The following is a 57,671-nucleotide window of genomic DNA, read 5'->3' as shown; positions in this document are numbered from 1 at the left end:
ACGCACGGCGCCACCTGAAAGTGCAGATAGCCCTACCGCATTTCCAATAGCTGAGGCACAAATCCCGCCAAGAGCGATAACTGACGGCTTTAATTTTACACCCGCATAATAGGCAGCAGACCATTCATAGCCGATTAACATTAAGTAACTACCTATAGCTGATAAGCATGAAAATATAATGGTATTTGCTGATAATTTATGTGCAGCTTGGTTTAAATCATTTAGATTAATTTCTTTTAGTAAATGCCAACACACTATAAGTGCAATAAAAAAGATAGATAGACCAAATAGTAGAGCTAAGAATTGGCGGTAGCGTGTGAAATATTCTATGAACGACCAAGGCAAAACTTTACGCGCAGATATTTTCACTTATTCAACTCCAATATTTGCTTTGATAATGTTTTGTGATTGATGCATTCTACCTTTGCACTTTAATGAAAACAACTGAAATAAAATAAAGGAAATTTAAAAAAATTATTAATTATTAGTACTTTTTTATGGCAATTGCCTATTGATTATGTATTTTATAGTTGAACAATAGTGATATTTTATCATTTAAAATGAGTTGAATTTTTTTAACTTGATAATAGGGTGAATGTTAACTAATAGATTATCTAACAGTATAATCTTTAACAAAATGTATTTACTCCTTTCACTTCAATTTTATGGATGTTTGTAAAGTAAATGAACACAAAATTAGCTATCGAATTAACGCAACAACAAATTAAAATTGTTGAAGAAATAAAATGTTATGTTAAGCAAAAGCTTGCTCATGATTTTTCGGGGCATGATATGGCGCATATTGAGCGTGTGGTTGGATTAACGCAACAGATATTGCCTTATGAACCCAAAGCAAATTGTTTTATTGTGATATTAAGTGCTTATTTGCATGATGTTATAGATGAAAAAGTGGTGGCTGATGTGAATCAAGCTTCTGCTGAGTTACGTGGTTATTTAAATTCACTTAACGTTTCAAGTGATGATATTAGTATGATTTTTGATATTATTGATAATATGTCTTATCGAAAAAATCTTGCTAGTAAAAAAACACTATCGCTTGAGGGGAAAATTGTGCAAGATGCTGATCGCTTAGATGCAATAGGCGCAATTGGTGTAGCGCGTACTTTTTATTATGGTGGCAATAAACACCATGTTATGTGTGATCTGGCAATTTCACCTCGAACTGTAATAAATGAGGTCAATTATAAACAATCTTCTACGGTGATTAATCATTTTTATGAAAAACTTTTTTTGCTTAAAGATATGATGAATACCCAAATAGCCAAAAAACTTGCTGTGCCAAGGCATCAATTTTTGGTTGAATTTGTTAAGCAATTTGAAGAAGAATGGCGGGGTGAGTGTTGATTTTTCTATAGTTGAGTAAAGAGTAGGGTTATACGGTATTAATATGGAATTGGCGCTTCGACTAATTCAAGTACAATTGGTAATGTGATTAAGCTTAGTAGTGTGCTAAGTAATGTTGCACTTGATACTAGCTCTGGGTGTGTATCAAATTGGACCGACATTAGTGTGGTGTTAGCTGCGCTTGGCATCGCTGCAAGTACAATTAATACTTGTTTATAAATAGGTTCAATTGGCATAAATGAGACCATACACAGTGCAACAATTGGCGAAATGACCATACGGGCTAATAAGGCAAATGAGATTTTAGGGTAATCAAGCTGAGTAATGTTTATTTTGGCAAGCTGCATTCCTAAGATGATCATGATCACTACGATAGAGGCATCGCCAATCATGCTGATGGAGGTCATAATCGATTTAGACAAGGGAATTTGGCATAGTTGAAAAATAATACCTAGAACTGCGCCATAAGCAATAGGCATGCGTATTACTTTATTTATTACATCTTTTTGAGTAACTATATCACTATGTGAGCTGCCTTTGGCTGCATAGTAGATTCCAACAGTACTCATCACAAACTGTTGTAATACCATCATAATTACTCCTAAATCAAACCCAACCGTACCAAAAAAGACTAACAGAACTGGTGTGCCATAATTTCCATTATTCATAAAACATGAACTTAAAATCATTGCGCAGCGCTCTTTATCTGAATATTTCATTAGTACTGACCAAATTGAGGCGATAATCACCAAAGAAAAACAGAGCCCAAATATATAACAAATGTAGAATAAATAGTCTGTTGTTAAGGTATGCGTATAAAATGTTTTAAACGATAAGAAAGGCGAAAGTACGTAAAGCGACATTTTAGAAAGGTTAGCTACATCAAATTTTAAGGTTTTTTGCGCAATGAATCCCACAATAAAAATACAAAAAATGGGGAATAAAATAATAAAAAAATTCATAGGCTATATCTTTTAGTTAATGATGTTAATTCATTGAATCAATGGCGTTAGTAATTGATTCTCTTAGTTTTTGGCAAGTATCATCACTAAGTGCCTGTTTGTTTTTATCGGTTAAAATAAACAGATCTTCTATGTGTTCACCAATGGTGGCAATTTTGGCACTGCTTAGTGATAAATCTAAATTAGCAAACACTTCCCCCACACAAGCAAGCAGCGCTGGTCTATCTAGTGCAATCAGTTCCATGTAAGTTTGTCTATCATTAAAAGCAGATAGAAAGTTAACTTGAGTAGGTACTAAAAATGATCGTAAACGTTGTTTAGGTGCTTTAATGGTAACACCTTTGTAAGTAGGCTGTTTTAATGCTTTTTCAAGCGATTTTATCAATCCTTGATGTCGATCTTTTTGTACGGTTTGTCCATTGGGATCTAATACAATGAATGTATCTAGTGCAAATCCTTTTTTGTTGGTAATGATAAGCGCATCGTGTATATTTAAATTGTGCATGCTCAGTGTGTTACAAACTGTGGCAAAGAGATAAGGTCTATCAGGTGCATAAATAAGCACTTCAGTACCACCATAATAAGGATTTGGATTAATTGATACTAATGTTTTATTTAAGTCATGTTGTAATAGAATTTGTGCATGCCAGATAATTTGTTCTGTAGTGTAACGAAGAAAATAGTCAACACGATAATATTGCCAAATATTTTTGATGCTTTGTTCATTATAATTTTGCTTAATTAATGTGGCTAATGCTTCTTGCTTATGCTTTCGCGCAATACTGCGTTGTTCTGGAATTTGATGAATACCTGAATCAAATAAATGTTCTGCACTAAAATAAAGCTCACGCATTAGACTTTGTTTCCAATTATTCCAAAGGGTTTCGTTAGTGGCACAGACATCAGCTACCGTTAGGCACAATAAATATTGTAATCGACGTTTACTTTTAACTAGTTGGATAAATTCGCTAATTACCTTAGGATCTTGTAAATCACGGCTTTGTGCGGTAACTGACATTAATAAGTGGTAGCGAACTAGCCAGACAATTAAATCGATATCTTTACTTTCTAATTGATGTAATTGACAAAATTCTTGAACTAGATGTGAACCTATATCAGAGTGATCGCCGTGTCGCCCTTTTCCAATATCGTGGAATAATCCAGCGATAATTAATAATTCTTGTTTAGGTAATTTAGCAAAAACTTTAGAGCTATTAGGGTGTTTTTGTTTGCCACTTTCTGTTTTGAGGTTGTCAAGTTCAAGAAGTAAACGAATGGTATGTTCATCCACAGTATAAGCATGAAATAGGTCAAACTGCATCATACCGGAAATGTGTTTCCAGCCAGGTATGTAAGTAGCAAGTATGCCATATTGATGCATTGGTAAAATGGCTTTTTTAATGGCGTTTGGGTGTTTGATGATCGATATAAAAAGTGCTCTGGCTCTTGCATTTTCACAAAGTAGGGTAGGTAGCGTTCGTCTGGCTGAGCGCAATTGCCTAATTGTATTAGAATAAAGCCCTGTAATTTGAGGGTTAAGCAAAATAGTGTAGAAAAGCTGCATAATCATTACAGGATCTTTTTTGAAGATATTATTATCTTTTACATCGATTAATTTTTCTCGAACTTGGAAATGTTCATCAATATCATAGGGGGTATTTTGTGGATGAAGTTCAAGAATGGTTTCATCAAATAGTTGTAATAACATTTGATTGAGTTCGGTTATATTATGAGCTACTCGATAATAATCATGCATCATTTTTTCAACCGGTACATTACCTTTACCTTCATAACCTAACATTTTGGCAATGCTTAATTGACGATCAAAGAGTAATCGATTGTCATAACGCGTAATTACACAATGGAGAGCAAAACGTAATTTCCATAAAAATCTTCGACATGTTTTAAATTCTTCAATATCTTCTGGGGTTAAATAGTTAAAGTTAGCTATTTTCTGTAAAAATTCACCACCAAAATGGCGAATCGCAATCCACTGAATAATTTGCATATCCCGCAAACCACCTGGGCTATTTTTTAAGTCGGGTTCAAGATTATAAGTAGTACTGTGATACTGTTGGTGGCGTACTTGTTGTTCCTGAATTTTCGCTTTGAAAAAAGCTGGAGAAGGCCAGAGTTCCTTATTAAATATTTTTTTTTGAAGCTTTTTTAATAATAGATTACAACCTGAAATCATTCTGGATTCTATTAAGTTGGTCATAATCGTGATGTCATTTTTAGCTTCCTCAAGACAGGTTTTTAATGTTCTTACACTATGACCAATATCTAAATGGAGATCCCAAAGTAAACGTACAAAATCACCTATTTGTTTTTCAAGGTCTTTAGTGAGAGGATGATCGCTTAATATTAATATATCAATATCAGAGAGCGGGTGAAGTTCTGCTCGACCATAACCTCCGACGGCAATTAAGGCAATTCGGTTTTTTTTGAAAAGTGAAGTTATTTGCTTAGGAATTTGGTAATAATTCCATAAGCGTTGAAGTAAATGGTCAATGAATTGGCTTCGTAAGTGTACTAAAGATTCGATGTTAGCTTGTTGCTTAAATTGTGTTACAGACCATTGTTGAAAGGCATCAAGTTGTTGTTTTAGATAAGTGACGTTAATTTGTTCATCACTAAAATCATGAGGAGATATAGGGTAACATAAATGCGTTTCAGTCATAGCGATATTATTAAATAAAAATAATTTTATTGTCATATCGTTACGCGATTTTTAATGACTGTCAAGCAACAGTTTGGCGATATGTTATTACGATGGTGTTATATTTAAAAATACATTTATCTGTATTTATAGTATAAATAATTTACCCATTAAGTGGATTTGTCGATCAATCATAACAATCTAAAGAAACTTAGCGCTTATTTTGGAGTGCGATTACAAGTGATTTCTATATTTACTTTTTTATTTTTATTTTCGTCATCCTCAAATATGATTTCTGTTTCTTCAATTGTTTTGAATTGATCATGTGAAATATATTGAATACTTTTTTTTGTAGCTAAATACGCACCATTTTGTGATTTTAATAACTCTGATTTATTGTAGTAAGATGATAGGTCATATGGATATGAGTTTTTTGTACCAAAATTAAAATAGAGGGTATCATCTTTCATGAAATATTTAATTGTACCGCTATCATTTTTTATAGGTACATATTCTTGATAATTACCGTCTTTCCATTTTGCTACTCGTCCTATAAGAGAGCATTCCCACTGACCAATTAGCATTTCTTTAGTGACTTTATTTTCACCACAGCCAACTAACACAATTCCAACTAAACTGATTAATAATAATTTTTTCATTATATTCCTTTTATAATAAATTTTTGGCTAGTAGGCAAAATATTTTGATTATATGAATATAGTATCTTTATACTTAACCAAGCCAAATCAACTTTATTCTGTTTAATTAACAATGATCTTGTCTGTATTGGCAAAATATGGCTTCAATTTGAATGAGTTTTGTCTATCTCTAATAACCAATACGATAAGCAATAATGTTAATATCTAGAATATGTAAAATAAATCCATGATGGTTTATTTTTATGATTTTTTATTTTTTTACTGATATTGCTTATTTGCATCCTCATAAACTAGGGCTGAGCCGTTAGAAAAAATAGAGGAAATTGAAACGTCAGATAATTTAAATGTATGATTACCTGGTTTTAATGTATATCGAGCTACAAGAGTTGGTTTTCCATCCAAATAAACGGCATGTGCTATTATGTCTTGGTCTTTATTTAAGTCGTTATTGACAGTAATGTAGATGTCGCTTGATAATTTACTAAATGCTGATTTGCTTGCTTTGTTGATCTTTTGTTTGAAATTATCCGACATTTCAACAATCATTCCACCACCTGTATCGGTATTTCTAATTTGAATTCCTTCATTTCTTGATTTGCCGCCAACAATAATGGGTACTTCAAAAACTGCTTTTGATATAATATTGTCTTTGTAGCATTTAAGATATATGGCTTGAGAAAATACTTTTGATACCGTTTTTTTCGCATTTGTTATATCGGCTGATTCATTTTGGGGATTTCGATAATCATTACAGTTTGTCACTGACACAATTAATTTTGAACGAGCTTTTTGGGCTGTTTCACTGTTTAAATCACTTAAATTTACAGTTGGTGCTAACTCGACTTTACATCCAGATAATAATGTTATCGTTATTAAGCTAATCAATACTTTATTCAATTTTTAACCGTTTTTTTTAATTGTGATTAACTGAATAATATAATTAATATAATGATAAATCAATCTATTTAAGTTTAATAAATGTTCATAATGACGAATAAAAAAGGAACAGTAATTTGTTCCTTTTAGGTTATCATTCTTAGGTAGGGTTTGTTTGTATAAAATTTATAATGTAAAATCGCTTAAATCATCTTCACTAATTTCAGAATCAATTTGACCAACTAAATAAGAACTCATTTCCGCTTCTTGTGGTGCTACTTGTACATTATCTGATACTAGCCAGTTATTAATCCATGGAATTGGATTTGATTTAGCTTCAAATGGTAATTTTAGTCCGACCGCTTGCATACGAATATTGGTAATATACTCTATATATTGGCATAAAATATCTTTATTTAATCCAATCATTGAGCCGCCTTCGAATAAATATTCAGCCCATTCTTTTTCTTGGTTGGCAGCTTGTAAAAATAGTTCATAACAATCTTGTTCGCATTCTTTAGCAATTTCTGCCATTTCGGGATCATCTTCACCACTACGTAGAGTGTTGATCATAAACTGTGTGCCAGTTAAATGTAGGGCTTCGTCACGTGCAATCAGTTTAATAATTTTTGCATTTCCTTCCATTAGTTCTCGTTCAGCAAAGGCAAATGAGCAAGCAAAGCTGACATAGAAGCGAATAGCTTCAAGTGCATTGACACTCATTAAGCAAAGATAAAGCTTCTTTTTTAACTCTCGCATATTAATGGTTACTGTATGATTGTTAATGGTATGTTTACCCTCGCCAAATAAGTTGTAATAGCTAGCATAGCTAATTAGATCATCATAATAACCAGCAATATCACCAGCGCGTTTTTGGATTTCTTTATTGGTAACAATATCATCAAAAACAATAGAGGGATCATTGACAATATTGCGAATGATATGTGTATAAGAACGAGAATGAATGGTTTCAGAAAACGACCAAGTTTCTACCCATGTTTCAAGTTCAGGTATTGAAATAAGTGGCAGTAAAGCCACATTAGGGCTACGACCTTGAATTGAGTCAAGTAACGTTTGATACTTTAAATTACTGATAAATATATGTTTTTCATGTTCTGGTAATGCAGCATAATCAATACGGTCTTGAGAAATATCGACTTCTTCAGGGCGCCAAAAGAAAGAGAGTTGTTTTTCAATTAATTTTTCAAACATCTCATATTTTTGTTGATCATAACGTGCAACATTGACAGATTGACCAAGAAACATTGGCTCTTTAAGTTGGTCGTTATGCACATGCGAAAAGGTACTGTAATTCATGCTCATAAAAGAACTCCTAACTGATTCATCATTACTTTTCCGCTAACTGGCAGCAGTGGAAAAAGAGAAATGATTGGGGGAAACTCCCCCTTAAAAAATTACATTTAACGTGGATTTGAATTCATAAGAAGAGGCTAATGTGTAATTAAATCTTACAAGCCCCGCCTTCACAACCATCATCGCTATTTGTTGTAGCAACAATATCACCTTGAATATCTTCTGCACCGTCGCGGGTATTGTGATAATAAAGTGTTTTTACGCCAAATTTATAAGCAGTCAATAAATCTGCTAATAGTTGTTTCATTGGTACTTTGTCGTTTGCAAATTTTGTTGGATCGTAATTAGTGTTTGCTGAAATAGATTGATCGATGAATTTCTGCATGATACCCACTAATTGTAAATAACCTGTGTTATTAGGAATTTGCCAAAGTAATTCATAGAAGTTTTTCAAAGCGTTATAATCTGGAACTACTTGTTTTAAGATACCATCTTTCGAGGCTTTTACACTAATAAAGCCTCTTGGCGGTTCAATACCATTTGTTGCATTAGAAATTTGTGAAGATGTTTCAGATGGCATTAATGCCGATAATGTCGAATTACGAAGCCCATGGTTTTTAATGGATGCTCGAAGCGATTCCCAATCATAATGTAAAGGTTCTTTTGTAATGCTGTCGATATCTTTTTTATAAGTATCAATTGGCAAAATGCCTTGTGCATAAGTTGTTTCGTTAAATAGTGGGCATGCTCCTTTTTCCTTAGCAAGATTATTGGATGCTTTAAGCAAATAGTATTGCATAGCTTCAAAGGTACGATGAGTTAGGTTATTTGCACTACCGTCAGAATATTTAACACCATGTTTTGCTAAGTAATAGGCATAATTAATAACACCAATACCTAATGTACGGCGGTTTAATGATGAGTTTTTCGCAGCAGGAACAGGGTAATCTTGATAATCTAGTAGAGAATCAAGCGCTCGTACTGTTAAATCGGCTAACTCTTCAAAATCATCAAGTGATTCAATTTTACCTAAATTAAACGCTGATAAAGTGCAAAGGGCGATTTCGCCTTTTTCATCATTAATGTTATAAAGCGGTTTGGTAGGTAAGGCGATTTCCATACATAGGTTGGATTGGTGTACCGGAGCAAGCTGCGCATTAAATGGGCTGTGTGTGTTACAGTGATCGACATTTTGGATATAAATGCGGCCAGTTGATGCACGTTCTTGCATTAATAATGCAAATAGTTCAATGGCTTTAACCACTCGTTTGCGAATATTTACATCTTGTTCATATTGATGATAAAGCGCTTCAAATTTGGTTTGATCAGCAAAAAACGCATCGTATAGCCCTGGTACATCTGATGGACTAAATAAGGTAATATTTTCGTTTTTAATTAACCGTTGATACATTAATTTGTTAATTTGTACACCGTAATCTAAATGACGAACACGGTTTTCTTCGACCCCTCGGTTATTACGTAAGACTAATAAGCTTTCAACTTCTAAATGCCAAAGCGGATAAAAGACCGTTGCTGCACCGCCGCGTACTCCACCTTGTGAACATGATTTTACCGCAGTTTGAAAATATTTATAAAAAGGAATGCAACCAGTATGAAATGCTTCTCCACCACGAATTGAACTGCCAAGTGCTCGTATTGGTCCAGCATTAACCCCAATTCCTGCTCGTTGTGATACATATTTAACAATAGCGCTTGCTGTGGCGTTAATGGAATCTAAACTATCATCACATTCAATTAATACACACGAACTAAATTGTCGAGTAGGTGTGCGAACGCCAGCCATAATTGGGGTTGGTAGCGAAATTTTGAAAGTTGAAACAGCATCATAGAAGCGTTTGATATAGTTAAGACGTGTATCTTTAGGATAGTTAGCGAAAAGGCAGGCTGCAACTAAAATATACAAAAATTGTGCGCTTTCATAAATTTCTCCCGTGACGCGATTTTGTACTAAATATTTCCCTTCAAGTTGTTTAACCGCAGCGTAAGAAAATGTCATATCTCGCCAGTGATCAATAATTTTATCCATTTGTTCAAACTCTTCTTGAGTATAATCTTCAAGTAAGTGTTTGTCATATCGTTGACTATCGACTAGCTTTTTTACGTGTTCGTAAAGAGGTGGTGGCGTAAATTGGTTATAGGATTTTTTACGTAAATGAAAAATTGCCAAACGGGCAGCCAAATATTGATAGTCTGGCGCTTCTTGTGAGATTAGGTCAGCTGCTGCGCGGATAATTGTTTCGTGAATATCTGATGTGCGAATGCCATCATAAAATTGGATATGCGATTTTAACTCAACTTGAGACACGGAAACGTTTTCTAATCCTTCAGCAGCCCAAGTGATAACTCGGTGGATTTTGTCAAGATTAATTGGTTCTGTTTTGCCGTCTCGTTTTGTGACGAGCATTGATTTGTTCATTCCCTTACCCATTTTTACATTATTTTAGTGTTTCTATCATAATGGATCCTTTACAAAATATACAATATTTAGTACCTATCAATCATTTTAATACTAGATATGGGATATTTATTAATCTCTGTTTAGAAGTGTATTAATTGTAATTGAATGTTATATATTAATAAAATTCAATTACAATTAATTTATAAAATAACAAAAGTGAGTGATAATGATAGAAATAAAAACGGTAGTGATAAGATTTACCTATGAGTAAGTAAGCTTAAAATGTTAGCGGAAAATAAAAAAGGTGTTTACTTTAATTTTCCCGCATAAACTATTTTTGTTTTTAGATATTTTTATGCAATGGTATTTACCATTGTCAATACGTAAATTACCATAGTCATTGAATTGTTTATTATAAACCTCACTTTTTTAGATAATGTGGATTATTAGTATTTCACAAAATAGATTTAAATTATCCATGTTTAGATTTTATCGATGATCTTATTAATAAGTATTGTATCATTAGAAAAAGTCATAAAAATTAGATTAATTTTTTTTTGATTTATAACGTTGGATTGAACTCGATTGATTTTTTGCTTCTAACCAAGCAAGTTTGTCAATGTAATTTTTTTCAGCTCCACGGTCGGTAGGAAAATAATATTTACTATCGGCCATTTCTGGAGGGAAATAATTTTCACCGGCAGCGAAAGCATTTGGCTCATTATGAGCGTAACGATATTCTGCACCATAACCTAAGTTCTTCATTAAACTTGTAGGTGCATTACGTAAATGTTCTGGGACATCATAGTCTGGTTTTTTTTGTGCATCGGTCATTGCTTTTTTAAAGGCAAGATATACTGCATTACTTTTTGGCGCACAAGCAAGATAAACAATCGCTTGTGCAATTGCTCGTTCCCCTTCAGCTGGACCAACTCGTGTAAAACAATCCCAGGCCGCCAGTGCAACTTGCATTGCTCTTGGATCTGCGTTACCAATATCTTCCGATGCAATAGCCAGTAATCGACGTGCAACGTAGAGAGGATCTCCGCCTGCAGATATTATTCTTGCATACCAATAAAGCGCCGCATCAGGTGCTGATCCTCGAATGGATTTGTGGACTGCAGATATTATATCGTAAAAGCGATCCCCTTGGTTATCAAACCTAGCACTTCGTTCACCTATGACCTCTTTAAGTAGAGCTGGTGTAAGCTCACTTCCATCTGACATATCCACTAATAATTCTAAAGTATTGAGTGCTCGTCTTGCATCGCCTCCGACAAATTCAGCTATTTGTTTTTTTGTATCTACTGGTAAAATAATGTTTTTTTTGCCATAACCTCGAATGGGATCATTAATAGCTTGTTGCAAAATATTTTCTATATCCTCAGATGTTAATGATTTAAGTAAATATACTCTGGCTCGAGATAGAAGAGCTGAATTTAATTCAAATGAAGGGTTTTCGGTGGTTGCTCCAATAAATGTTACAGTTCCATCTTCAACATAAGGTAAAAACGCATCTTGTTGGCTTTTATTAAAGCGGTGGACTTCGTCAACAAATAGGATTGTGCGAATACCTGCTTGTTGATTAATTTTAGCTTGGTCAATCGCTTCCCGTATGTCTTTTATACCAGAGGTTACAGCAGATATCCGTTCAACTTTAGCATTAGCATGATGAGCAATAATTTCTGCTAAGGTTGTTTTGCCTGTGCCTGGAGGTCCCCATAAAATCATTGAGTGTAAGTTGCCAGCCTCAATAGCTTTGGGTAATGGCTTATTTTTTCCTAGCAGGTGGGTTTGCCCAATGTATTCTGATAAATTACGAGGGCGCATTCTGGCCGCTAAAGGCTTAAATTCATCAGTCGTAAAATCAAATGACATACTAGGCATATTACTTTGTGTCCAAGTTTAGAAAGATTATTGTATTATATACATGTTCACCAATAAGTGAAAAAGAAAAGAAAATAACTTTTCGGGTGAAATAAAAAACGGTAATATTTTGACCTGATTGAACTATTAAACCAAAATTAATATATCTTTATTAGTTTTAGTAAATGGTTATCGAATAAGAGAATGTAAGGATTTGCCATGAAGAAAATTTTATTATTGCTCGGAATTTTTGCTAGCATATCGGCATGGGCAGGTGATAAAGAAGTTTTACAACAACGTTTAGATAAAGTTAACGGGTTTTATGCTCGTTTTTCACAAAATGTTAAAACAGCAGATAATCAGCTTGTCCAAGAAGGTAAGGGAGATTTTTGGGTTGCAAGACCTTATTATTTCAATTGGACTATGACTGAACCAGACGAAACATCGGTAATTTCTGACGGAAAAAACTTGTGGGTTTATACCCCTGCGGTTGAACAGGTCAGTGTTATGGATTTAAAAAAAGTGGTGGATAATCGTTTGATGTTGCTTATTACTGATAGCCATAATTCTATTTGGAATGCCTATACAGTAACTCGTAAACAAGATTTGTTCACTCTAAAATCCAATGATGGCACTAATCAAAATTTTGTTATTTCAGTATTACCTACTGGTATGATTTCAAACTTTACAATAATTGAAGAAGACGGGCAGCGTAGTTTTTATGATCTTTCTCATCAACAACTTGGTAAAGTTGATCTTAAAAAGTTCCAATTCATTCCACCCGTTGGTATTGAAATAGATGATCAGCGCTAATGTATAATAAGGTTTGTATTGATTTTGGACTTATATACATTAGCATTGCTTTATGTTGAGCTTTAAATACAAAATAACATCAATTAATTTTAATTGTTTGATAGCATTAAGTGAATAAAAGTTTAATGAGTTAGTAAAATTAGTCATACTCATTTTCATTGATACAGATAACAGGATTATCAGAAAATAGGTAGTGATCGCGTTTAATTTCAAAATCCTTGTTAGCTGCTTCAAAAAAGGTTCTTTTCGTATTTTCTAAATGTTGCCACATAGCAAGTTTTGCTGCTTTAGGATCCCTATTAATGAGTGCTTCAAGTATCTTATTGTGCTCATCCAACCAATTATTAATTTCATGTTCTGGAATATGCTCATTAAGTTTTTTCCATAAAGGATTTAAGGTTCGTTGCCGCCACATTTCTTGAACAATTGTGACTAAAGCATTATTGCGGGTTATCATTGCAATTTGAGTATGAAATTTTAAATCCCAATTTGATTCTTGATAATAATCTTCTTTTTGAGCATTATGTTGAATTTCCAATAAGTCAACAATGTCTTTTTTGGTGATTTGTGTTGCGGCAAATTCTGCAATGTTACTTTCGATGAGTTGACGAGCTTGCAGTAGTTAAAACGGTCCACTTTTCACAAAATTCAACCCTGATGACATATCCGGAATATTTTTTTGTGAAATATTGCCAATAACATGAATACCAGATCCTTTACGAGTTTCTACAAACCTTTCAACCTCAAGCATTATAATAGCCTCTCTAACTACAGATCGGCTTACTTTTAACTCTTCGCAAATTAAACGTTCTGAAGGTAATTTACTCCCAATTGCACAAATGCCACTAATGATGCGGTTTTTAAGCTCTGTAGCGATGACTTGATAAAGCCTGTTGTTATATTCATTTCGTTCTTGGGTCATGATTTATTTTTATGAGGTCTAAATTGGTTATACATAATTTTAAAATAGCATCTAATTGGCAAGAGTTAAATAATATTACTCTAATTTTTTTAACCCATTTTTTACTAATTTTTACATAGCCGACAAGTAAAAAAACAGCTTACCTTGTTGTTATATTTTGAAAACATGATGTATGAAAACTTGTTGTATTGTCATATATGTTTTACGTTATTTCATGTATTTTTATTGAGGGATAAGCTTATATAAATAAGGTTAGTTTACTAATGGTTGTAAGATATATTTTATCATTATTTGAATAAAAATATGATTTTTATCAAAAAAAATTATATTTTATTTTAATTTTTAATTATTTAATTTATTTATATGATGCTTGTATATTCTTTAAATTAGAATTATTACTTTTTTTATCGACATCTTAAATAGTTTGATATTACCAATTTAAAAATCTATATGATACCTTGTTTTAAGGTTCTTTTTTACGTTTATTAATTTTTTTTATCTCATTTTTTTAGTGTTTAATCCTGTCAATACCACTTAATTAATGATATTTAGTTGCTAAATATTACATTTTTCTTTTGCAAGCGAAATTAATTTGATGTTGATCGCATTTATCCCCAAATTTGTTAAAGATGGCTTTTAGTTTCGCATTCTCAGAGCTGCAGTGTTTTATTTTTTATAGAGCTAATTATGGCAGGGATATTTTATAACAAGTCAATTTATTGGGTTGTTTTCTGCTACAGTTTTATATGTATAATTTTTAGGGGTATCAGTATTGATCAGCAATATTTTCTTTTTATTTTTTGAACTCCACATAGGGAATGTCATCTTGCTGTTTATAACCTGCAAGGTAATATTACATTCTGATTAAACTTTGAGTGATGGCAATTAGATAAAAATTATGAGTTATTCAAAGTGTGTATGAAAAAATAGGGGGATGCGAGTTTTATGTGCCCAGGAATTTGATGGTAAGAAGTACTGAAGTTATTCACTTGGTGTAAAAAGCTAAAACAATATAGGTTTGTTAATATTGTTATAATTAAATATATGTATAGGTTATTTTTATTATCTAATTAGTGCAAGTGCTGAAGATTTTTTAAATTATAGCGTATATGTACGTTGTCATTATATATGATTTGCTGAATTTTAAGAAGTTAAGATACAGTGCATTTTTTATTAGAACATAAGCTATTTAATATTGCTAAATGCATTATTTAGCAATATTTTGTTAACATAAAACCCAATTTTATCGATGAGCATTTTTCATGATACGAGCTTTATCTACCTGCCATTGACGTTCTTTAATGTCAGTTCGTTTATCGTATTCTTTTTTACCTTTAGCTACGCCAATTTTTACTTTTGCCCACGCATTTTTCCAATATAGAGAAAGCGCAACAACTGTATAGCCTTGACGATTAATTTGACCAAATAGTGAATTTAATTCACGTTCGTTTAATAGTAATTTACGTGTACGCATTGGTTCGCACACCACATGTGTTGAAGCGACATTAAGTGGAGTGATAGTAGCACCAAAAAGCCATGCCTCTCCTTCTTTGAGTAAGACATAACTGTCACTAATATTGGCTTTTCCCGCACGTAATGATTTAACTTCCCACCCTTGTAGGGATAATCCCGCCTCAATTTCTTCTTCAATAAAGTATTCATGGCGTGCGCGTTTGTTTAATGCGATGGTTGACGAACCCAGTTTATGTGATTTTTTCTTAGTCATAGTGTGCGTTATTATAGAGTTACGTGATACTATATGCCACAAATTTTATTTTTTAATTTTTATTATGGCAAATATATTTCACGAAGTTATTGAACCTTATTCAATTGAGCAAATGTTTGCTTTAGTTAATGATATTGCTCGCTATCCTGAATTTGTTCCTGATTGTATCGCAACTGGTATTATTAGAAAACAAAATAATATCGTTGCAGCGTTTATTGAAGTTGAAAAATTTGGTTTTAAAAAATCATTTACGACATTAAATCAGATTAATGAACCTAATTCAATTGATATGTCTCTTTTGGAAGGACCTTTTAAGTATTTTTCAGGTAAATGGCAATTTGTGGAAATTGCTGAAAACAAGTGTAAAATCAGTTTTAGCTTGGATTTTGAGTTCCAAAGTAAGTTTTTAGATATAACATTCAAACCTGTTTTTAAAGAAGTTATGTCTAATATGGTTAATGCTTTTTCGAAACGTGCAAGGCAGATTTATTAATATGATGAATATTCAAATTGTTTATGCATTACCTAATAATTCTACGGTAATTGATTTTCAAGTCGACGAGCCAACTAATGTTTTGCAAGCCATTATAAAATCCAATATCTTATCATTATGTCAAATCCAATTAGATGAACATCTAATCGGTATTTTTGGCAAACGTTGTGAATTAAGTGAACAGGTTAAAGATGGCGATCGTATTGAGATTTATCGTCCGTTAATTAATGATCCTAAAGAAATAAGGCGAAGGAAAGCTGCGTTGAAAAATAATGATCATAGGTAAAGGAATTAAAATGCATAATCTGATGATTGAAAAGATTGAAACTTTATGCAAAAAACGTGGTATTAAACTGACAACGCAACGTCGAACAGTTTTAAATATTATGTTAACAGCAAATAAGGCAATGAGTGCATATGATCTTTTAGATCTACTCAAAATAAGTGAACCACAAGCTAAGCCGCCAACAATTTATCGTGCACTTGAGTTTCTACTTGAACATGGTTTTATACATAAAGTTGAGTCGGCAAATAGTTATATTATTTGTCCTCACTTTCAAGATCCACAGCATATTTCAATTATGTTTATTTGTGATAATTGTGAAAAGATTATCGAAAAACATTCTGAGCATATTGAAAAACAACTTAAACAATTGGCGCTACAAAGCGAGTTTTTGATTAAGTATAGTGTGCTTGAAATCCATGGAGTATGTCAGTTGTGTCAACTATAATTATTGTACTTTGGCTGCTCAACATTAGTTGTGATACTGTAGGACAAATTGCATTTAAATATGCAGCTATTACCTCAAAACATAAACAAGGTGTGGATTATTGGCATAAACTATTTGGAAATTTTTGGCTTTGGATTGGTTTTGGCTCATATTTTGTTGGCTTTATTTTTTGGTTAGCTTTTTTGAGTAAAGTTCCATTATCTCAAGGCATTTTGCTTGGTTCATTTAATATGATTACGGTGATGCTTGCTGGTAGGATTTTATTTAAAGAACATCTAACATTGCTGCGTCTTCTGGGGATATTTTTTATTACAACAGGAGTGGTTTTAGTGGGGATCATGGAATGAAAAAATTTTATTTAATTGGTTTTGTGTTACTTTTATTTTTTGATACTTTTGGACAAACTAATTTTAAACTTACAGCATCAGCAGCAGAACCTTTTGAAATAGGTTTTGATTGGTTAGTGCGTATTTTTAGCCATTGTTGGGCTTATCTGGTAATAATTGGTTATACTGGGGCATTTATCACTTGGATGGTGTTATTGAAAAAAGCACCAGTAGGACCAGCTTTTGCTGCTTCTCATTTACAAGTGGTAACGGTAATGATAGTATCCGTTATCTTTTTTGATGAACAAATGACATTAAATCGTTTGTTTGGCGCACTGTTTATTATTATTGGTATTATATTTTTGGCATTAGCCGAACAAAGGTTACAGCGTAAATCTTGATTCTTTTTTGAGATTGTTATTAGGCATGAGGTTAATAAGACCTTATGTTAAGGCATGATAACCATTATTTATTTAACTATGTTATCGTTTTATAACAATTGGGAATATGCTTTTTTCTAGGATAATAACTAGTGATGTATATCTTTTTTTCAGACTAAATGTACTCAATTCGCCTTGATTAATACCTATTTAATAATAATTCTACTAATTTTAATGCTAAAATGCTTTTTAATAATAAAATTAGTTAAAAATCAAATGGATGATATTTTTCTGCCAGTTCTTACTCAGTGAAAAATTGCTAGTTCTAAAATTGGTCATTTTTAATTTTTGAGTTATTTAATTTTGGTTTTATTTAAGAAAAGGTGATGGAGGCGTCGTTATAATATTCACTTTTAAGAGAAAATACACACATAATATTTTTTATTAAATGATTGATAAAATAATTTTTAAAACAATGTTAAAAAGTTATCCTATTAAAAAAATTAGTAGAGAAATAATATGCTAATCTAAAATTACAATAAATCATAAGACTAAACTAACAATAATAATTTAGATTTGTTTATCTAAATTTTTTAACATTTCAATAATAGGTCGATTGGCATCTGGAAATTCATCGGCATTCAAATCTTCTTGTGCGACCCAACGACTTGGCTGCCCTTCTTTAGCAAAAGGTACACCGTCCCATTCTTCAACTAAATAGGCATGGATGGTAATATCGCGATCATCATAGCTATGATTGACCACTTTTAAAAATTGAGCTTGATTTATATGAATATCGACTTCTTCTAAAATTTCGCGTTGTAGGGTTTGATAGGGAGTCTCATCTAATTCAATTTTTCCACCAGGGAATTCCCAAAAACCAGCGAGGTGTGAATCCTCTCCGCGCTGAGTGATGAAGATTTGACAATCTTGTGAACGAATAATACCTATAGCAATTTCAGTATGTTTTTTCATAATTCTGTCTGTCTATGAGTAAAATTCAGGGAAAGTAGGTATTTTCCCTGAATTTTCAACGCCGCCAGTGATCGGCGATTAAATATTCAAAGTAATTTGATGATACTAAATTTTTTATTTATTGAACAGCCCCATGACAATGTTTATATTTTTTTCTTGAACCGCAAGGACAAAGATCATTACGCCCAACTTTTGCTTCATGACGAGCAATTGGCTGCATGGTATTTACTTCATCTTCGACTCCACTGTTTATATTAGTGGTAGATTGATGGCTAGCTTGTTGTTTAGTGGACAATTTTTCCATTTCTGCTAACCGTTGGCGCTCTGCCTCTTCGACTTCTTCTTGAGAACGAATTACCACCCGGCTAAGAATGCCAATAACATCATATTTAAGTGTTTCTAGCATGTCTGCGAACATATTGAATGATTCACGTTTATACTCTTGTTTAGGATCTTTTTGTGCATAACCCCGTAAATGAATACCTTGACGTAAATAATCCATTGAAGCAAGGTGTTCTTTCCATAAATTATCCAGTGTTTGTAACATTACTGTTTTTTCAAACTGTCTAAAAGCTTCTGAGCCAGCAATATTTTCTTTCTCTAGATAATGTTGGTGAGCGAGCTGTAAAATACGTTCGCGTAGCGTTTCTTCATAAAGATTCGGTTCTTCTTCGAGCCATTTAGAAATTGGTAAGTTTAAATCAAAGTCTGTTTTAAGTGCGGTCTCAAGCCCAGTAACATCCCACATTTCTTCCATTGATTGAGGTGGAATATAACGATTAATCAGTGCATTAAAGACATCTACTCGAATTGAATCAATTGTTTCTTTAATTTCTGAATTATCCAGTAATTCATTTCGTTGGCGATAGATAGCTTTACGTTGATCGTTAGCGACGTCATCGTATTCAAGTAACTGTTTACGTATATCAAAATTTCGGCTTTCAACTTTCTTTTGTGCATTAGCAATTGCTTTGGTAACCCATGGATGTTCAATGGCTTCACCTTCTTTCATACCTAGTTTACGCATCATATTACCGACACGTTCTGATGCAAAGATTCTCATTAATGGATCTTCAAGAGAAAGATAGAAACGTGATGCACCAGGATCACCTTGACGACCAGCACGCCCTCGCAGCTGATTGTCAATACGACGTGATTCATGGCGTTCTGTTCCTAGAATGTACAGCCCACCAAGCGCAATAACTTCTTCATGCCTTATTTGCCAAGCTTTTTTAGCTTTTTCAATATCTTCAGGCGTTGGGTTTTCAATTTTAGCTACATCACTTTGCCAGTTTCCGCCTAACATAATATCGGTACCACGACCGGCCATATTTGTTGCAATGGTAACTGCACCTTTGCTACCTGCATTAGCAATGATTTCAGCTTCTTGAGCATGGAACTTTGCATTTAATACATTGTGTTTAATACCCACTTTTTTAAATGCGTTTGATACAAGCTCCGATTTTTCGATTGATGCGGTACCAACTAGAACTGGTTGCCCTCGTTTGATACACGCTTGGACATCAGTCACAATCGCATTGATTTTTTCTTTTTCGGTCATGTAAACCAGATCAGACTGATCTTTACGTAACATTGGGCGATTAGTTGGAATGACAATAGTATCTAATCCATAAATTTGATTAAATTCGAATGCTTCTGTATCGGCTGTACCTGTCATACCAGCTAGCTTTTTATACAAACGGAAATAGTTTTGGAAAGTAATTGACGCTAATGTTTGATTTTCATTTTGAATTTTTACATGTTCTTTGGCTTCAACGGCTTGATGTAAGCCGTCAGACCAACGACGGCCTTCCATAGTTCGACCTGTGTGCTCATCAACAATAATAATTTCACCATCTTTGACAATATAATCGACATCACGATGGAATAAATGATGAGCACGTAAAGCGGCATTAACATGATGCATTAATACAATATTTGCCGGTGCATAAAGCGATTCTTCGCTTTTCATTATGCCTTGCTTTATAAGCAATTCTTCAACTTTGATTAAACCTCGTTCAGTTAAATTAACTTGGCGTGATTTTTCATCAATTGAAAAGTCTCCTTCACCCTGAAATTGGTCTGAATCTTCTTTTTCTTGGCGGATCAAATGCGGAATAATTCTATCCACGCTGATATATTTGTCGGAACTATCTTCTGCTTGACCTGAAATAATTAACGGTGTTCTAGCTTCATCAATTAAAATTGAGTCAACTTCATCGACTAGGGCATAATGCAATGGGCGTTGTACGCGTGACTCTTTATTAAACACCATATTGTCGCGTAAATAATCAAAACCATATTCATTATTTGTTCCATAAGTGATATCGGCATGGTAAGCATCACGTTTCATTTGTGGAGGCATGTTAGGCAAATTAATGCCTACAGTTAAACCTAAAAATTCAAATAATGGACGATTATTTTCGGCATCACGTTGAGCTAAGTAGTCATTAACAGTTACAACATGAACTCCTTTACCACTTAATGCATTTAAATAAGCCGGTAGTGTTGCGGTTAATGTTTTACCTTCTCCGGTACGCATTTCAGCAATACAGCGTTCGTTTAGTACCATACCACCAATTAATTGCACATCAAAATGTCGCATACCAAATACACGTTTACTAGCTTCACGCACTACGGCAAAAGCTTCTTCTAAAATATCATCTAATTGTGTGCCTGATGCCAATTTTTGTTTAAATTCAGTTGTTTTAGCTTTAAGCTCATCATCAGATAATGCTTCCATTGTAGGTTCAAGTGCATTGATTTTTTCAACTCGTTTACGCATGGTTTTTAATACGCGCTCATTACGGCTACCAAATACTTTGGTTAATAAGTTTAATAACATAATATTTCTCTAGTGTTTAATATAGGATGTAAAACCTTGGCTTAATAATAAGTATAAAATATCAATTTTATCGAGTTACATACTCGTTAAATGGTAACACTTGGCCCCGCTCTTATACCATTATAAAGGGAAGATAAACGAATAGCTTTACTCGGTGAAATATCATGATAATTTTGTATGATAAGTTCGATTAAATCATGATGTTTTTGTGATTGAGATAAATTTTGTGATTTCGTTCTCACTGTTGTCTTATAATCTTGCGTTATTGCGATAATACCAATATTTGACGTAGAAGATTCTACAGATAGGGTATTTTGTTGCCATGAGCCAAATCCAACAGCAATTACACCTAATAGTAAGTGCGAAAAAGTCGTTTTAAAAATTAAACGTTTGCTAAGTTTTTGCCAATAATAGATCACATTCATAATTGTGATATGTTAGCATTTTTTGCCAAAATGAAAAACAAATATTATTTGTTATAGAAGGTTATATATTAAGGTTTTTTATTATGATAAAAAAACCTCTATTTTTAGCCAATGAAGTTTAAAAATAGAGGGGCAATGAAGAGGTATTATTTGACAAGTAATTGTCCCATCATACCTAGTGTTTCATGCTCGATAATATGACAGTGGTACATACGAAGGCCTGTAAAGTTTTGTTGCATTTTAAGTGTAATCTTTTCATGTGGGCGGAGATTAATTGTATCTTTTAGCGCTACATAGTCAGGTGGTGTTTTTACACCATTTAACTCATGTGATAGCACGATAAATTGGGTGCCATGTATATGAAAATTATGATCCATGTGTGAATTATTAATAATTGTCCACTCTTCTACATCGTGAATTTTACTTTCTAAATCAACTCTTGACATGTCGTGTCGTTTTCCATTAATTAAAAAAATCATATTCCCTCTGGGTTCTTTCATATCCATAGCTTCTGTATATTCAATAGATTTATGAGCTACAGGTTCTCCTAAAATGGGTAACTGGCGTAGTGTAGTTGGTAAATCAAAAGAATCAGCTTTGTTAAGCTCTAATTCAGCAAGTATAAAATCTTGTTCTGGTGGGATATCGCCCATTTTTCCGCGATCATAACTAATAGATTGAAGGTAAAATAGTCCAGAGTGTTTTGGAATAATAACCAATTCAGCCCGCTCTGCTGGTGTTAATAATAATGGTTTATTGAGTAAATAAGGTTGAGCTAATAATCCACCATCACTGCCCACTAGATAGACATCACATCCAGGGATAGAAAGATTAAGGTATCGACCAGAACAAGCGTTCCATATTCTGATACGTGTGGTGCCATTAACTTTTATTTTAGGTTGGTACGAACCGTTGATTAGCACAAATTGTCCCTCACGACCGTTCATCCAATCAGCCATTGAATTATTCGCAATTTGACCTTTATCAGTTAATTTTAAATCAGAAAAAAACCAGTTTTGTTCAGGTATATCACTTAAAGGATCATTTTTACTACGTACGATAAAGGTACCCGCTAAACCATGATAAACTTGTTCAGCGACAGTATTATGCCCGTGAGGGTGATACCAATAGGTTCCAGCAGAACCTTTAGGAATGGTAAACTCATAAATTCGACTGCTTCCGGCAGGGATTTCATCTTGTGGATTACCATCTTGATCAGCAGGAATCAATAAACCATGCCAATGTACGGTTGTAGGTTGTGATAAATCATTTTTAACTGTTATTTTGACTTGATCACCTTCAAATACCTCAATTTTAGGTCCCGGAACCATACCATTATATGTCCAAAATTCAGTTGTTAACTCAGGTATTAGCGAAATTTTAACAGATTTCAAATTTAACGTTGCCTCAAATATACCTTGTTTTGTACTTTCATTTTTTAAATTGGCTAAAAGCGGTAAATTAAGCCCTTTTGGAAATGATGATGTTGGTAAAAGCTTTTGAGACGTTTTTGTATTGGTCATATGCATATGTTCGTGCATGTTATCCCCCATTTTACAATTAGCAGAATTTTGCCCACACATTTGACCCGATATCATTGAATGATCCATTTTCGCAAAAGTTTTAGTTACGGCTAATCCGCTTAGAACTGCGCTAATATTTATCAAAAAATTTCGGCGTTTCATAATATTCCTATTTTAATTTAATTAATGATTTTTTAATGCAATAATTCATAACGGTGGTTTGCTAGTGCTACGGTGATGATTCTCAAAATTTACTTTTTAGTTAAAATTTTTTAGTAATTATTTTAGGTCAATTTAGGAATAAGTATTGCTATTATCTAAACTAGGTTTTGTAGGTAGATATTGTTTTCGATAATTGTGGTTATCCATGTAGCCTACAGCTTTGTAAAGATTAAATCACAAGTAAGACGAAAGCCTTTATTACTTTAGTGAGCAATTTTCAGTTGCTCGCTGGATATAGTCTTAGATATTAACATAATAAAAACAGCAAAATTAGAAGAAATTTTTAGGATAAAACTAGGCTAAATAGCAAATTAATAATCATTGTTATAATGAATATGTTACTGATGGTAAATTATCTATTGATAACACTTTTGTTAACATTCAAAATTATTTATCGTTTAACTCACCGATAGTTGATAACCATTATTTTACAAGAAATAAAACTAAATAGCACGTTTTTTAATCATTATTTTTATGTAAGTTATAGTAATTGGATATTAAAAATATATTAATTCTATAACTTAATGATTAAATGTTTGTTATACGGTAATATATGATTATGTTTCTATTAACTAATTTATTAACTCAGTCACTGTATAATAAACAATGATTGAAGTTTTGCTGCAATTATAAGTAACAACTAAAGCGTTTTATTTTTGTTATTTTCATACATGAAAATATGTTTAACGAGCGTGTAACATTAGCTTTGACTTAAAATAATAAAGATAATTATTTTTTGTTCTGATATCATATTAACCAATATTAATGGGTGAATAATAGCGATATGAAAATTCTTTTTGGTATTCAAGGAACGGGAAATGGTCATATTAGTCGTTGTCGAACGTTAGCCAAAGCATTAAAAAAATTAGGGGTTGATGTTGATTATATTTTGAGTGGCAGAGATCCGAAGGATTATTTCGATATGGATTCTTTTGGAAATTATAGGGCTTTCCGTGGAGTTACTTTTGCAACGCTAAATGGTAAGATTAATTTCCGTAAAACTGTGCAACGTATTAGAGCTTTTCGATTAATCAAAGATGTTCGTGAACTTGACTTATCAAAATATGATTGCATTATTAGTGATTTTGAGCCTGTAAGCGCATGGGCTGCACATTACCAACATCGGGAATGCTTGGGCATCAGCAATCAAGCTGTATGTCAGTATCTTAAGCCGAAAGAATACGGTCTTATTGCTAATGTCATTATGAAGTATTATGCACCTGTAACCTTGCCTATTGGTTTGCATTGGTTTCATTTTGGTCATAAATTACTTCCTCCCATGATTGATTCGTTTCCTATTTCCCCTACAGAAGATGGTAATATTGTTGTATATTTACCATTTGAAGAATTAAATGAAATTATAGGGCTACTAAAATCGTTTCCTAGCCACAATTTTATCTGTTTTCATCCATATGTTAAGCAAATAGAACAAGAAGGTAATATTATTTTGCAACCATTGAGTCGTGATAGCTTTACGCAAGCTTTAATTAGCTGTTCTGGTATTATCTCAAATACAGGTTTTGCTCTAATTTCAGAAGCTTTAGTGCTTGGTAAAAAGATTTTAACCAAGCCCGTTTCTGGTCAGTTTGAACAAATCTATAATGCTCAATGTTTGCAAACTTTAGATATGGCAACAGTAATGGAAAATTTAAATAGCATAAAGCTTAAATACTGGCTGGATTTACCCTTTCCAAAACCAGTCGTTTATCCTGATGTTGCTACAGAGTTAGCTAATTGGATTGTTGCAGGGAAAAAAGAACCCTTGCTATCTTTAAGTAAACGATTGTGGTGCCAAACTATTTTTCCTGAGAATGTGAAACAACGAATTAAATCTTTAGGATATGTATAAATATGATCTTAAGCATTATTGTGGCGATGGCTCATAATCGTGTTATTGGTTTAAATAATCAAATGCCTTGGCATCTACCAGCCGATTTGGCTTGGTTTAAACAAAATACACTCAATAAACCCGTTATAATGGGACGAAAAACATTTGAATCTATTGGTAAACCATTACCTAATCGAAAAAATATAATTGTTACGCGACGCGCTGATATAAAAGTTGAGGTTGATTCCAATGTTAGTTGGGTTCGATCTACTGATGAGGCTATTTTATTAGCTAAAGCTCAATGTGCACAAGAGGCATTTATTATTGGTGGTGGGAATATTTATGATCAGGTATTACCGTTGGTCAATCGCCTTTATTTAACTCATATCGATGCAAAGTTACAAGGCGATACTTATTTTCCAGAGTACTTATCAAAACAATGGCAAACAATTTTTCAGGATTATCATCAAGCAGATAATAAAAACCCATACAACTACAAATTTGAAATTTTAGAACGTATTGCGTAATTGTTCTTTTTCATGATGACATTATTATCGCAAACTTAATGTATTAGTCTTGAAAACGTTTTGCTTCAATAACATCGGGGAGTTGTTTTATTTTATTAAGTACACGATTTAGTGAATTTTGATCGAAAACTTCCATATCGACGTCAATGGTAGCTAACTGTTGCTTCGTGTCAGAACGGCTAATTAAACCAAGCACGCTAACTTTTTCATTAGCTAAAATGGTTGTGATATCTCGTAATAACCCGCTGCGATCGTTTGCAATGATTTTTACTACCATTGTGTAGCTTGAGAGAGTGTTATCACTCCAAATGGCGTTGGTAATGCGTTCTGGAGCATGGTTTTTAAGTTCTTGCAATTGTTCACAATCAGCACGATGAATTGATATACCTCTTCCTTGGGTAACAAACCCTATAATCGGATCGATTGGAATAGGGCGGCAACAGTTAGCAATGGTATACATTAGGTTCTCTACTCCCTCAATGATGATTTCACTACCTTTTTTATTGGTATTTTTTGATTGAGTATTCGATTTTTGGGCAATTTGTTTTAATGCCGCTTCGTCTTCTTCTTCAGCTGTTGGTTTATTAAATTGAGCATTAATAAAATTGACTAATTGGTTGATTCTAACATCACCACTACCAATACCGGCTAATACTTCATTAAATGAATGGGCGTTATATTTCTTAATAAGTATTTTTTCGACACTTTTTAAGCTGATGTTTAAAGGTTCAAGTTCACTTTGTAAAATTTGTTCTCCTGCGGAGATATTTTTATCGCGATCTTGTTTTTTAAACCAAGCTTGAATTTTAGCTCTAGCACGATTACTGTTAACAAATCCAGTATTAGGGTTTAGCCAATCTCGGCTGGGGTTTGGCTGTTTTTGGGTAATGACTTCAACTTGGTCTCCCATTTTTAAATGATAAGTAAATGGTACAATTCTTCCGCTTACTTTGGCACCAATACAGCGATGCCCCACATCGCTGTGTATATGATAAGCAAAATCAAGAGGTGTTGAGCCAGCAGGTAAGTCAACAACATCACCTTTAGGGGTAAACACATATACTCTATCATCAAAAATTTGACTGCGTACTGCCTCCTGAATTTCGCCACTTTCAGACATTTCTTGTTGCCATGTTAATAATTTGCGTAACCAAGAAATTCGCTGATCATAAGCAGTCATTTTATCAGTGCTGCCTTCCTTATATTTCCAATGTGCGGCAATTCCTAGTTCAGCATCATTATGCATTTGTTCAGTACGGATTTGAATTTCAATTGTTTTATTTTGAGGACCATAAACGACAGTATGAATGGACTGATAGCCATTCGGTTTAGGATTTGCAACATAGTCATCAAACTCTTTAGCAATATGCTTGTAATGGCTGTGAACAATGCCCAATGCATTGTAACAATCTTCAATACGGTCACAAATAATCCGTACGGCACGGATATCATAAAGATCTTCAAATTGTAGATGCTTACGCTCCATTTTACGCCATATACTATAAATATGTTTAGGACGCCCATAAACTTCAGCATAAATATGATCTTTATTCATTAAATCTTGTAAGTGTTTTACAAATTGATTGATATAAGATTCTCGATCTAGCCGCTTTTCTTGTAATTTTTTTGCAATAAGGCGATAGTGATCTGGGTATAAATAACGGAAACAAAAATCTTCAAGTTCCCATTTTAGTTGACCAATACCAAGACGATTTGCAAGTGGAGCATAGATATTAAAGCATTCTTTAGCCGCAAGGACTTGTTCTTCTTGAGGCGAGTGCATCAGATTACGTAAGTAAGTAATGCGTTCTGCTAATTTAATCACTACACTACGAAAATCATTAACCATAGCCAGTAACATGCGACGGATACTATCAATTTGTTCTGTTGTCGCGCTGCCATTACGAATGGCACGAAGTTGGCGAATTTCCTTCATTCTAACTATGCTTGAAATTATATGAGAAATTTCGCGATCAAAATCATCGGGAATATCCTCCCGACGAATAATTTTGGTATCAACAAAAGGAAGTAATAATGCAGCACATAGGCTATTGATGTCCATATTAAGTGTTGATAAAATTTCGACCATTTCTATAGCATTTTGAAAACAATGTATTTGTTCAGATGCACCAGCGCTATTTTCAAAACAAAAATCCCAAACATCTTTAAATTTTTGGTAGGCTGTTGGGTTAGTCAACAATAACTCTTGTTTGATCCATTGTTCAACATCAAATTGTGTAAGCGTGTAATGCTCTTCGCTATGTTGGTGTGCTCCTCTAATTGATACCATAATTATGATCCTAATTTCGTTAACAACAACATTGATTCAATGTGCTTAGTTTGCGGAAACATATCTAAAATAGCAACTTGAGTAATTTGGTATCCTGCATCAAGAAATTGCTTACTATCTCTAGCTAACGTTGCTGGATTACAGGATATATAAACAATTTTAGAAGGTTCTATTTTCAGAATTTCGGTGGTTACATTAAATGCTCCAGCCCTAGCAGGATCCAATAAAATTTTATTAAATTTTAATTGATTCCATGTCGAAAATTGTTGGTTATCCTCTAAGTTACTAGTTAAAAAATGGGTTTCAGCACGAATTTCATTGCTATTTAATATAGCGTTAAATTTTGCTTTTTCAACTAGTTCGTTGATGCCTTCAATACCTGTTACCGATTGGCATATTGTTGCCATAGGTAATGAAAAATTACCCATACCACAAAATAGATCTAAAACTTTATCTGTGGATTGTAAGTCAAGCCACTTGAGTGCTTCAACTATCATTTTTTGATTAATTTTGCTGTTGACTTGGATAAAGTCAAGCGGACTAAATGTAAGTTTTAGATTGTTAATTAGGTAATAGTGTTCGGATTTACCATATATATGGATTAATTCTTTGCCATGAAAATAAAGTGAAATTCTATTATCTTCGGCGAATTTCTTTAATAATCTGGTATCAACTTCTGATAATGATGTAGTGTGTCTTAATACAAGAATGATACCGCTATCCACAGAGATTAATTCAATATGGCCAAGCGCTTTTTTTTGTTTTATTTGACGTAATATATTTTGTAGTGGTAAAAGTAGTGAGTTTAATTCATTAACTAATACTGGACATTGTTCAATATTGATTATTTGATTTGATTCTAACTGACGAAAGCCAATCAATAATTCGCCTTTAACAATATTAATCGCTAGTCTTGCTCGTCGACGATAATGATAAGGTTGATCGGTAATAATTTGGAGTGAGCTTTTAACAATATCTGTTAAAGGTTGTCCCGTTTCTTTTTGTAACAGATTTATTAGTGCCTCATATTTTGATTGTTGTTGCAAATGTGGTGCAATATGTTGTAGTTCACAGCCACCACATTTTTGATAGTATTTACATTGTGGTTTTATGCGTGTGGCACTTTGGTTATGATATTTTATTACTTTTGCTTTTGCATAATTCTTTTTATCTTCAGTTAGAACAATATCAACAGTTTCATCAGGTAGTGCTGATTTAATAAAAATTGTTTTACCTTTATGACTAGCTATTCCTTGCCCAAAGGCATCTAAGCTTGAGACTGTCACAGTCAATTTTTTTGGGGAAAGTTTCTTTTTTGCAGGAGTGTAAAAATTAACCATATAAATTTGAATTATGTTAACTGTTCAAGTAATTTTGTTTTAACATGCGGTGGGACTAAGTTGGATATATCTCCACCATGATAAGCAACATCTTTTACAATGGTTGAAGAAATAAACCCCATTGCAATTGAAGGCATTAAAAAGATAGTGTCTAAGTCTGGCTTTAATGCTCGATTCATTTCGGCAAGTTGTCTTTCGTATTCAAAATCATGTGTTGTTCGAACACCACGCACAATGACTGTTGCATTATGAATTTGTGCAAAGTCCGCCATTAAATTATCAAAACCAATGACTTCAACATTAGGTAAATGTTCAACCGCAATTAAAGCTAAGTTAACTCGTTCTTCTAAAGTAAAGAGAGTCCTTTTGCTAGGATTTTCAGCGATAGCAACAATTAGTTTAGGAAATAATAGTGAGGCTCGAGTAATAAGATCAATATGCCCATTAGTTGTGGGATCAAAAGTGCCAGGAAAGATGGCTGTTGAAGTTTTGCTAGTCATTTATCTTATATCCATTAACGACGAGATTTATATCATACATAATTTTGCACAGAATTGTTAGATTAACTATAGCAATTGCCTTTCTTTTTTCAAGAAAGGCAATTGCTGATAGAATAATTTCTCCTTATGGGCAATTATAATGCTAAGTTTTTTGGCGAATGAGACTCAGGCCTATCATTAATCATTTAATAATAAATTTAGAATACAATCGCAATTTTATTACATTTAAAATAATTTTATCTGTTATTGAGTAAATTGTATTGATTTAGATACATGGATTAAACGGTGCAGACGAAGTAAATGTAGTATTTCATTTCGTATAATTATTACTTAATGCTGCTATTTTTTCATAAATTGCAAATCCCAAACGCCATGACCTAAATTTTTTCCTCGTTTTTCAAATTTGGTAATTGGTCTTTCTTCTGGTCTTGGTATGTAGTCATTCGTTATTGATAAATTTTTAAAACCTTTTGCTTGAGTTAAGACTTCAAGCATATGTTCAGCATAATGTTGCCAATCTGTGGCTAAATGTAAAATACCACCTGGTTTTAATTTTTGCCTAATAAGCTCGACAAAATTAGGTTGAATAATTCGGCGTTTGTTGTGTTTTGCTTTATGCCATGGATCTGGGAAAAAGATTTGCACTTTATTTAGTGAATCATTTGTAATCATATTCTGTAATACTTCAACAGCATCATGACACATTACTTTTAAATTGGGTAATTGATTTTCCTCGATAGCCATTAAGCAAGAACCAATACCAGGCTTATGCACTTCTATACCTAAAAATGATGTATTGGGTGCATTTTTGGCCATTTCAATCAATGAGGCGCCCATGCCAAATCCAATTTCTAACACTACATTTTTGTTTGTTTCAAAAGATATAACGCTATTCGGATTATATTCAATGCCAAATGTTGGCCATAAATTTTTTAATGCTTGTTCTTGTCCTTTAGTCAAACGTCCTTGTCTTAATACAAAACTTCGAATAGTTCGTTTAGATTTTAAATCTTTAATATCTGTATTTAAGTGTTCATTCATTACGTTATCTACTTATCGTTGTAAGATTGATTAAAGTTAATGGAAAATTCTAATGTAGTTAGAAAACTTTGGCTAATTAGTTTACTCTATTTTAAGATGACGTCAAAAAACATATTTTATCAAATTTACTAACTTGCAATTTGATTGAGATATCAAATAATTTTTTATAATGTTGTTGAGCATAATCATTAAATGATTATATAATTGTCATTCCAATTTAACCGATTACGTATTAAGTAATCATAAATACATGCTTGAGGATTTCTCGTGCCTGATATGAAGCTTTTTGCTGGTAATGCCACACCAGAACTAGCAAAGCGTATAGCTAATCGTCTTTATACTTCCCTTGGTGACATTGTTGTAAGCCGTTTTAGTGATGGCGAAGTCAATGTCCAAATCAATGAAAATGTCCGTGGTGAAGATGTTTTTATTATTCAATCAACTTGTGCTCCTACCAATGACAATTTAATGGAATTATTAGTTATGATCGATGCAATGCGCCGTGCATCTGCTGGTCGTATTACTGCTGTTATTCCTTATTTTGGTTATGCAAGACAAGATCGCCGTGTTCGTTCGGCTCGTGTACCTATTACTGCTAAAGTTGTTGCTGATTTTCTATCAACAGTTGGTGTCGATAGGGTATTAACCGTTGATCTTCATGCCGAACAAATTCAAGGTTTCTTTGATGTGCCTGTTGATAATGTATTTGGCAGCCCAGTTATTTTAGAAGATATGCTACAACGTGAGTTTGAACGCCCAATTGTTGTTTCGCCTGATATTGGTGGTGTGGTGCGTGCACGTGCCATAGCTAAACTGCTTAATGATACTGATATGGCAATTATTGATAAACGTCGTCAACGTGCAAATGAAGCAGAAGTGATGAATATTATTGGTGATGTTGCTGATAGAGATTGTATCTTAGTTGATGATATGATTGATACTGCTGGAACACTTTGTAAAGCAGCTGATGCTTTAAAAGTACGAGGGGCGAAAAGAGTGTTTGCTTATGCGACACACCCGATATTTTCAGGTAAAGCAGTAAGTAACATTAAAAACTGTGCCATTGATGAAATTGTTGTTTGTGACACAATTCCATTAACGGCTGAAGTAAAAGCATTGAAAAATGTTCGCCAATTAACATTATCAGGTATGCTTGCTGAAGCAATTCGTCGAATTAGTAACGAAGAATCAATTTCAGCAATGTTCCATCAATAATCTATTTTATCATTTAATTTGATGCCCCTTTAGGGGCATTTTTTACGATAAAATCATCGATAATAAATATATTATGACAACGATAAAATTGATAGTAGGGCTTGCTAATCCCGGAAATGAATATGCCGCAACTCGCCATAATGCGGGGGCTTGGTTTATTGAAAAATTGGCTGAGTGCTATAATCAATCATTAAAAAATGAGCCTAAATTTTTTGGTTACACATCACGGATCAACATTTCTGGTTATGATGTGCGTTTATTAGTTCCAACTACTTTCATGAATTTAAGTGGTAAAGCGGTACAGGCTATGGCGACATTTTACCAAATAAAGCCAGAAGAGATCTTAGTTGCACATGATGAACTCGACTTAAATCCCGGAATAGCTAAACTTAAGTTTGGTGGTAGTCATGGTGGGCATAATGGGCTAAAAGATATTGCTAGCAAATTGGGTAATAATTTAAATTTTTATCGATTAAGAATTGGTATCGGACATCCAGGTGATAAAAATAAAGTTGTTAGTTATGTCTTAAACAAACCATGCAAATCTGAACAAGAATTGATTAATAAAGTGATTAATGAGTCGGTTCAATGTGTGGAGGTTTTGTTGTCTAACGGAATAGATGCTGCAATGAATCAATTACATTCGTTTAAAGCTTAGTTTTTGATAATTTATAAAATTAAGAATAGTAAAAGATTTTTTGTATAGAAATCCACCTTATCACAGGTGGATTAATCCCGAGGTACATTTTTTACTTTATTACTTAAGAAAATAGATGAGTTACATTTCCGCCTTTTTCAGCAATTTTTTTCAATACTTCTTTAATAAGCCAAGTATTCATTGATGCCGTATCATCAGTACTGCCTGTATAATTCAGTTCTTGAGCTAATTTTTTCCGAGCTTCTAAACTATTATCTATATTTAATAACTTTAATAAATCTACAATTGAGGTTTTCCAGTTAAGTTTTTCCGGAAATTTTTTGGCAAGGTTTTCGAGAATTGACATAACATCAACTTCAGATATAGGTGCTTTGTTATCTGAATTTTGTTGATTCTGATTTGAATTTTGGTCTTGGCTATTTTGCGTTTCCTCTTTATCGTGACCAGTTATATTATTGACTTGATTTTTAACTGCATCCGCAACATTGCCTACAGCAGCTTGCGCGTTTGGAAAGATTTTAGAAAAAATATTATTTAAGATACCCAAATTACACCCCCTATGTTTAAACTGCTTTTAATAAAAGTCTGCTTAACTATTTAGATGCACAAAATATCATAAGTAGTATAACGCTTAATGAATAATGATGTCAAAGTGGCTATAAATTAATAGCACTTTTTGTTTTTAATTGAATTATTAAGCCTAACTAATATTTTATTCAATAATATTACAATTTTAATATAAATTATTTACATTTTTGAGCTTAAGATTAAAACTGTTATTCTAATTAGCTTTAGCTATTTAGTTTATTAAATGTATATTGATTCGGTTAATAATTAGTTTATTATTCTCGATTAACACGTTAAAATTTATTTATCTAAGCTTGATGAAACAAAGAGGCTAATAATGAAATTAATCGTTAATAATATGAGTTGTCAGCATTGTGTGAAAACCATTACCAAAGCGATTAACGATATTGATCCAAAAGCTAAAGTAACGGTGGATTTGAATAAACATGAAGTTAATATTGAAAAAGGTACTATCTCACAAGAAGCGGCTATTACTGCTGTTAGCGAAGCAGGATTTGAATTCGTTGAGATTTTATATTAATTATACTGTTTTTCGAGCTTTTAATTTATAGATATTTTACGTTTTGGTGGAGCTCTGTTTAGGCTACATCATTTATACATGAAATGGTCAAAATGGTATAGCTCTAAACATAAGATCTGTATCAAAAGGAAATAACTTTCCCATTTTCTCAAAATACCGAAAATAACTGAGTAAAGGCTTCAAAAAAGATAGTGTTTCTAAAGTTTTTTACCACCACTGATAAAAATGATGTGTTGGTCCAATTCCTTGACCAACCGATAAATTATCTGCATGCTTAATCACACCTTGTATATAGTCTTTTGAATATTTTATTGCCTGTTCTAAGGTATTATTGGGGAGCAGTGCAGCAATAGCAGCTGATAAGGTGCATCCTGTTCCATGGGTATTTTTAGTGGCAATTCGAGGTGAAGTCAGCCTTATTATATTATCTTGTGTAATTAAGTAATCAGGACTTTGATTACTTGATAGATGCCCACCTTTTATTAATACTGCTTTGCAACCCAATTTAAGTAGCTCATAACCTTGTATTTGCATTTCTTCTTCTGTTTTAGCTTCATCACAATCTAATAATGTTGCAGCTTCAGGTAGGTTGGGGGTAATGATCGTTGCTAAAGGTAATAAAAGCTCTCGAATGGCAGCAACAGCATCCGATTTTAATAATAAATGTCCTCCTTTGGCTACCATTACTGTATCTATTACAACAGTTTTAATCGGATTATTTTTTAGAAGGTGATGAACGGTTGAGACAATCTCTTTATTCATCAGCATACCTATTTTCACACTATCAATTTTAATATCTTGATATAACGTAGTAAATTGTGCTTCAATAAATTTCGGTTTAATTGCTAATATGGCATCAATCCCTTGAGTGCTTTGTGCTGTAAGGGCGGTTATGACTGAAATACCATAAACGCCGAATGCTGAAAAAGTTTTTAAGTCTGCTTGAATACCCGCTCCACCGCTTGAGTCAGATCCTGCAATTGTTAAGGCAATTGTTGTCATAATATTCTTTCCTATTTAGTTTGTTTTATTTTTTCGATAAGTGCTAAGGTAGCTTGTGAAACATCTGTTTGACCACAAATTGCTGAAACCACAGCAATTCCTTCAATACCGGTCTGCAAAATTTTTGTGGCGTTATTGGTATTGATTCCTCCAATAGCGACGGCAGTGCGCTGTTTTAGCTTTACTAACTCAGTTAGTTGTTGCATGCCTATTGGTGGCGTGACATCTTTTTTAGTGTCTGTTGAAAAAATCGGACCAACACCAATATAATCCACTAATTGCCACGGCGTTGCCTCAAGTTGCTGACGATTAGTCACCGAAAATCCTAACCATTTATCATTGCCAATTAATTTTCTTGCGATATTAATAGGTAGATCTGTTTGCCCAATATGTACACCGTTAGCATCAACGGCTAACGCTATATCAATATGATTGTTAATAAATAATGGTACAGGAGTATCGTTAAGAACCTGTTTTAAAGCTACTGCTGCTTGATACCAATTCTTACATGAAAATTCGTGTTCGGATCTTAATTGTATTGCGGTTACGCCATTGGCAACTGCTATTTTGGTGGTATTTATCATGCCTTTAATGCCGCCGCATAATAATGGATCGAGGACTAAGTAAAGTGTCAAATCTAGTTGCTTTTTCATTATATTTTCCTATTTGTCTGATATGTTAAATAATGAAAGTTTATCTAGTAGTGAGACTGCATAAGTTCCTAATCCTTGCTGTTTATTGGCAAGTTCACCGGCTTTTTTCATCATAAAACAAGCGGAGGCGGTAGCTAATAATGGATCCATTGAATTGGCTATAAATGCGGCAACCATTGCTGACAATGAACATCCAGTACCTGTGATTTTTGTTAATGCAATATCACCGCCTGTAATGCTATAAATATCTTTACCATTAGTAATATAATCAGTTTTACCGGTAATGGTTACGATAGTTTCATATTTTTGTGCAAGTGAGATAGCTGTTGTTAAGGCTGATTCAGTCGAATCTTGACTGTCAGGTCCTTTCGATGATGAATTTTGTTCATCTAATACTAATATTTCAGAAGCATTGCCACGAATTACTGTTGGTTTTAATAATAATAATTGTTTTGCAATATTCGTACGGTAAGGAAGGGCTAATCCAACTGCAGCAGGATCTAATACCCAAGGGGTTTGAGTTTTCTTAGCCTGAGCAGCGGCTAATAGCATACTCTTTGCGGTATTGCCGCATACCGTACCTAGATTAATTAATAAACTGTTAGCAACACGAACGAATGAAGAAACTTCATGTTCAGCGATAACCATGGCTGGCGATGCGCCAATTGCAAGTAATACATTGGCGGTAAAATTTTGCACTACATCATTGGTCATGCAATGAACTAAAGGTTGTTGCTGTTGTACTTGCTTAATGAAAGGTGGGAATTGAACAGCTTGAAATGGTTTTATTGTTAATAACATATTCTTTCCTTTTTATGCTTAGTAATTGGGAAGAATATGCCGCGTTAGGCCGTATATGGCTTAGACTTCCCTACGCTGGTATAACCCAGATCAGGTTCAACGGGTAATATCTCAGTTTTTTGTGTAAAACAAAAAACACCCCGAGTCAAAATCTTTATTTATTATGAACTGGCTATTTATTTTAAACAAGTCATTGTAATAATTTTTCTATATCAGTAATCGCTTTTCTATCTGGTAAAAATATAATGAGATGATCTTTGTCTTCAATGGTTAAATCAGTATTAACAATGATCACATCTTCTCCTCGTACAATAGCCCCGATAGTTGCGCCTGAAGGTAATTTTAATCCATTAATATTTTTACCTACCAATTTTGATTTTTCATTATCACCATGAGCAATGACTTCAATAATTTCAGATTCACCTTGTCTTAATGAGACAACTTTTACCATACCTGTTTGTCTTACATGACTTAATAGCTCTGAAATGGTGGCATGTTGTGGTGAAATCGCTATATCAATTACACTGTCATTGATAAGTTCAAGGTAGGCCTGACGTTGAATTAATACAATGACTTTTTTTGCCCCCATTCTTTTGGCAAGCATTGAAGACATGATGTTTGATTCATCATCACTTGTTACTGCGATAAAAAGATCGGTAAGCTCAATTTGTTCTTGTGATAATAACTCTTGATCAGATGATTCACCATGTAATACAGTTGTGTTAATTAGCTGTTCGGCAATTAATTCAGCACGCACAGAATTACGTTCAATTAGTTTAACTTGGTAGGCATTTTCTAAACGTTTAGCTAGCGCGACTGCGATACTCCCTCCACCACTAATAATTATACGTTTGTATGGTTTTTCTAAACGTTGTAATTCACTGGTCACGGCTTTAATATTAAAAGGTGGGGTTATAAAATAGACCAGATCGCCAGCCTCGATCAATGTTGATCCTAGTGGGCGAATAAATTGATTTTTACGATATATTGCCACGACTCGGGCCTCAACATGAGGAAGGTGTTCTTTGAGCTCCGATAATTCACTTCCAACCAAAGCCCCGCCATAATATGCTTTAGCAGCAACCAAACATACTCTATTATCATAGAAGGAGGCAAACTGTAGCGAACCAGGATACTGGACTAAATGGCTTATATGGTTAGTGATGAGATTTTCAGGAGCGATAATATGATCGATATTGATACAATCTTTATTAAAAAAAGAATATTTTTCCTCGTTATATTCTGGCGCTCTAATTCGTGCAACTTTTTGCGAAATATTAAACATCACATGACTAATTTGACATGCCATCATGTTTACTTCATCAGAGCTAGTTACAGCAACTAGCATATCGGCTGATTCAGCACCTGCACTTTCTAAAACTTGTGGATAAGAGGGTTTTCCACAAATTACTTGTAAATCAAAGCGTTCTTGCAATGATTGCAATTTGTTGTCATCTTCATCTACAACAGTGACGTCGTTTTGTTTTTCTGTAACGAGGTATTCAGCAAGAGCACTGCCTGTTTGTCCCGCTCCAAGAATGATAATCTTCATAACTAACCTGTAATAGCTAAGATTTTTAATATAGTATATTAAAACCAATCAATACTGTTTAATGTTATTATCAATGACCATTTTTTGATTGCTAACTATACAAAGCCTATTGCATCATAGACTTTTTTCAAAGTAGGCTCGGCTTTTGAACGAGCTTTTTGGGCTCCTTCTTGCATAATTGAAAGTAGATAATTTTCATCATCACGATATTGGTGATATTTGGTCTGTAAAGTGGTTAACATATCAATGATTTGGGTTGCTACTTCGGTTTTAAGATGACCATACATTTTACCTTCAAACTCTTTTTCAAGCTCGGTAATTGGTTTACCTGTAATACCTGTTAATATATCGAGCAGGTTTGATACGCCAGCTTTAGTTTTTAAATCGTAGCGCACTGTTGGTGGTTCATCAGAATCGGTCATTGCACGTTTAATTTTTTTCTCAATGTCTTTTGGGTTTTCAAGTAATCCAATTACATTATTACGGTTTTCATCTGATTTGGACATTTTTTTTGTTGGCTCTTGTAATGACATAACTCTTGCACCAACTTTAGCAATAAATGGTTTAGGAATAGTAAAAATATCGCCATAAAGAGCATTAAAACGTATTGCAATATCGCGAGTTAATTCAAGATGCTGCTTTTGATCATCCCCTACTGGCACTAAATCGGCTTGGTATAATAAGATATCAGCCGCCATAAGAACCGGATAATCAAATAGGCCTGCATTAATGTTTTCCGAATGACGTGACGATTTATCTTTAAATTGTGTCATGCGGCTGAGCTCGCCAAAATAGGTGTAACAATTTAAAACCCACCCTAACTCAGTATGCGCAGGGATATGGGATTGTACGAAAATAGTACTCTTTTGTGGATCAATACCACAAGCTAAATAGAGTGCTAACGTATCAAGTGTGGCTTTACGTAATTTTTGTGGATCTTGGCGTACTGTTATCGCATGTTGGTTGACGATACAATAAACGCAATCATATTCATTTTGCAATGCCACCCAATTTTTTAGAGCACCTAAGTAGTTACCAAGTGTTAACTCGCCTGAAGGTTGTGCACCACTAAATACAATTGGTTTACTCATAATTTATTCCTAATATGTGTTAATTATATTTTTCGTCAGCTTTAGGCTGAGGTAATATCGTTAATATATCTTTAAAATCATCAAATAAAAAGTCTGGTTCACTTGTAGCAATCGAAATACCATAATTATATCCATAACTTAATGCCACTGTTGGGCAATTGGCATTTTTAGCTGCTGTGATATCATTTTTAGAGTCACCCACAAAAAGTAGTTGATTGTTAAATAATCCAAATGTTGCCATAACTTGATATAATGGAGCAGGATGTGGTTTTAATTTTATTACATCTCCACCACCAAGCACTAGCGAGAAATACTCTTTAATTCCTAAAGAAGTGAGTAGATCAGGTAGAAATTTTGCTGGTTTATTAGTGACCAATGCCAATGGATATTGGCTAGTATAAAGTGTTTTTAAGGTTTCCTTGACGTTAGGAAATAATTTCGTTCCAACATCGATAACCTGATCATAATGACAGTTAAAAATATCTCTAGCTTGTATAAAGAGGGCTTCTGATGGATCGACTTCGATAGCTTTAAAAACACGTTTTAACATGATATCAATACCGTTACCAACCCAATTTTTAATTTGTTCATTAGTAACTGTTGGTAATTGTAAATCAACTAACATGTTTTGTGTTGCAAGAGCAAGGCCAGGAACACTATCAACAAGTGTACCATCTAAATCAAATGCTATTGCTTGAATATTGTCTAATTTATGCATATTACACTCCTGCTAATTCTTTTCGCATTGCATCGATGACCGTTTTATAATTGGGTTGGTTAAATATAGCTGAACCTACTACAAACATATCAGCACCAGCTTTAGCTATTTGGGCTATATTGTCAACTTTTATTCCACCATCGACTGCTAAACGAATGTTCCTATCTGATTCAAGTATACGTTGTTTTGCTTGTTGTAATTTTTTTAAAGTTGAAGAAATAAATGATTGTCCACCAAAACCAGGATTAACGCTCATTAATAAAATAATATCTACTTTATCAATTGAATAATCTAAATAATCAAGCGGCGTGGTAGGATTAAACACAATACCAGCGTGACAGCCATGATCTTTAATTAATTGCAATGAACGGTCTAGATGAATTGTAGATTCTGGATGGATTGATATATTTGTAGCTCCGGCTTTAGCAAAAGATACGATCAACTCTTCAACAGGAGATGCCATTAAGTGAACATCAATAGGGGCTTTTATGCCATAATCTCGCAATGCTTTACAAAACATTGAGCCCATAGTGAGATTAGGCACAAAATGATTGTCCATGACATCAAAATGTACAACATCTGCACCTGCATCTAATACTTTTTGAGTATCTTCACCAAGACGAGCAAAATCAGCTGATAGAATTGATGGTGCAATAATAAATTCGTTCATAACAATCCCTCTATTGATAAAATCTTCTTATTATTATACTAAAGCTAAGCTAAGATTTTTTGTATAATGCTAAAATTTCATCAATTTTTTTTCTGCCTTCGCCGGCACAACTAATTGAACGTCGCATTTCTGCTCGATAAAGATGACGAGCTTTGCTATATAAAGTTCTTGTATAATTTGTATCATGATTTGATACAAGTACAGGAATATCTTTTTTATAAGCTATCTTTTCGGCTAATTTTGATAATTTTTTATGTTCATCATATCCAAAACTATTTGAATAATATGCTGTAAATCCAACTGATTCGTTTGGTGATAGATAAGGTGGATCACAATATATCACAGAATTCCGTTGCGCTTTTTTCATCACATCTTGATAAGGAGCACAAATGAATATGGCATTTTGCGCTTTTTGCGCGAAAAAATTTAGCTCTTTCTCTGGGAAATAGATTGTTTTGTATCGACCAAATGGTACGTTAAATAAACCACTATTATTATATCGACACAATCCGTTATAGCAGTGACGATTTAAATATACAAATAGTAGAGAACGTAGATATTGATCTTTGCTATGATTAAAAACATTGCGCAGCTGATAAAATGCCTCAGGTTGATTATTCTGAGGGTCAAATAACGATTTTAGATCGCAGATAAACTGATCTGGTTTAGTTTTTAATAAATTAAATAATTCAATTAAATCATGATTAATATCAGCCAAAATATAGCTTTTGTAGTTTGTGTTTAAGAAGACAGAACCTGCCCCAACAAAAGGTTCAATGAGTTGATCACCGTTTGGTAGATACTGCCTAATAGTGTCTACAAGCTCATATTTTCCTCCAGCCCATTTTAAAAAGGCTCGTTGTTTTTTCAACGGATACTCCTATTTTGATATTGGTAGGATAAATGAACTATATCCTTTACTTTACTGCCTTTTCTTTATTAATCGCTGCACTAGATTTAACCCATGGGTTATTTTTTTGTAGTGCATTCGGCAAAGATTTTATCGCTCTGTTTGCTTCATCATATGATGAATAATTGCCTTCAATTAATACAAACCATGTGCTGTTGTTATGTTTTGTTTTATAAATTTGATAGTTACTTATATTGTTTTGTATGGCAAATTTCTTTAAATTTTCAGCAGATGAAGATGCGCTAAGTTGAATCGCATAATAGTTGTCCTCCAAATTACTATTTTTATCTAATTTAGTATTTTCCCCTTTATGACTAGATTCTTCTGTAAGAGGATAATTATTTGATATTATTTGTGAACTAAATTTATTATTCAAACTACTAACGCCATTATTTTCATCTGCTATTAATGAATCCATATTTGATTTTATGTTTCGATTATCAATATCTTTTCCTTTATTGGTAATGTTTTTTATATTTTTAGGCTGCTCTTGCTTACCTGATGTTTGATTTAATGTTGTTTCAGTTTGAGAGTTAGTCTGACTCTTTGAACTTATAGCTTGGGAATTATTAGTGGCAATAGATTCCCTTTTAGTTAAGGAGGATGACGTATTGTTGTCGCTATCAAAATTTGTTGATGGCAAATCATTGATAACCGATGGTGTTAATTCCGTTCGCTTACTTTGTTTTGAATAGCTATATATCATCAAGATGAGCGATATAAAAATCATTATCACAGCAAAACCAAGAATGATCAGTTTTCTCTTTGGAAAATCTTGAAATAAACTTGGTAATTTAAATGAAGTTGTAGAGTTCTTATTCGCTTTTTCTGATACATAACGATCATTTTTATCTACACGCATATTCACCCCTTAACTTACTAACAACCATATTACTACTTATGAGAGCTGCCCGTTTATCATTATATTATTGTAAACAAATTTTTTAAATTTGTTCTATTTTATCAATAATATAACCTGCAACACCTTTAGCACTTTGCTCATCAGTTTTAATTGTAATGTCTGCAATCTCTTCGTAAAGCGGTTCTCGTTCATCTGCGAGCTCTTCATAAAGCTCACGGGGTGTATTGGCACCCTGTAGTAATGGGCGTCGTTTATCTTTTTGTGTTCTTGCCATTTGTTTTTCAATGGTTGTTTCTAAATAAACTACGATCCCACGAGCTGATAATCGGTTTCTAGTCTCTTTAGATAAGACTGATCCCCCGCCAGTTGCGAGCACTACGCCTTGTTTTTCTGTTAATTCATTAATAATTTTTTCTTCTCTGGCGCGGAATCCATCTTCACCTTCTAAGTCAAAAATCCAGGCAATATCAGCTCCAGTACGTTTTTCGATCTCTTGATCTGAGTCAAAAAATTCCATGCCTAACTGTTGTGCAATTTGTCGGCCTATTGTGCTTTTTCCTGCCCCCATTGGGCCAATTAGAAAGATATTTCGCTTTTCTGCCATTGTAGTTTCATCATCTATTAATTTTGGTTAAATATACAACACAATATTATTTTGTTATGATTCGAAAAATCATGCACAAAATAAATTGTGTAACTTTTTCTTGGATCTCCGTCTTATACGACAAAAATTTAGGTTGGTAATTATCTCAATAGATAGCCCCTTTTTGCAATAGGTATTTATCAATAGTTTTAGCTTATTCCCGCTTGGTGTAAATCATGAATACTTAAAGCACCAACTAATTCATCTTTGGCATTGACAACTGGCGCAGCAGTAATATTGTGATAATTAAATGATTTTAACGCTTCTGTCGCTTTCCAATTTTCTGGAATTCTGTAACCTGGAGTGGTCATTACAGATAAGATGCTATCATGTAATGTACCGTTTTTTAGTAATAATCTACGTAAATCGCCATCAGTAAATACACCAATAATTTTATTATCATCTTGACATATGGTTACTAAACCTACTCCTGTTCGGCTTAATTCTAACATAGCATCAAGAACTGTGGAAGACTTTGAAATTTTGGGGATTAAGTCACCTTTTCGCATAACATCTTTTACTTGATTGAGTAATTTTACTCCTAAATTGCCACCAGGATGCGAACGTGCGAAATCTTCTTCTTTGAAACCTCTAGCTCGCATTACTGTAATAACAAGAGCATCTCCCATTAGTAAAGTGTTAGTTGAACTTGAAGTGGGAGCAAGGCCCATTGGGCAGGCTTCTTTTTCAATTGAAATATCAAGCACTGCTTGTGCTGATTTAGCTAGTGGTGAGTTTAATCCTCCTGTTATGGCAATAACAGGAACATTTATTGAAGCGAGTATTGGTAAAATGAAATTAAATTCTTTGGCACGACCAGAATAAGAAATTAAGATAGCAACATCATTTTCAGAAACCATACCTAAATCACCATGTAGAGCCTCTGTAGGATGCATAAAAAAAGCAGGACTACCTGTACTTGCTAATGAAGCTGCAATTTTTTTACCTATATGTCCAGATTTTCCAATGCCTGATACAACCACTTTTCCTTTAGTTGCCAAAATAATTTGGCAAGCTTTAATAAAATCTTCTCCCAGACGATCGGGTAGTTTTTGAGCTTCGTTTAATTCTAGTTCAAGAAGCTCTCGACCATATCTTAGTAATTCATCCATTTCAATTAACCTATGGAAATTATTTAAACAGTAACTATTTTACTTATGAATAGTAATTAACTTATAAATAGATATTAATATAATGTGTTACAGTTTAGCAATTAACCTTTTAATATTCAAAAATAAAGTATCCTATATTTTTAATATATAAATATTTAAATAACAATGTCTATTTTAAAAACCAATTGGTTAATTTTTGCTATTATAATATATAAATAAAATTTTGGCGGATATCTTATTAAGTCTATATTAATAATTGAAAAAATTACCAAGAATCCAAAGCACTAAAAATAAAAAGTAAAAAAGATACTTGTATATCATCCTAATTTATGAAAATATTCAGTTTCTAGATTAGTTATTTAATGCATTAACTATTAGTTTATTCATATTTTTCAGCAGAATAATTAAGTGTTGCTATATTAGATTTATTTTGTTCAATAAATTTTTTCTTATCGAAATTAGGCTCTGTTAAATAGTCTGTTAGAAATTTGGCATTACTTTCAATTTGTGCACCGTTTAAAATTAAGCGCGGTAAATCTATTTGGTAGATTCTTTGATTGGTTTTTTTTTGTAAATTATTTATTTTAGCATTAGTGAGCAAATATAATTTACGTTCCTTTTCGGACAGATGACTAATTGTTGGAGTGCCTGAGCCCATCATTAAATGATCTGGGAAGATATAAAATACAGTATTATTTAAGATACCTTCATCTTTTAAGTATTGAATAAAAGCTCCTAAATTATGATCTAGTGAGGCAGCAACAAAAGACATATTGTCTTTTTTAGGTGAAATAACTGATTGCATTCGTTCATCATAAAAACCATTTGGGGCATGTGTTGAAACAGTTGACACAAATAATGCAAATGGTTTATCAGTTTGACGCATTTCTGTAATTTGTTTTTTAGCTATGTCAAAGATATCTTTGTCATAAAGACCAAATGGTGCTTTTGGGTATTGATCTATATAATTTTTTTCTGAAACAACTTGTATACCCAAAATTTCTGCAATGTGTCCAATACCAGCAAAATCTGGGTTTGCCATTACATAACGTGTCTGATAACCAGCTTTTTTAAGCACATCACCTAAACTAACTAATCTTGTTTCATTTGCTTTTATTAATGGCGAAGTTGTAAATCCACCAATTAAAAAAGGCATACCTGTCATATAAGTGTACATTGATGCTGTAGTCCATGTACTTCCTCGGCTCATTGGCATGTCAGCAAAAAAGGTATAGTTCTGGCGTAATTTTTGTAAATTAGGAGTTATATCGTGAAAATCAAAGAAACCTTGTTCAAAAGATTCTAATGATAAAATGATAATGTTTTTACCTTTAGTACTAACAATTTGATCTTTATTAGGATAATTAATCATATTAAGTGATTGCAGCGCTTCATTAAATGGCTTACAAGGAGAATTGATTACCTGATAGATTTCATATAAATGGCTTAAAGGTCCATTATGATAACTAATTGAAATAAATGAAATAAATGCTAATAATAAACGAATTAATATTCGACATTTATTGCTAAAAATGTTGACTAATTTTAATAAAAGAAATATCAAGAAAGAGAATACGATAATAACTAAACTAGCTTGTAATTTGAAAATAAATAACCCTTCAATAATATCGTTGACGTTTAAATTGACATAAAATTGATAATCAATAAAACCACCACTGAAATAGATAGAGGTTAGTTCCATTACAATAAATACAGTCATTATCGTTATAATTAGTAATTGTAACTTCTTTTTTTTAAACAATGATGCGAAAACGATAGTAATAATGAAAAGAGGTATAACAACTAAGGTCGATATAGGCATAGATCTTAAGACTCAATAATTAATTTTTGTATAAGTATATCCGTAATACTATAAAAAATAAAAATCGCTAATTATTTTATTTTTACTCTGATAAAAGTTAAATTATTTTTATCCAACTCTTGGTTGTAATATTCTAAAACAATTTTTTGAAAACATTGGACTGTTTTAAGCGTTAAATTGCACAAATGCAATAGGCTACTTAGTATAATCAAGTTATTTTTTGATAATCTATTTTAGATGAAAATTATTTATATAGAATAAAAAATATTGAAATAACGTGATGAATAAGTAAGGATAACAAAGGTAATTTTTGTGCAAATAAATTTATCAATGAAATTAAAGGCTAATGTGATTAATAAGAAGGAGTCAACATGTTTAGTAAAAAAATGACCATTACTGATTATGATAAGGAATTATGGGATGCAATTAAAGGCGAAGAGCAGCGTCAGGAAGATCATCTTGAACTGATCGCATCAGAAAACTATACCAGTCCACGAGTAATGCAAGCTCAAGGCTCGCAACTCACCAATAAATATGCTGAAGGTTATCCTGGAAAACGTTATTACGGTGGCTGTGAATATGTTGATATTGTTGAAAAATTGGCAATTGAGCGCGCTAAGACTTTATTTGGTGCTGATTATGCTAATGTGCAACCTCATTCAGGTTCACAAGCTAATTTTGCAGTTTATATGGCACTTTTAAAAACGGGCGATACTGTATTGGGTATGAATTTATCTGAAGGCGGTCATTTGACTCATGGTTCCCCAGTTAGTTTTTCCGGAAAGCTTTATAACGTTGTTTCTTATGGCGTTGATGATACTGGACATATTGATTATCAGCAGTTAGCTAAAATTGCTAAAGAATCAAAACCAAAAATGATCATAGGTGGGTTTTCAGCCTATTCTGGAGTAATTGATTGGAAACGTATGCGCGAAATTGCTGATAATGTCGGGGCTTATTTATTTGTGGATATGGCGCATGTGGCGGGGTTAGTTGCAGCAGGTGTTTATCCAAATCCAGTTCCTTATGCTCACGTTGTTACTACTACAACTCATAAAACCTTAGGTGGTCCAAGAGGGGGCTTGATTTTAGCAAAAAATGGTAGTGAAGAGTTATACAAAAAGTTGAATTCGGCTGTTTTCCCAGGGACGCAAGGTGGTCCTTTAATGCATGTAATTGCCGCTAAAGCAGTTGCTTTAAAAGAAGCAATGGAGCCCGCTTATAAAGAATATCAACAGCAAGTAGTGAAAAATGCTAAGGTCATGGTTGAAGTGATTTTAAAACGTGGTTTTAAAGTAGTATCGGGTGAAACACACAATCATTTATTTTTAATTGATCTAGTTGATAAAAATATCACCGGCAAAGAAGCTGATGCCGCTTTGGGCTGTGCCAATATTACCGTCAATAAAAATAGTGTACCTAAAGATCCGCAAAGTCCATTTGTAACATCAGGTGTGCGTATTGGTACACCAGCTATTACTCGTCGAGGTTTTAAAGAAGCCGAATCATGCGATTTGGCCAATTGGATTTGTGATGTTTTAGATAATATTGATGATGAGCAAAACATACAAGAAGTAAAAGAGAAAGTTTTAGCTATTTGTCGACGCTTTCCTGTTTATCAGCCTTAATGGCTAGCAATTCCACCGAAGGTTGTCGGTGGAATTATTTATTGGTAGTTTGTTATGTCTAGCCATTTTTATTTGTCGGCATTTGTATCGATGTTATTTTGAGTTTGTTGTTTTAGTGGTTCGATGTAACGGTCAATATAACCTTCATGCCATAGCCAGCCTGCAGTTGTGCCAATTCCTAATAACATTGCTAATACAAAAATGATATTTAATTTTTTATGGCGTTGCTTCATTGGGTCACGCAAATTACGTTTTGCATTTGTAGGTAGTTCGGCTTTACTAGTGAGTAATCTACCTAACATTAGATTAATTTTTACTTGTCCATTAATAGCCCAACCAGATGCTTCAAGCAGTGGTCCTAACGTTCTTCGTCGTAATTTTAGCCATGCCAAAATAACAGATGGACCAGAAATAATCAGGAATAACCCAATAAACGACAAAGGGAGCTGCCACCAAGTGAGTGAAAATATTGCTTGAAAAATCGAGGCTAATGCCGTGCCAATTGCACCAACTGCTAAACCAATTGCAGCAAAAATTCCAACGCTTTTGCCAATATCAAATTTATTTACTGGGTTTTGGAGTGCTTGTTCACTTGATTTTTCAACATCGGCATCTTTACTGCTTGCCCATTTATTAATTTGTTCAGTAATACAACGTCCAATACGTTGGTAAGGTGCCAAAATTGCTTGCTGAATGCTAATTGGTTTAGTGATTATTTTAACTACATTGGCATCCCAATCATTCCCTTCATTGTCGATAAATACGCCATTTCTACCTTCTATTAACAAATCTCCTTGTCCGGCAGTCATCGCTGCGGCAATCAGTTGTTTTTGACCATGTCGTGTACATTCACAATAAAGTAAACAAAGCTCAGAATAATTTGCCATGGTTGAGTGTTTGGCTATATTGTCGACCGCAACACAAAGGTTTGCACAGCGGCCATCTATGTAAAGTTTACCAAGTTGAAATGCGGCTCGAGTTGTTGGGATGAAAAAGTCTGCAAAGGAAACAAAATTAATCAGCAAGCGATAAAGATGCTTATGAAATAGGACTAACTTTTCTAAAATCAGTACATCTGATGCTGAAATAGAGGTTTTATTATCTTGTTCAACCATTTTTTCGAATTTAGTAAGTAATTCATCATTAGCCATGCTAGTAATCAATTTGGTTGGTATATCTTCAATACTTTCTGTTGGTTGAGTTGTGACATCTAATTTTGACAATTCAGGTTTAGAACTTATTAGCGTAGTATAATTTTCAAGACTATTTTTTATATTTTGCCATTCTTGTTGTGTGAGTTTGTCTGGGGTTGATAATGTTGAAGCAACTAAGGTTTTAAATCGCCCAATTTTAGTTTTCCAAAGCGGATTAAGCCCATTAACCAGATCGAGAGCATCAGTTGTATCAATTTTAGATAGAGGTAGCTCAGCTAATGCTTCATCAGACAATAAACCATTTTCGGTTGGTACAATATATTTTTCGTCAACGTTAAGTGCTGTTTGTGCTTGTGGGGCGTATTGTGCTAATTCGACACGCAAAAAGTAGTCGTCAATTTTAGGTGTTAACATTTGCACTAATTTCCAAGTTTCTGCAGTGTTTTCCCCAAAAGGTGTTTGGAAATTGCTTATATCCTTTTGCCATTGTTGCCATATTTTTAGATTTGCAACAAAAGTTTTAGCAATATCTAAATTAATACCATCTTGTCCACTCATGTCTTTTTGTGCGCCGATAGTTTTGATCGCCGTTTTAATAAACATTTGCATGTCTGGTGATAATTCGCTTGATGCAGGAAAGATTAAATCACCATTGTAAAGTTTATTCTCATTGATTTTAATAGATTTCTGTATATCATCTTGCGTTAAATAATCCACGTTATTTTTATTCAAGCTAGCTAAAATACTTTGAGCGGTGACCGATAGTTTTTTTCCTTGCGGAGTTGATGTATTAATTTGTGATAATGGTAGTGTTTCACTTGTGTTTAAAATACTATCAAATGAAATTATTTTATCTCTAGTCCAACTAATTGCATCTAAAATATCGGGAATTCGGATGCGCCCATCTTTATCTGAATCAAGTAATGCTAGCGTTTTTTTATCAAAATCTAATCCAGTTGTTGGGCAACTGAGAGCAACCCACAATTTAGGATCTAATTCTGGCAAATTGATTATATCTTTGGCATTTTTAAATACAACTTGATCTAATCCGCCTACACGCTGAAATGTCCACATATGACTCATAGAAATCTCCTTATCTAAATATTATTAATATTTTTAAATGATCAATAAATACAGCATTCTTATCCTTCTTAAGAAAAAATAAAGAATCTTACATTAGTAAAGAATTTTATTATATCTTTGATAATTGATTTTAATTGGCTGATACAACTTTATGATAGAATAACGCTTTATTACTTTTTATCCAAATAAAAACATAAATATGTCATTAATTAACCTTACAAATGCTTACCTATCATTTAGTGATGCGCCGTTGCTTGATCATATCAATATGTCTATTGAACCAAACGAGCGTGTTTGCCTTGTCGGCCGTAATGGTGCTGGTAAATCGACTTTACTTAAAGTGTTAAATAAAGAAATGCCATTAGACGAAGGGCAAATCATTTATGAAAATAATGTAATTGTTTCACGATTACAACAAGATCCTCCTCGTGATGTGCAAGGCAGCGTGTTTGATTTTGTGGCAGAAGGGTTACACGAACAAACACAATTATTACGAGATTACTACGATTTAGCACATCGTGTAGAGTCCGATCCTTGCGAAAGTAACTTAGATAAATTAGCGAAAATGCAAGAACAGTTAGATCATCAAAATGGTTGGCAATTAGATAGCCGTATTCGTAATGTTATTTCTTCATTATCGCTTGATGGTGATGCATTGTTGTCTTCGTTATCGGGTGGCTGGTTGCGTAAAGCCGCATTAGCCAAAGCGTTGGTTTGTCAGCCAACAGTTTTATTGCTTGATGAACCAACCAATCATTTAGACATTCAAACCATTGAATGGTTGGAATATTTTTTGAAAAGCTTTAATGGTAGTATTGTGTTTATTTCCCATGATCGTTCGTTTATTCGTCAAATGGCAACGCGTATTATTGATTTGGATCGAGGTAAAATTGCGTCTTGGAGTGGGAGTTATGATAATTATTTGCTTGGTAAAGAAGAAGCATTGCGTGTTGAAGAGTTACAAAATGCTGAATTTGATAAAAAATTAGCTCAAGAAGAAGTCTGGATCCGACAAGGTATTAAAGCTCGTCGTACTCGTAATGAAGGGCGAGTGCGAGCATTAAAAGCAATGCGTCAAGAATACAGCAAGCGACGCCAAGTTATGGGTAGTGCTAAAATGCAAATCGAGGAAGCATTACGTTCAGGAAAAATTGTTTTTGAGCTTGAAAATGTGACATATCAGATTGAGGATAAGTTACTAGTTAATGATTTTTCTGTACAAGTATTACGTGGTGATAAGATCGCTCTGATTGGTCCTAATGGTATTGGTAAAACAACTTTATTAAAACTGATGTTGGGTAATTTGACACCAACATTAGGTAGTGTGCATTGTGGCACAAAGCTTGAAGTTGCTTATTTTGACCAATATCGTCTCGAACTCGATCCTGAAAAAACGGTGATGGATAATTTAGCCGAAGGTAAGCAAGAGGTTATGGTTAATGGCCGATCACGCCATGTACTTGGTTATTTACAGGACTTTTTATTTCCGCCTAAACGTGCCAGAACACCTGTACGAGCACTGTCTGGAGGGGAGCGTAATCGTTTATTGCTGGCTAAACTATTTTTAAAACCTAGCAATTTATTAATACTTGATGAACCGACCAATGATCTTGATATTGAAACATTAGAATTGCTAGAAGAGTTAGTGAATGATTATCAAGGAACTGTCTTGTTGGTTAGTCATGATCGGCAATTTGTTGATAATGTGGTCACTCAATGTTGGTTTTTTGAAGAAAAAGGCCATATTGGTGTTTATGCTGGTGGTTATGCCGATGCTCTGCAACAACAGCAGCAAGCACAACCAGTTAAAGTAACGACAGTTAATAAACTTGAGCAACCTAAAAAAGAATTATCTGCTACTAATAATCAAAGTAGTGAGCGAACCGCTAAAAAGAAAGTTAAACTGAGTTATAATGAACAACGAGAATTGGCACAATTACCAAGCAAAATAGAACAATTAGAATTAGAGATTACTGATTTACAAGCACAAATTGGTCAAAGTGACTTTTTTAATCAAACTCATGAAATTACTAGCCCAATTTTACAATCTTTGGCAGATAAAGAGGCTGAATTAGAAGCTGTTTTTGAAAGATGGGAGCAGTTAGAGTCTTTAAGCAAATCATAAGGTAAGTGTTAGTATTTTCAGCATTATTTATTTGTGTTATAAAATAAATAATGCTGTTTCCTTACCCTAAGGTTTTTATATAATATTTTTTACATAACAGTTTTTAAATAACCGTTTTATTATTCCATAATTTTCTAGATAAAAAGTAGAATAATAATAGTGCGATGATGACAAAACACGCACCAACATAACCAATGTAATCAATTGAAAGTAAAATTAATACCTTACTGCCTATAAAAGCACCGCCTCCTATTCCAATATTGAAAATACCAGAATAGACTGAAGTGGCTATATCTGTGGCATCGGGTGCGGCATCAATTACTTTACTTTGCATAACCATTCCAATAATTGTAATGGAAAGTCCCCAAATCAAACATTGAATAATTGCAGTATAAAGCGTTAATGAACAGACATAAAGCGATAATAAGCAAGTAATCAGTAATAGCATAGGGATGATGAAAATTGCGGTTGGATTCTTTTCAGCATATTTTGCAAAAATAACGCTACCAATCATTCCAGAAAAACCTACAACTAATAATAAAAGGACGATAACATTTTGGTTAAATCCACCAATATTTTTCATGAATGGCGTAATATAGGTATAGGCAGTAAAGTGACCCGCAATAATAATGGCAATTAATAAATAAATGTTTAGCAGTATTGGGCGTTTTAATACCATTGGAATATCTTTGATAGAGATAATATCCATGCTTGGTACAGTAGGCAATAAGCGGAGTAGTAATATCATCACGCAAAAAGCGATACCAGCAATACATAAAAAAGTCACGCGCCAGCCAACGAGTTGTCCTATGATGGTGCCAATTGGAATACCTAGAATGGTTGCCATCGATACGCCAATAACAATAAAGCCCATTGCTTTAGCTTTTTTACCATTGGGCGCTAACCGAACTGCAAGTGGTGTTGTAATTGCCCAAAATACCGCATGTGCACAAGCAATACCAATTCTTGCTATCATTAAACTGTAAAAATTCCATGCGACTCCAGCTAAAATATGACTACCTATAAATAGACAAAATAAAAGGATAAGTAGCTTCCTTCGTTCCATTTTTGATGTTAATACTGTGAGTGGCAATGATAATAACGAAACAGCCCACGCATAAATAGTGAGTAATAATCCAGCATGGGCTACGTCCATTGAAAAGCTTTCAGCAATATTGGGTAATAGCCCGACAGGTACAAATTCCGTTGTATTAAAAATAAATGCCGCAAATGCAAGACAAAGAATTGATGACCAAACCCGAGATCGGTTAATACTATTATTCATGATTAAGATTTTGGAGGGAATATTAGATTACTTTTGATTATAACTGAATATGTTTGTCTATTAAATAGTTGCTAAGAATAAATCTTAAACTTAATCGCCACCAATATTAGTATTTGAGGGCGATGTTTCATTATAGCGATTTATTCTAGTGCTTTAACTGCAGCTAGGACTTTGTCATAATCAGGTTCAGAAGAGGTTTCTTTGACATATTCCACATAAACAATTTTGTCGTTTTTATCAATGACAAATACAGATCGAGAAAGTAATCGCAACTCTTCAATAACAACTCCATATTTTAAACCAAAGTTGAGTTCTTTATGATCTGAGGTGACTTTAACGGCATCAATACCTTCAGCAGCACAGTAGCGATTTAAGGCAAAAGGTAAATCGACGCTAATTGAAAATATCACTGTGTCTTTTAATTTTGCCGCTTCGACGTTAAAGCGATGCACTTGAGCACTACATACTGAGGTATCAATGGATGGAACCGAATTAATAATTCTGATTTTACCTTTAAAATCGGACAATTTAATGGGCTCCATTTTTAAATCTTGCACGATAAAATTGGGCGCTGTGTCGCCAACTTTAATTTGTGTGCCTAACAAAGTAATAGGTGCTCCGCGCATGGTGATTTCATTAACTCTTTTTTGCATAACAGTTTCCTTAGTGTTGTAACTAATAACGTTGTTTCGATAGAGTGAACTTATTAAAGTTTTACAGCTTTATTTACTATAAATTTAGCATTATTCAGCTGTCATATTCATATTATGCTAGATTTGATAATTTATCCAATGAATAACATTTTTGCTTACTCAATTTAGTGAGCAATAATAAGTCAAAAAATTTCAATAAAAATAAATGTGATAGTTGTCACATATAAAAAATTTGTTTGTTTATTAATAAAGAAATTATTTTTATGATTAACTAAGCTATTAATTGGTGAATGTTGTTAAATAACCACATTGATATGCTTAAAATAAGAAATATTTATTACTTATTTATCTTATAGGGCAATTAATCTATTTAAATAAGCAGGTTAGTTATCATAAGTTGTTGGTGTTGGTTACCGAGAATTATAGTGCTTTTTAATAAGGAAACTTATATGCAAAAAATCTTTGTAAACAGTATTATTATGTGTGTCTTAATATCTACAAATGTTTATGCCAATAATATTAAAGATGTGACGACTAATCCACAAGATTTTTACCTTACAGAAAATCAATCGCCTAATAGTTTATTTTTATTACCTCCTCCTCCTTCTTTTAATAGTGTTGATTTTCTTAGGGATAAAGCGATGTATGATTGGGGTAAGTCACTTCGTAATTCTGAACGAGGACATCAAGCTTATTTAGATGCTGATTCTAGTAAGGATAATATAGCCAAACAGTTTTCCTCCTCTTTTGGATCTGAAATTTCTATAACTACAACTCCCGAGATTTATAAACTCATTACTACGATGAAAGAAGATGCCGGTGATCTGGCGACTCGTTCTGCTAAAAATTTTTATAATCGAGTTAGACCATTTTCTTTTTTTAATGAGCCAACTTGTCGTCCAGAAGATGAAAAAACATTATCAACTAATGGTTCTTATCCATCAGGTCATACTACAATGGGATTTGCTATTTCGCTAGTACTTGCTGAAATCAATCCAGAGAGACAAAATGAAATTTTTAAGCGTGGTTATGAAATAGGCGAAAGTCGGGTAATTTGTGGTTATCATTGGCAAAGTGATGTCGATGCTGCAAAGATTATGGCAGCGGCTGTTGTGGCTCAGCTACATACAAACTCGGAATTTACTCAACAACTAATTAAGGCGAAGGAGGAGTTTAGTCATTTAAAATAGTAGATACTGATTGGTGTCATATTGATTATTATTTGAATTATTTATTGAAAAATGCTGGATTATTTACACATTATTATTTAAATTTCATCTTGATATATTGGCTATTATATTTAGTAGCCAATATATCGATTTTAAATTTATATAGTTTTAAAAGGGATATCAGGCAAAATCGCTTCACCTTGCCAATATAACTCACTAGCAATACTTCCTGCTATTTGATAATAAAGTTGGCTAAATTCGCTATCAGGGTGGTTAATAACAGTGGGCTTTCCTGTATCAAGATCTTGGCGTAACATTTTTTGAAGTGGAATTTGCCCTAGCAATTTTGTTTGATATTGTTCAGTTAAACGTTTTGCACCACCTTCACCAAAGATGGCCTCATGATGTCCACAATGTTCACAAATGTGGTAACTCATGTTTTCAATAATTCCTAGTGTTGGGATGTTTACTTTATTAAACATGGTAATACCTTTTTTTGCATCGATTAAGGCAATATCTTGAGGCGTTGTGATAATTACAGCAGCAGTAACTGGAATGTTTTGCGCTAGGGTTAATTGGATGTCCCCTGTGCCTGGAGGCATATCAATGACAAGATAGTCGAGTTCTGGCCAAAGCGTGTCTTGTAAAATCTGTAATAGAGCTTTACTTGCCATAGGTCCACGCCATACCATGGCACTATCGGAATCAACTAAATAACCAATGGAATTGCTTGCAAGCCCATATGCCATTATTGGTGTCATATGTTTATTATCGGGTGTTAAGGGTTGCTGGTTTTCTGTACCTAACATGGTTGGGATCGAGGGGCCATAAATATCTGCATCTAAAATCCCTACTTTAGCCCCTTGTTTTTGTAAAGCTAGCGCAAGATTGACCGCTGTTGATGATTTTCCAACGCCGCCTTTTCCTGAGCTTATCGCGATAATGTTTTTTATATTATTAATGGCATTTTTGTTATTAGCACGTTTTAAAGTAGCAATTTTATATTCAATATGCCAGTCAATATCATTAACGCTGTTAAGCTTAAGCAATTCTGGAGAGGTTATTTTTTTCAATTCTTCAAAAGTAGATTGCCAAGCGAAAGGCATTGTTAAATTTATAGTTAAGCAGTGATTAACTATTTCACATTCTTTTATTGCGCCAAGTTCAAGTAAATTTTTTTTTAGCGTTGAATGAGTAAAATTTTCAAGAATTTTTTTTACTTCAGTATTCATTGTGGTTATCTCTTTGTGCCTCAGTATTTATACTCGTTTTATTTCCAATTACCTTGTATCAAAAGCTAAAAAACATTAAATAATAATAGGGCGGTACATTTTATTGGTTTACCTCACTAAAAAATGATTATTTGCTGTTTGAAAAGTAAATTGAGCATATAAATTTTATGAAATTATGGCATAAATCTAGCGATAATCCCACGATTGATGTACTATTTCTGCCATTATGTAAAAAAGGGTAATAAATCAACATGAAAACTCAACGCAAAATATTAGTGACTTGTGCACTTCCTTATGCCAATGGTGCAATTCACTTAGGTCATATGCTAGAACACATTCAAGCTGATGTATGGGTACGCTATCAACGTATGCGGGGAAATGAGATCTATTTTATTTGTGCTGACGATGCCCATGGCACGCCGATTATGCTCAAAGCTCAGCAATTGGGGATTACTCCAGAGCAGATGATTAGTGATGTCAAAACCGAACATCAACGTGATTTTTCTGGCTTTAATATTAGTTATGATAATTACCATTCAACACATAGCCCAGAAAATCGTCAGATATCAGAGCAAATTTATAAACGTTTAAAAGCGAATGGCTATATTAAAACTAAAGTTATTTCACAGCTATTCGATCCTGAAAAACAGATGTTTTTACCTGACCGTTTTGTAAAAGGTACTTGCCCACGCTGTAAAGCACCAGATCAGTATGGTGATAACTGTGAAGTTTGCGGAGCAACTTATAATCCAATTGATTTAATTAATCCCCAATCAGTAGTATCTGGTGCTACACCTGTTATGAAAGATTCTGAGCACTTCTTTTTTGATCTACCTGCTTTTTCAAATATGTTACAAGAGTGGATTCGTTCAGGAACATTACAAGATCAAGTTGCTAATAAAATGCAAGAGTGGTTTGAATCTGGTTTACAACCGTGGGATATTAGTCGTGATGCACCTTATTTTGGATTTGAGATCCCCGATGCTCCTGGTAAGTATTTTTACGTTTGGTTAGATGCGCCAATTGGTTATATGGGATCTTTCTTAAATTACTGTAATAAAAAAAATAAACCAATTTTTGATGAGTTTTGGGACAAAAATTCAAGTACAGAACTGTATCACTTTATTGGTAAAGATATTGTTTATTTTCACAGCTTATTTTGGCCTGCTATGCTTGAAGGTAGCGAATATCGTAAGCCTTCCAATATTTTTGTACATGGTTATGTGACTGTTGATGGTGCGAAAATGTCTAAATCACGCGGCACTTTTATTCAAGCAAGTACCTATCTAAAACATTTAGATCCTGATTGCTTACGTTATTATTATGCAGCTAAATTATCCTCACATATTGATGATATTGACTTAAATCTTGAAGATTTTGTGCAACGAGTAAATAGCGATTTAGTCAATAAAGTTGTCAATATAGCTTCGCGTTCTGCAGGATTTATTTATAAACGCTTTGACGGCAAATTATCAAATAAAGTGGCAGAGCCTGAACT

General features: G+C 33.4%; 50 protein-coding genes, 1 pseudogene and 1 riboswitch (2 of these 52 only partly in view). Of the genes and pseudogenes, 16 read left to right on the top strand and 35 right to left on the bottom strand.

The genetic code is table 11. From position 1 onward, the window contains the following. Positions 1 to 369 carry the beginning of a bifunctional lysylphosphatidylglycerol flippase/synthetase MprF gene (gene mprF / locus A9G34_RS08700; protein WP_065569467.1) on the bottom strand. 2,235 nt of this gene lie to the left of the window's left edge, so 369 of the gene's 2,604 nt are visible here — the first part of the coding sequence; the start codon lies at positions 367 to 369; the stop codon falls past the left edge of the window. A gap of 354 nt (positions 370 to 723) precedes the next feature. Here mprF and A9G34_RS08695 point away from each other — a divergent pair, with 354 nt between their 5' ends. After that, complete coding sequence (locus A9G34_RS08695; RefSeq protein WP_141670386.1) at positions 724 to 1,365, top strand: HD domain-containing protein; 642 nt, start codon at positions 724 to 726, stop codon at positions 1,363 to 1,365. 38 nt (positions 1,366 to 1,403) lie between these two features. Here the strand turns inward: A9G34_RS08695 and A9G34_RS08690 are convergent, their stop codons facing one another. The 7 genes from A9G34_RS08690 to A9G34_RS08660 form a co-directional block, all read right to left on the bottom strand. Continuing rightward, positions 1,404 to 2,327 carry an AEC family transporter gene (locus tag A9G34_RS08690; protein WP_034944127.1) on the bottom strand — a complete coding sequence of 308 codons (924 nt, stop codon included), beginning with the start codon at positions 2,325 to 2,327 and terminating at the stop codon, positions 1,404 to 1,406. A gap of 25 nt (positions 2,328 to 2,352) precedes the next feature. Beyond that, positions 2,353 to 5,043 (bottom strand): bifunctional uridylyltransferase/uridylyl-removing protein GlnD, encoded by a 2,691-nt coding sequence (gene glnD, locus A9G34_RS08685; protein WP_065569465.1) that lies wholly within the window; start codon positions 5,041 to 5,043, stop codon positions 2,353 to 2,355. Positions 5,044 to 5,204: 161 nt separating this feature from the next. Next, positions 5,205 to 5,645, bottom strand: coding sequence for a hypothetical protein (locus A9G34_RS08680; RefSeq protein WP_034944123.1), 441 nt, complete (start codon positions 5,643 to 5,645; stop codon positions 5,205 to 5,207). A gap of 258 nt (positions 5,646 to 5,903) precedes the next feature. After that, positions 5,904 to 6,542 carry a DUF7424 family protein gene (locus tag A9G34_RS08675; protein ID WP_065569464.1) on the bottom strand — a complete coding sequence of 213 codons (639 nt, stop codon included), beginning with the start codon at positions 6,540 to 6,542 and terminating at the stop codon, positions 5,904 to 5,906. 165 nt (positions 6,543 to 6,707) lie between these two features. Next, positions 6,708 to 7,838 carry a class Ia ribonucleoside-diphosphate reductase subunit beta gene (gene nrdB / locus A9G34_RS08670; RefSeq protein ID WP_034944777.1) on the bottom strand — a complete coding sequence of 377 codons (1,131 nt, stop codon included), beginning with the start codon at positions 7,836 to 7,838 and terminating at the stop codon, positions 6,708 to 6,710. Positions 7,839 to 7,983: 145 nt separating this feature from the next. After that, on the bottom strand, positions 7,984 to 10,272 hold the full coding sequence (gene nrdA, locus A9G34_RS08665) for a class 1a ribonucleoside-diphosphate reductase subunit alpha (protein ID WP_065569473.1): 2,289 nt from the start codon (positions 10,270 to 10,272) through the stop codon (positions 7,984 to 7,986). A 528-nt stretch (positions 10,273 to 10,800) separates the two neighbouring features. Then, positions 10,801 to 12,141, bottom strand: coding sequence for a replication-associated recombination protein A (locus A9G34_RS08660; RefSeq protein ID WP_065569463.1), 1,341 nt, complete (start codon positions 12,139 to 12,141; stop codon positions 10,801 to 10,803). 198 nt (positions 12,142 to 12,339) lie between these two features. Between A9G34_RS08660 and lolA the strand changes: the two genes are divergently transcribed. Then, entirely contained in the window at positions 12,340 to 12,933 is a 594-nt protein-coding gene (gene lolA / locus A9G34_RS08655; RefSeq protein ID WP_065569462.1) for an outer membrane lipoprotein chaperone LolA, read from the top strand. Between the two features lie 139 nt (positions 12,934 to 13,072). On the opposite strand, the pseudogene A9G34_RS11160 reads toward lolA, so the two are convergent. Together A9G34_RS11160 and smpB are read right to left on the bottom strand one after the other, a co-directional pair. Beyond that, positions 13,073 to 13,855, bottom strand: a pseudogene (locus A9G34_RS11160) (FCD domain-containing protein). Positions 13,856 to 15,098: 1,243 nt separating this feature from the next. Then, positions 15,099 to 15,581, bottom strand: a complete 483-nt coding sequence (smpB, locus tag A9G34_RS08645) for an SsrA-binding protein SmpB (RefSeq protein ID WP_034944110.1) — start codon at positions 15,579 to 15,581, stop codon at positions 15,099 to 15,101. A gap of 64 nt (positions 15,582 to 15,645) precedes the next feature. On the opposite strand from smpB, the gene A9G34_RS08640 reads away from it, so the two are divergent. From A9G34_RS08640 to A9G34_RS08620, 5 genes are read left to right on the top strand one after another with little or no spacing between them, the layout of a single operon-like run. Continuing rightward, complete coding sequence (locus A9G34_RS08640; protein ID WP_034944108.1) at positions 15,646 to 16,074, top strand: type II toxin-antitoxin system RatA family toxin; 429 nt, start codon at positions 15,646 to 15,648, stop codon at positions 16,072 to 16,074. Beyond that, on the top strand, positions 16,070 to 16,360 hold the full coding sequence (locus A9G34_RS08635; RefSeq protein WP_176701034.1) for an RnfH family protein: 291 nt from the start codon (positions 16,070 to 16,072) through the stop codon (positions 16,358 to 16,360). Before A9G34_RS08640 ends, A9G34_RS08635 begins: the two co-directional genes overlap by 5 nt. 10 nt (positions 16,361 to 16,370) lie before the next feature. Further along, positions 16,371 to 16,805: a zinc uptake transcriptional repressor Zur gene (gene zur, locus A9G34_RS10630; RefSeq protein ID WP_176701032.1), complete on the top strand. Its 435-nt coding sequence runs from the start codon at positions 16,371 to 16,373 to the stop codon at positions 16,803 to 16,805. Further along, positions 16,793 to 17,152, top strand: a complete 360-nt coding sequence (locus A9G34_RS10625) for an EamA family transporter (RefSeq protein ID WP_034944770.1) — start codon at positions 16,793 to 16,795, stop codon at positions 17,150 to 17,152. Before zur ends, A9G34_RS10625 begins: the two co-directional genes overlap by 13 nt. Beyond that, positions 17,149 to 17,532 carry an SMR family transporter gene (locus A9G34_RS08620; RefSeq protein ID WP_065569460.1) on the top strand — a complete coding sequence of 128 codons (384 nt, stop codon included), beginning with the start codon at positions 17,149 to 17,151 and terminating at the stop codon, positions 17,530 to 17,532. Before A9G34_RS10625 ends, A9G34_RS08620 begins: the two co-directional genes overlap by 4 nt. A gap of 549 nt (positions 17,533 to 18,081) precedes the next feature. On the opposite strand, the gene mutT is transcribed toward A9G34_RS08620, so the two are convergent. The 4 genes from mutT to A9G34_RS08600 form a co-directional block, all read right to left on the bottom strand. Further along, the gene (mutT, locus tag A9G34_RS08615) at positions 18,082 to 18,486 is read right to left on the bottom strand and encodes an 8-oxo-dGTP diphosphatase MutT (RefSeq protein ID WP_034944098.1); all 405 of its coding nucleotides are present in this window, start codon (positions 18,484 to 18,486) and stop codon (positions 18,082 to 18,084) included. 118 nt (positions 18,487 to 18,604) lie between these two features. Further along, complete coding sequence (secA, locus tag A9G34_RS08610; protein ID WP_065569459.1) at positions 18,605 to 21,331, bottom strand: preprotein translocase subunit SecA; 2,727 nt, start codon at positions 21,329 to 21,331, stop codon at positions 18,605 to 18,607. Positions 21,332 to 21,417: 86 nt separating this feature from the next. Continuing rightward, complete coding sequence (locus A9G34_RS08605) at positions 21,418 to 21,756, bottom strand: hypothetical protein (protein WP_034944092.1); 339 nt, start codon at positions 21,754 to 21,756, stop codon at positions 21,418 to 21,420. A gap of 146 nt (positions 21,757 to 21,902) precedes the next feature. Next, positions 21,903 to 23,441, bottom strand: a complete 1,539-nt coding sequence (locus A9G34_RS08600) for a multicopper oxidase family protein (protein WP_065569458.1) — start codon at positions 23,439 to 23,441, stop codon at positions 21,903 to 21,905. 844 nt (positions 23,442 to 24,285) lie between these two features. Between A9G34_RS08600 and A9G34_RS08595 the strand changes: the two genes are divergently transcribed. Further along, positions 24,286 to 25,350 (top strand): MJ1255/VC2487 family glycosyltransferase, encoded by a 1,065-nt coding sequence (locus A9G34_RS08595; RefSeq protein WP_034944089.1) that lies wholly within the window; start codon positions 24,286 to 24,288, stop codon positions 25,348 to 25,350. Between the two features lie 5 nt (positions 25,351 to 25,355). Continuing rightward, positions 25,356 to 25,856, top strand: a complete 501-nt coding sequence (folA, locus tag A9G34_RS08590; RefSeq protein ID WP_176701035.1) for a type 3 dihydrofolate reductase — start codon at positions 25,356 to 25,358, stop codon at positions 25,854 to 25,856. Positions 25,857 to 25,899: 43 nt separating this feature from the next. On the opposite strand, the gene relA is transcribed toward folA, so the two are convergent. The 4 genes from relA to trmB form a co-directional block, all read right to left on the bottom strand. Further along, entirely contained in the window at positions 25,900 to 28,146 is a 2,247-nt protein-coding gene (gene relA, locus A9G34_RS08585; RefSeq protein WP_034944082.1) for a GTP diphosphokinase, read from the bottom strand. Between the two features lie 2 nt (positions 28,147 to 28,148). Further along, positions 28,149 to 29,486: a 23S rRNA (uracil(1939)-C(5))-methyltransferase RlmD gene (rlmD, locus tag A9G34_RS08580; RefSeq protein ID WP_034944079.1), complete on the bottom strand. Its 1,338-nt coding sequence runs from the start codon at positions 29,484 to 29,486 to the stop codon at positions 28,149 to 28,151. Positions 29,487 to 29,497: 11 nt separating this feature from the next. Further along, positions 29,498 to 29,986 carry a pantetheine-phosphate adenylyltransferase gene (coaD, locus tag A9G34_RS08575; protein ID WP_034944074.1) on the bottom strand — a complete coding sequence of 163 codons (489 nt, stop codon included), beginning with the start codon at positions 29,984 to 29,986 and terminating at the stop codon, positions 29,498 to 29,500. 339 nt (positions 29,987 to 30,325) lie between these two features. Beyond that, positions 30,326 to 31,027, bottom strand: coding sequence for a tRNA (guanosine(46)-N7)-methyltransferase TrmB (trmB, locus tag A9G34_RS08570; RefSeq protein ID WP_034944071.1), 702 nt, complete (start codon positions 31,025 to 31,027; stop codon positions 30,326 to 30,328). 267 nt (positions 31,028 to 31,294) lie between these two features. On the opposite strand from trmB, the gene A9G34_RS08565 reads away from it, so the two are divergent. Further along, positions 31,295 to 32,242 carry a ribose-phosphate pyrophosphokinase gene (locus tag A9G34_RS08565; RefSeq protein WP_034944068.1) on the top strand — a complete coding sequence of 316 codons (948 nt, stop codon included), beginning with the start codon at positions 31,295 to 31,297 and terminating at the stop codon, positions 32,240 to 32,242. 73 nt (positions 32,243 to 32,315) lie between these two features. Next, complete coding sequence (gene pth / locus A9G34_RS08560) at positions 32,316 to 32,900, top strand: aminoacyl-tRNA hydrolase (protein ID WP_065569457.1); 585 nt, start codon at positions 32,316 to 32,318, stop codon at positions 32,898 to 32,900. Between the two features lie 103 nt (positions 32,901 to 33,003). Here the strand turns inward: pth and A9G34_RS08555 are convergent, their stop codons facing one another. Next, the gene (locus A9G34_RS08555; RefSeq protein WP_051825046.1) at positions 33,004 to 33,447 is read right to left on the bottom strand and encodes a DUF3597 domain-containing protein; all 444 of its coding nucleotides are present in this window, start codon (positions 33,445 to 33,447) and stop codon (positions 33,004 to 33,006) included. Positions 33,448 to 33,804: 357 nt separating this feature from the next. On the opposite strand from A9G34_RS08555, the gene A9G34_RS08550 reads away from it, so the two are divergent. Continuing rightward, positions 33,805 to 34,008 (top strand): heavy-metal-associated domain-containing protein, encoded by a 204-nt coding sequence (locus tag A9G34_RS08550; protein WP_065569456.1) that lies wholly within the window; start codon positions 33,805 to 33,807, stop codon positions 34,006 to 34,008. 207 nt (positions 34,009 to 34,215) lie between these two features. Here A9G34_RS08550 and thiD read toward each other — a convergent pair whose 3' ends face one another. From thiD to A9G34_RS08490, 12 genes are all read right to left on the bottom strand, one after another. Next, positions 34,216 to 35,010, bottom strand: a complete 795-nt coding sequence (thiD, locus tag A9G34_RS08545) for a bifunctional hydroxymethylpyrimidine kinase/phosphomethylpyrimidine kinase (protein WP_034944058.1) — start codon at positions 35,008 to 35,010, stop codon at positions 34,216 to 34,218. An 11-nt stretch (positions 35,011 to 35,021) separates the two neighbouring features. Beyond that, on the bottom strand, positions 35,022 to 35,663 hold the full coding sequence (gene thiE, locus A9G34_RS08540; protein WP_065569455.1) for a thiamine phosphate synthase: 642 nt from the start codon (positions 35,661 to 35,663) through the stop codon (positions 35,022 to 35,024). Positions 35,664 to 35,672: 9 nt separating this feature from the next. Next, a complete protein-coding gene (gene thiM / locus A9G34_RS08535) occupies positions 35,673 to 36,464 on the bottom strand; it encodes a hydroxyethylthiazole kinase (protein ID WP_065569454.1) in 792 nt (263 codons plus the stop codon). A 50-nt stretch (positions 36,465 to 36,514) separates the two neighbouring features. Beyond that, positions 36,515 to 36,617: riboswitch (TPP riboswitch) on the bottom strand. Between the two features lie 37 nt (positions 36,618 to 36,654). Next, entirely contained in the window at positions 36,655 to 38,016 is a 1,362-nt protein-coding gene (gene trkA, locus A9G34_RS08530; RefSeq protein ID WP_065569453.1) for a Trk system potassium transporter TrkA, read from the bottom strand. A 95-nt stretch (positions 38,017 to 38,111) separates the two neighbouring features. Then, positions 38,112 to 39,107 (bottom strand): tryptophan--tRNA ligase, encoded by a 996-nt coding sequence (trpS, locus tag A9G34_RS08525; RefSeq protein ID WP_065569452.1) that lies wholly within the window; start codon positions 39,105 to 39,107, stop codon positions 38,112 to 38,114. Between the two features lie 19 nt (positions 39,108 to 39,126). Continuing rightward, positions 39,127 to 39,825, bottom strand: coding sequence for a phosphoglycolate phosphatase (locus A9G34_RS08520; protein ID WP_034944043.1), 699 nt, complete (start codon positions 39,823 to 39,825; stop codon positions 39,127 to 39,129). 1 nt (position 39,826) lies between these two features. After that, the gene (gene rpe, locus A9G34_RS08515) at positions 39,827 to 40,495 is read right to left on the bottom strand and encodes a ribulose-phosphate 3-epimerase (protein WP_034944040.1); all 669 of its coding nucleotides are present in this window, start codon (positions 40,493 to 40,495) and stop codon (positions 39,827 to 39,829) included. A 49-nt stretch (positions 40,496 to 40,544) separates the two neighbouring features. Then, entirely contained in the window at positions 40,545 to 41,366 is an 822-nt protein-coding gene (locus tag A9G34_RS08510) for a Dam family site-specific DNA-(adenine-N6)-methyltransferase (RefSeq protein ID WP_034944036.1), read from the bottom strand. A gap of 46 nt (positions 41,367 to 41,412) precedes the next feature. Beyond that, complete coding sequence (locus A9G34_RS08505; RefSeq protein ID WP_065569451.1) at positions 41,413 to 42,267, bottom strand: SPOR domain-containing protein; 855 nt, start codon at positions 42,265 to 42,267, stop codon at positions 41,413 to 41,415. A gap of 82 nt (positions 42,268 to 42,349) precedes the next feature. Continuing rightward, positions 42,350 to 42,871, bottom strand: coding sequence for a shikimate kinase AroK (gene aroK, locus A9G34_RS08500; protein WP_034944028.1), 522 nt, complete (start codon positions 42,869 to 42,871; stop codon positions 42,350 to 42,352). Positions 42,872 to 43,059: 188 nt separating this feature from the next. Then, a complete protein-coding gene (gene gutQ, locus A9G34_RS08495; RefSeq protein WP_065569450.1) occupies positions 43,060 to 44,022 on the bottom strand; it encodes an arabinose-5-phosphate isomerase GutQ in 963 nt (320 codons plus the stop codon). Between the two features lie 379 nt (positions 44,023 to 44,401). Further along, the gene (locus tag A9G34_RS08490; RefSeq protein WP_065569449.1) at positions 44,402 to 45,742 is read right to left on the bottom strand and encodes an LTA synthase family protein; all 1,341 of its coding nucleotides are present in this window, start codon (positions 45,740 to 45,742) and stop codon (positions 44,402 to 44,404) included. Positions 45,743 to 46,215: 473 nt separating this feature from the next. Between A9G34_RS08490 and glyA the strand changes: the two genes are divergently transcribed. Continuing rightward, positions 46,216 to 47,472 (top strand): serine hydroxymethyltransferase, encoded by a 1,257-nt coding sequence (gene glyA, locus A9G34_RS08485; RefSeq protein ID WP_065569448.1) that lies wholly within the window; start codon positions 46,216 to 46,218, stop codon positions 47,470 to 47,472. Positions 47,473 to 47,540: 68 nt separating this feature from the next. Here glyA and A9G34_RS08480 read toward each other — a convergent pair whose 3' ends face one another. After that, positions 47,541 to 49,709 carry a hypothetical protein gene (locus A9G34_RS08480; RefSeq protein WP_065569447.1) on the bottom strand — a complete coding sequence of 723 codons (2,169 nt, stop codon included), beginning with the start codon at positions 49,707 to 49,709 and terminating at the stop codon, positions 47,541 to 47,543. A gap of 199 nt (positions 49,710 to 49,908) precedes the next feature. Between A9G34_RS08480 and A9G34_RS08475 the strand changes: the two genes are divergently transcribed. Next, complete coding sequence (locus A9G34_RS08475) at positions 49,909 to 51,834, top strand: ABC transporter ATP-binding protein (protein WP_065569446.1); 1,926 nt, start codon at positions 49,909 to 49,911, stop codon at positions 51,832 to 51,834. 103 nt (positions 51,835 to 51,937) lie between these two features. On the opposite strand, the gene A9G34_RS08470 is transcribed toward A9G34_RS08475, so the two are convergent. Then, positions 51,938 to 53,119, bottom strand: coding sequence for a sugar transporter (locus A9G34_RS08470; RefSeq protein ID WP_034915274.1), 1,182 nt, complete (start codon positions 53,117 to 53,119; stop codon positions 51,938 to 51,940). 140 nt (positions 53,120 to 53,259) lie between these two features. Beyond that, on the bottom strand, positions 53,260 to 53,772 hold the full coding sequence (gene tpx / locus A9G34_RS08465; protein ID WP_065569445.1) for a thiol peroxidase: 513 nt from the start codon (positions 53,770 to 53,772) through the stop codon (positions 53,260 to 53,262). Between the two features lie 449 nt (positions 53,773 to 54,221). Here tpx and A9G34_RS08460 point away from each other — a divergent pair, with 449 nt between their 5' ends. Beyond that, positions 54,222 to 54,962 (top strand): acid phosphatase, encoded by a 741-nt coding sequence (locus A9G34_RS08460; RefSeq protein WP_065569444.1) that lies wholly within the window; start codon positions 54,222 to 54,224, stop codon positions 54,960 to 54,962. A gap of 137 nt (positions 54,963 to 55,099) precedes the next feature. Here the strand turns inward: A9G34_RS08460 and apbC are convergent, their stop codons facing one another. Further along, a complete protein-coding gene (gene apbC / locus A9G34_RS08455) occupies positions 55,100 to 56,173 on the bottom strand; it encodes an iron-sulfur cluster carrier protein ApbC (RefSeq protein ID WP_065569443.1) in 1,074 nt (357 codons plus the stop codon). Positions 56,174 to 56,424: 251 nt separating this feature from the next. On the opposite strand from apbC, the gene metG reads away from it, so the two are divergent. Continuing rightward, positions 56,425 to 57,671, top strand: partial view of a methionine--tRNA ligase gene (metG, locus tag A9G34_RS08450; RefSeq protein WP_065569442.1) — the 5' portion only. Its footprint extends 781 nt past the window's final position; the window shows 1,247 of its 2,028 coding nt (coding positions 1-1,247); the start codon lies at positions 56,425 to 56,427; the stop codon falls past the right edge of the window.

Source organism: Gilliamella sp. Choc4-2 (assembly GCF_001690355.1).
In the GTDB taxonomy this organism is placed as follows: Bacteria; Pseudomonadota; Gammaproteobacteria; order Enterobacterales; family Orbaceae; genus Gilliamella; species Gilliamella apicola_A.
Note: the sequence above shows the minus strand (reverse complement) of the source record. Positions and strands in the feature narration are given on the sequence as shown.

Coding starts and splice junctions, on each gene's coding strand:
- A9G34_RS08690 (WP_034944127.1), bottom strand. CDS start 2,327: ATGAATTTTTTTATTATTTTATTCCCCATTTTTTGTATTTTTATTGTG.
- glnD (WP_065569465.1), bottom strand. CDS start 5,043: ATGACAATAAAATTATTTTTATTTAATAATATCGCTATGACTGAAACG.
- A9G34_RS08680 (WP_034944123.1), bottom strand. CDS start 5,645: ATGAAAAAATTATTATTAATCAGTTTAGTTGGAATTGTGTTAGTTGGC.
- nrdB (WP_034944777.1), bottom strand. CDS start 7,838: ATGAATTACAGTACCTTTTCGCATGTGCATAACGACCAACTTAAAGAG.
- nrdA (WP_065569473.1), bottom strand. CDS start 10,272: ATGAACAAATCAATGCTCGTCACAAAACGAGACGGCAAAACAGAACCA.
- A9G34_RS08660 (WP_065569463.1), bottom strand. CDS start 12,141: ATGCCTAGTATGTCATTTGATTTTACGACTGATGAATTTAAGCCTTTA.
- lolA (WP_065569462.1), top strand. CDS start 12,340: ATGAAGAAAATTTTATTATTGCTCGGAATTTTTGCTAGCATATCGGCA.
- smpB (WP_034944110.1), bottom strand. CDS start 15,581: ATGACTAAGAAAAAATCACATAAACTGGGTTCGTCAACCATCGCATTA.
- A9G34_RS08640 (WP_034944108.1), top strand. CDS start 15,646: ATGGCAAATATATTTCACGAAGTTATTGAACCTTATTCAATTGAGCAA.
- zur (WP_176701032.1), top strand. CDS start 16,371: ATGCATAATCTGATGATTGAAAAGATTGAAACTTTATGCAAAAAACGT.
- A9G34_RS08620 (WP_065569460.1), top strand. CDS start 17,149: ATGAAAAAATTTTATTTAATTGGTTTTGTGTTACTTTTATTTTTTGAT.
- mutT (WP_034944098.1), bottom strand. CDS start 18,486: ATGAAAAAACATACTGAAATTGCTATAGGTATTATTCGTTCACAAGAT.
- secA (WP_065569459.1), bottom strand. CDS start 21,331: ATGTTATTAAACTTATTAACCAAAGTATTTGGTAGCCGTAATGAGCGC.
- A9G34_RS08605 (WP_034944092.1), bottom strand. CDS start 21,756: ATGAATGTGATCTATTATTGGCAAAAACTTAGCAAACGTTTAATTTTT.
- A9G34_RS08600 (WP_065569458.1), bottom strand. CDS start 23,441: ATGAAACGCCGAAATTTTTTGATAAATATTAGCGCAGTTCTAAGCGGA.
- A9G34_RS08595 (WP_034944089.1), top strand. CDS start 24,286: ATGAAAATTCTTTTTGGTATTCAAGGAACGGGAAATGGTCATATTAGT.
- relA (WP_034944082.1), bottom strand. CDS start 28,146: ATGGTATCAATTAGAGGAGCACACCAACATAGCGAAGAGCATTACACG.
- rlmD (WP_034944079.1), bottom strand. CDS start 29,486: ATGGTTAATTTTTACACTCCTGCAAAAAAGAAACTTTCCCCAAAAAAA.
- coaD (WP_034944074.1), bottom strand. CDS start 29,986: ATGACTAGCAAAACTTCAACAGCCATCTTTCCTGGCACTTTTGATCCC.
- trmB (WP_034944071.1), bottom strand. CDS start 31,027: ATGAATGAACACTTAAATACAGATATTAAAGATTTAAAATCTAAACGA.
- pth (WP_065569457.1), top strand. CDS start 32,316: ATGACAACGATAAAATTGATAGTAGGGCTTGCTAATCCCGGAAATGAA.
- A9G34_RS08550 (WP_065569456.1), top strand. CDS start 33,805: ATGAAATTAATCGTTAATAATATGAGTTGTCAGCATTGTGTGAAAACC.
- thiD (WP_034944058.1), bottom strand. CDS start 35,010: ATGACAACAATTGCCTTAACAATTGCAGGATCTGACTCAAGCGGTGGA.
- thiE (WP_065569455.1), bottom strand. CDS start 35,663: ATGAAAAAGCAACTAGATTTGACACTTTACTTAGTCCTCGATCCATTA.
- thiM (WP_065569454.1), bottom strand. CDS start 36,464: ATGTTATTAACAATAAAACCATTTCAAGCTGTTCAATTCCCACCTTTC.
- trkA (WP_065569453.1), bottom strand. CDS start 38,016: ATGAAGATTATCATTCTTGGAGCGGGACAAACAGGCAGTGCTCTTGCT.
- trpS (WP_065569452.1), bottom strand. CDS start 39,107: ATGAGTAAACCAATTGTATTTAGTGGTGCACAACCTTCAGGCGAGTTA.
- A9G34_RS08520 (WP_034944043.1), bottom strand. CDS start 39,825: ATGCATAAATTAGACAATATTCAAGCAATAGCATTTGATTTAGATGGT.
- rpe (WP_034944040.1), bottom strand. CDS start 40,495: ATGAACGAATTTATTATTGCACCATCAATTCTATCAGCTGATTTTGCT.
- A9G34_RS08505 (WP_065569451.1), bottom strand. CDS start 42,267: ATGCGTGTAGATAAAAATGATCGTTATGTATCAGAAAAAGCGAATAAG.
- aroK (WP_034944028.1), bottom strand. CDS start 42,871: ATGGCAGAAAAGCGAAATATCTTTCTAATTGGCCCAATGGGGGCAGGA.
- gutQ (WP_065569450.1), bottom strand. CDS start 44,022: ATGGATGAATTACTAAGATATGGTCGAGAGCTTCTTGAACTAGAATTA.
- A9G34_RS08490 (WP_065569449.1), bottom strand. CDS start 45,742: ATGACTGTATTTATTGTAATGGAACTAACCTCTATCTATTTCAGTGGT.
- glyA (WP_065569448.1), top strand. CDS start 46,216: ATGTTTAGTAAAAAAATGACCATTACTGATTATGATAAGGAATTATGG.
- A9G34_RS08480 (WP_065569447.1), bottom strand. CDS start 49,709: ATGAGTCATATGTGGACATTTCAGCGTGTAGGCGGATTAGATCAAGTT.
- A9G34_RS08475 (WP_065569446.1), top strand. CDS start 49,909: ATGTCATTAATTAACCTTACAAATGCTTACCTATCATTTAGTGATGCG.
- A9G34_RS08470 (WP_034915274.1), bottom strand. CDS start 53,119: ATGAATAATAGTATTAACCGATCTCGGGTTTGGTCATCAATTCTTTGT.
- tpx (WP_065569445.1), bottom strand. CDS start 53,772: ATGCAAAAAAGAGTTAATGAAATCACCATGCGCGGAGCACCTATTACT.
- A9G34_RS08460 (WP_065569444.1), top strand. CDS start 54,222: ATGCAAAAAATCTTTGTAAACAGTATTATTATGTGTGTCTTAATATCT.
- apbC (WP_065569443.1), bottom strand. CDS start 56,173: ATGAATACTGAAGTAAAAAAAATTCTTGAAAATTTTACTCATTCAACG.